This is a genomic window from Candidimonas humi (assembly GCF_019166065.1).
Lineage (GTDB): Bacteria > Pseudomonadota > Gammaproteobacteria > Burkholderiales > Burkholderiaceae_B > Candidimonas > Candidimonas humi.
On sequence record NZ_JAHTBN010000008.1, the window covers coordinates 115,344 to 170,768 of the forward strand.

54 protein-coding genes, 1 tRNA gene and 1 pseudogene (2 of these 56 running past the window's edge) are annotated in these 55,425 nt (G+C 64.8%); 19 read left to right on the plus strand and 37 right to left on the minus strand.

Annotated features, from left to right (window positions below; translation table 11 throughout):
- The 8 genes from KVP10_RS16670 to KVP10_RS16705 all read right to left on the minus strand — a co-directional run.
- Positions 1 to 507, minus strand: partial view of a branched-chain amino acid ABC transporter permease gene (locus tag KVP10_RS16670; RefSeq protein ID WP_217965863.1) — the 5' portion only. Its footprint begins 378 nt before the window's first position; the window shows 507 of its 885 coding nt (coding positions 1-507); it begins with the start codon at positions 505 to 507; the stop codon falls past the left edge of the window.
- 53 nt (positions 508 to 560) lie between these two features.
- The gene (locus KVP10_RS16675; RefSeq protein WP_217965753.1) at positions 561 to 1,430 is read right to left on the minus strand and encodes a branched-chain amino acid ABC transporter permease; all 870 of its coding nucleotides are present in this window, start codon (positions 1,428 to 1,430) and stop codon (positions 561 to 563) included.
- 185 nt (positions 1,431 to 1,615) lie between these two features.
- Positions 1,616 to 2,893, minus strand: a complete 1,278-nt coding sequence (locus KVP10_RS16680) for an ABC transporter substrate-binding protein (protein WP_217965754.1) — start codon at positions 2,891 to 2,893, stop codon at positions 1,616 to 1,618.
- A 191-nt stretch (positions 2,894 to 3,084) separates the two neighbouring features.
- A complete protein-coding gene (locus KVP10_RS16685) occupies positions 3,085 to 4,035 on the minus strand; it encodes a 2-deoxy-5-keto-D-gluconate 6-phosphate aldolase domain-containing protein (RefSeq protein WP_217965756.1) in 951 nt (316 codons plus the stop codon).
- Between the two features lie 74 nt (positions 4,036 to 4,109).
- A complete protein-coding gene (locus KVP10_RS16690; RefSeq protein ID WP_217965757.1) occupies positions 4,110 to 4,793 on the minus strand; it encodes an HAD family hydrolase in 684 nt (227 codons plus the stop codon).
- A 297-nt stretch (positions 4,794 to 5,090) separates the two neighbouring features.
- Complete coding sequence (locus tag KVP10_RS16695) at positions 5,091 to 5,777, minus strand: VC0807 family protein (RefSeq protein WP_246600768.1); 687 nt, start codon at positions 5,775 to 5,777, stop codon at positions 5,091 to 5,093.
- A gap of 213 nt (positions 5,778 to 5,990) precedes the next feature.
- Complete coding sequence (locus KVP10_RS16700) at positions 5,991 to 6,848, minus strand: HpcH/HpaI aldolase/citrate lyase family protein (protein WP_217965758.1); 858 nt, start codon at positions 6,846 to 6,848, stop codon at positions 5,991 to 5,993.
- A gap of 2 nt (positions 6,849 to 6,850) precedes the next feature.
- A complete protein-coding gene (locus KVP10_RS16705; protein WP_343218761.1) occupies positions 6,851 to 7,327 on the minus strand; it encodes a MaoC family dehydratase in 477 nt (158 codons plus the stop codon).
- A 278-nt stretch (positions 7,328 to 7,605) separates the two neighbouring features.
- On the opposite strand from KVP10_RS16705, the gene KVP10_RS16710 reads away from it, so the two are divergent.
- The 3 genes from KVP10_RS16710 (at position 7,606) to KVP10_RS16720 (ending at position 10,792) form a co-directional block, all read left to right on the plus strand.
- Positions 7,606 to 8,370, plus strand: a complete 765-nt coding sequence (locus KVP10_RS16710) for an IclR family transcriptional regulator (protein WP_217965760.1) — start codon at positions 7,606 to 7,608, stop codon at positions 8,368 to 8,370.
- 269 nt (positions 8,371 to 8,639) lie between these two features.
- Entirely contained in the window at positions 8,640 to 9,803 is a 1,164-nt protein-coding gene (locus tag KVP10_RS16715) for a CaiB/BaiF CoA transferase family protein (protein ID WP_217965761.1), read from the plus strand.
- A 20-nt stretch (positions 9,804 to 9,823) separates the two neighbouring features.
- Positions 9,824 to 10,792, plus strand: coding sequence for a Bug family tripartite tricarboxylate transporter substrate binding protein (locus tag KVP10_RS16720; protein ID WP_217965762.1), 969 nt, complete (start codon positions 9,824 to 9,826; stop codon positions 10,790 to 10,792).
- A 24-nt stretch (positions 10,793 to 10,816) separates the two neighbouring features.
- Here KVP10_RS16720 and KVP10_RS16725 read toward each other — a convergent pair whose 3' ends face one another.
- Positions 10,817 to 11,428: an NAD(P)-dependent oxidoreductase gene (locus KVP10_RS16725; RefSeq protein ID WP_217965763.1), complete on the minus strand. Its 612-nt coding sequence runs from the start codon at positions 11,426 to 11,428 to the stop codon at positions 10,817 to 10,819.
- Between the two features lie 255 nt (positions 11,429 to 11,683).
- Between KVP10_RS16725 and KVP10_RS16730 the strand changes: the two genes are divergently transcribed.
- The 3 genes from KVP10_RS16730 (at position 11,684) to KVP10_RS16740 (ending at position 13,078) form a co-directional block, all read left to right on the plus strand.
- Complete coding sequence (locus KVP10_RS16730; protein WP_217965764.1) at positions 11,684 to 12,079, plus strand: winged helix-turn-helix transcriptional regulator; 396 nt, start codon at positions 11,684 to 11,686, stop codon at positions 12,077 to 12,079.
- Between the two features lie 353 nt (positions 12,080 to 12,432).
- Complete coding sequence (locus tag KVP10_RS16735) at positions 12,433 to 12,780, plus strand: type II toxin-antitoxin system RelE/ParE family toxin (protein WP_217965765.1); 348 nt, start codon at positions 12,433 to 12,435, stop codon at positions 12,778 to 12,780.
- Complete coding sequence (locus KVP10_RS16740) at positions 12,761 to 13,078, plus strand: helix-turn-helix domain-containing transcriptional regulator (protein WP_217965767.1); 318 nt, start codon at positions 12,761 to 12,763, stop codon at positions 13,076 to 13,078. The genes KVP10_RS16735 and KVP10_RS16740 overlap by 20 nt, the downstream gene beginning before the upstream one ends.
- A gap of 96 nt (positions 13,079 to 13,174) precedes the next feature.
- On the opposite strand, the gene KVP10_RS16745 is transcribed toward KVP10_RS16740, so the two are convergent.
- The 3 genes from KVP10_RS16745 to KVP10_RS16755 form a co-directional block, all read right to left on the minus strand.
- Positions 13,175 to 14,170, minus strand: coding sequence for a Bug family tripartite tricarboxylate transporter substrate binding protein (locus KVP10_RS16745; RefSeq protein WP_376810970.1), 996 nt, complete (start codon positions 14,168 to 14,170; stop codon positions 13,175 to 13,177).
- 79 nt (positions 14,171 to 14,249) lie between these two features.
- On the minus strand, positions 14,250 to 15,398 hold the full coding sequence (locus tag KVP10_RS16750) for a CaiB/BaiF CoA transferase family protein (RefSeq protein ID WP_217965768.1): 1,149 nt from the start codon (positions 15,396 to 15,398) through the stop codon (positions 14,250 to 14,252).
- A 16-nt stretch (positions 15,399 to 15,414) separates the two neighbouring features.
- Positions 15,415 to 16,365 (minus strand): hydroxymethylglutaryl-CoA lyase, encoded by a 951-nt coding sequence (locus tag KVP10_RS16755; RefSeq protein ID WP_217965769.1) that lies wholly within the window; start codon positions 16,363 to 16,365, stop codon positions 15,415 to 15,417.
- A 108-nt stretch (positions 16,366 to 16,473) separates the two neighbouring features.
- On the opposite strand from KVP10_RS16755, the gene KVP10_RS16760 reads away from it, so the two are divergent.
- Entirely contained in the window at positions 16,474 to 17,394 is a 921-nt protein-coding gene (locus KVP10_RS16760) for a LysR family transcriptional regulator (RefSeq protein WP_217965770.1), read from the plus strand.
- Positions 17,395 to 17,533: 139 nt separating this feature from the next.
- Here KVP10_RS16760 and KVP10_RS16765 read toward each other — a convergent pair whose 3' ends face one another.
- A complete protein-coding gene (locus KVP10_RS16765) occupies positions 17,534 to 18,847 on the minus strand; it encodes a sulfatase-like hydrolase/transferase (protein WP_217965771.1) in 1,314 nt (437 codons plus the stop codon).
- Between the two features lie 33 nt (positions 18,848 to 18,880).
- Positions 18,881 to 19,864, minus strand: coding sequence for a Bug family tripartite tricarboxylate transporter substrate binding protein (locus tag KVP10_RS16770; protein ID WP_217965772.1), 984 nt, complete (start codon positions 19,862 to 19,864; stop codon positions 18,881 to 18,883).
- A gap of 138 nt (positions 19,865 to 20,002) precedes the next feature.
- On the opposite strand from KVP10_RS16770, the gene KVP10_RS16775 reads away from it, so the two are divergent.
- The gene (locus KVP10_RS16775) at positions 20,003 to 21,001 is read left to right on the plus strand and encodes a LysR family transcriptional regulator (RefSeq protein ID WP_217965774.1); all 999 of its coding nucleotides are present in this window, start codon (positions 20,003 to 20,005) and stop codon (positions 20,999 to 21,001) included.
- An 82-nt stretch (positions 21,002 to 21,083) separates the two neighbouring features.
- Here the strand turns inward: KVP10_RS16775 and KVP10_RS16780 are convergent, their stop codons facing one another.
- From KVP10_RS16780 to KVP10_RS16795, 4 genes are all read right to left on the minus strand, one after another.
- The gene (locus tag KVP10_RS16780; protein WP_217965775.1) at positions 21,084 to 22,070 is read right to left on the minus strand and encodes a 2-dehydropantoate 2-reductase; all 987 of its coding nucleotides are present in this window, start codon (positions 22,068 to 22,070) and stop codon (positions 21,084 to 21,086) included.
- Positions 22,071 to 22,089: 19 nt separating this feature from the next.
- A complete protein-coding gene (locus KVP10_RS16785) occupies positions 22,090 to 23,043 on the minus strand; it encodes a fumarylacetoacetate hydrolase family protein (RefSeq protein ID WP_217965776.1) in 954 nt (317 codons plus the stop codon).
- Between the two features lie 150 nt (positions 23,044 to 23,193).
- Positions 23,194 to 24,066: a DODA-type extradiol aromatic ring-opening family dioxygenase gene (locus KVP10_RS16790; RefSeq protein WP_343218759.1), complete on the minus strand. Its 873-nt coding sequence runs from the start codon at positions 24,064 to 24,066 to the stop codon at positions 23,194 to 23,196.
- Positions 24,067 to 24,188: 122 nt separating this feature from the next.
- The gene (locus tag KVP10_RS16795) at positions 24,189 to 25,664 is read right to left on the minus strand and encodes an aldehyde dehydrogenase family protein (RefSeq protein ID WP_217965777.1); all 1,476 of its coding nucleotides are present in this window, start codon (positions 25,662 to 25,664) and stop codon (positions 24,189 to 24,191) included.
- A gap of 272 nt (positions 25,665 to 25,936) precedes the next feature.
- On the opposite strand from KVP10_RS16795, the gene KVP10_RS16800 reads away from it, so the two are divergent.
- Complete coding sequence (locus tag KVP10_RS16800) at positions 25,937 to 26,857, plus strand: LysR family transcriptional regulator (protein WP_217965778.1); 921 nt, start codon at positions 25,937 to 25,939, stop codon at positions 26,855 to 26,857.
- A gap of 194 nt (positions 26,858 to 27,051) precedes the next feature.
- Here the strand turns inward: KVP10_RS16800 and KVP10_RS16805 are convergent.
- The 6 genes from KVP10_RS16805 to cysS form a co-directional block, all read right to left on the minus strand.
- Positions 27,052 to 27,144: transfer RNA gene (locus tag KVP10_RS16805), tRNA-Ser, on the minus strand.
- Between the two features lie 195 nt (positions 27,145 to 27,339).
- Positions 27,340 to 28,602, minus strand: coding sequence for an aspartate kinase (locus KVP10_RS16810; RefSeq protein ID WP_217965779.1), 1,263 nt, complete (start codon positions 28,600 to 28,602; stop codon positions 27,340 to 27,342).
- 141 nt (positions 28,603 to 28,743) lie between these two features.
- A complete protein-coding gene (tilS, locus tag KVP10_RS16815; RefSeq protein WP_246600779.1) occupies positions 28,744 to 29,733 on the minus strand; it encodes a tRNA lysidine(34) synthetase TilS in 990 nt (329 codons plus the stop codon).
- Positions 29,734 to 29,791: 58 nt separating this feature from the next.
- Entirely contained in the window at positions 29,792 to 30,757 is a 966-nt protein-coding gene (locus KVP10_RS16820) for an acetyl-CoA carboxylase carboxyltransferase subunit alpha (RefSeq protein WP_217965781.1), read from the minus strand.
- A gap of 36 nt (positions 30,758 to 30,793) precedes the next feature.
- On the minus strand, positions 30,794 to 31,438 hold the full coding sequence (locus tag KVP10_RS16825) for a DNA-3-methyladenine glycosylase family protein (RefSeq protein ID WP_376810977.1): 645 nt from the start codon (positions 31,436 to 31,438) through the stop codon (positions 30,794 to 30,796).
- Between the two features lie 16 nt (positions 31,439 to 31,454).
- Complete coding sequence (cysS, locus tag KVP10_RS16830; RefSeq protein ID WP_217965785.1) at positions 31,455 to 32,912, minus strand: cysteine--tRNA ligase; 1,458 nt, start codon at positions 32,910 to 32,912, stop codon at positions 31,455 to 31,457.
- A 162-nt stretch (positions 32,913 to 33,074) separates the two neighbouring features.
- Here cysS and KVP10_RS16835 point away from each other — a divergent pair, with 162 nt between their 5' ends.
- From KVP10_RS16835 to KVP10_RS16845, 3 genes are read left to right on the plus strand one after another with little or no spacing between them, the layout of a single operon-like run.
- Positions 33,075 to 33,872: a tetratricopeptide repeat protein gene (locus KVP10_RS16835; protein ID WP_246600769.1), complete on the plus strand. Its 798-nt coding sequence runs from the start codon at positions 33,075 to 33,077 to the stop codon at positions 33,870 to 33,872.
- A gap of 53 nt (positions 33,873 to 33,925) precedes the next feature.
- On the plus strand, positions 33,926 to 34,576 hold the full coding sequence (locus KVP10_RS16840; RefSeq protein WP_217965786.1) for a peptidylprolyl isomerase: 651 nt from the start codon (positions 33,926 to 33,928) through the stop codon (positions 34,574 to 34,576).
- A 17-nt stretch (positions 34,577 to 34,593) separates the two neighbouring features.
- The gene (locus tag KVP10_RS16845) at positions 34,594 to 35,379 is read left to right on the plus strand and encodes a UDP-2,3-diacylglucosamine diphosphatase (protein WP_217965787.1); all 786 of its coding nucleotides are present in this window, start codon (positions 34,594 to 34,596) and stop codon (positions 35,377 to 35,379) included.
- Positions 35,380 to 35,434: 55 nt separating this feature from the next.
- Here the strand turns inward: KVP10_RS16845 and KVP10_RS16850 are convergent, their stop codons facing one another.
- From KVP10_RS16850 to KVP10_RS16860, 3 genes are all read right to left on the minus strand, one after another.
- On the minus strand, positions 35,435 to 36,295 hold the full coding sequence (locus KVP10_RS16850) for an undecaprenyl-diphosphate phosphatase (RefSeq protein ID WP_217965788.1): 861 nt from the start codon (positions 36,293 to 36,295) through the stop codon (positions 35,435 to 35,437).
- An 88-nt stretch (positions 36,296 to 36,383) separates the two neighbouring features.
- Positions 36,384 to 37,964 (minus strand): TerC family protein, encoded by a 1,581-nt coding sequence (locus KVP10_RS16855; protein ID WP_217965789.1) that lies wholly within the window; start codon positions 37,962 to 37,964, stop codon positions 36,384 to 36,386.
- A gap of 99 nt (positions 37,965 to 38,063) precedes the next feature.
- Positions 38,064 to 38,849 (minus strand): inositol monophosphatase family protein, encoded by a 786-nt coding sequence (locus tag KVP10_RS16860; protein WP_217965790.1) that lies wholly within the window; start codon positions 38,847 to 38,849, stop codon positions 38,064 to 38,066.
- A 104-nt stretch (positions 38,850 to 38,953) separates the two neighbouring features.
- On the opposite strand from KVP10_RS16860, the gene KVP10_RS16865 reads away from it, so the two are divergent.
- Positions 38,954 to 39,748: an RNA methyltransferase gene (locus tag KVP10_RS16865; RefSeq protein ID WP_217965791.1), complete on the plus strand. Its 795-nt coding sequence runs from the start codon at positions 38,954 to 38,956 to the stop codon at positions 39,746 to 39,748.
- 75 nt (positions 39,749 to 39,823) lie between these two features.
- On the opposite strand, the gene KVP10_RS16870 is transcribed toward KVP10_RS16865, so the two are convergent.
- From KVP10_RS16870 to KVP10_RS16880, 3 genes are all read right to left on the minus strand, one after another.
- A complete protein-coding gene (locus KVP10_RS16870) occupies positions 39,824 to 40,462 on the minus strand; it encodes a 3-oxoacid CoA-transferase subunit B (RefSeq protein ID WP_217965793.1) in 639 nt (212 codons plus the stop codon).
- Between the two features lie 10 nt (positions 40,463 to 40,472).
- Positions 40,473 to 41,132: a 3-oxoacid CoA-transferase subunit A gene (locus tag KVP10_RS16875; protein WP_217965794.1), complete on the minus strand. Its 660-nt coding sequence runs from the start codon at positions 41,130 to 41,132 to the stop codon at positions 40,473 to 40,475.
- 202 nt (positions 41,133 to 41,334) lie between these two features.
- Complete coding sequence (locus KVP10_RS16880; protein WP_217965796.1) at positions 41,335 to 42,321, minus strand: Bug family tripartite tricarboxylate transporter substrate binding protein; 987 nt, start codon at positions 42,319 to 42,321, stop codon at positions 41,335 to 41,337.
- 115 nt (positions 42,322 to 42,436) lie between these two features.
- Between KVP10_RS16880 and KVP10_RS16885 the strand changes: the two genes are divergently transcribed.
- Positions 42,437 to 43,219: an IclR family transcriptional regulator gene (locus tag KVP10_RS16885; protein ID WP_217965797.1), complete on the plus strand. Its 783-nt coding sequence runs from the start codon at positions 42,437 to 42,439 to the stop codon at positions 43,217 to 43,219.
- 37 nt (positions 43,220 to 43,256) lie between these two features.
- Here the strand turns inward: KVP10_RS16885 and KVP10_RS16890 are convergent, their stop codons facing one another.
- The 5 genes from KVP10_RS16890 to KVP10_RS16910 all read right to left on the minus strand — a co-directional run bounded on the left by KVP10_RS16890 (position 43,257) and on the right by KVP10_RS16910 (position 48,655).
- Positions 43,257 to 44,090 carry a mechanosensitive ion channel family protein gene (locus KVP10_RS16890; RefSeq protein ID WP_217965799.1) on the minus strand — a complete coding sequence of 278 codons (834 nt, stop codon included), beginning with the start codon at positions 44,088 to 44,090 and terminating at the stop codon, positions 43,257 to 43,259.
- A gap of 374 nt (positions 44,091 to 44,464) precedes the next feature.
- Entirely contained in the window at positions 44,465 to 45,220 is a 756-nt protein-coding gene (locus tag KVP10_RS16895; RefSeq protein ID WP_217965800.1) for an ATP-binding cassette domain-containing protein, read from the minus strand.
- A 5-nt stretch (positions 45,221 to 45,225) separates the two neighbouring features.
- The gene (locus tag KVP10_RS16900; protein ID WP_217965801.1) at positions 45,226 to 46,170 is read right to left on the minus strand and encodes a sugar ABC transporter substrate-binding protein; all 945 of its coding nucleotides are present in this window, start codon (positions 46,168 to 46,170) and stop codon (positions 45,226 to 45,228) included.
- Between the two features lie 98 nt (positions 46,171 to 46,268).
- Positions 46,269 to 47,225 carry an ABC transporter permease gene (locus KVP10_RS16905; RefSeq protein ID WP_217965803.1) on the minus strand — a complete coding sequence of 319 codons (957 nt, stop codon included), beginning with the start codon at positions 47,223 to 47,225 and terminating at the stop codon, positions 46,269 to 46,271.
- Entirely contained in the window at positions 47,222 to 48,655 is a 1,434-nt protein-coding gene (locus KVP10_RS16910) for a xylulokinase (protein WP_217965804.1), read from the minus strand. The genes KVP10_RS16905 and KVP10_RS16910 overlap by 4 nt, the downstream gene beginning before the upstream one ends.
- 387 nt (positions 48,656 to 49,042) lie before the next feature.
- Here KVP10_RS16910 and KVP10_RS16915 point away from each other — a divergent pair, with 387 nt between their 5' ends.
- Together KVP10_RS16915 and KVP10_RS16920 are read left to right on the plus strand one after the other, a co-directional pair.
- Positions 49,043 to 50,032, plus strand: coding sequence for an LLM class flavin-dependent oxidoreductase (locus tag KVP10_RS16915; RefSeq protein WP_217965805.1), 990 nt, complete (start codon positions 49,043 to 49,045; stop codon positions 50,030 to 50,032).
- Between the two features lie 22 nt (positions 50,033 to 50,054).
- On the plus strand, positions 50,055 to 51,023 hold the full coding sequence (locus KVP10_RS16920; protein ID WP_217965806.1) for a 4'-phosphopantetheinyl transferase family protein: 969 nt from the start codon (positions 50,055 to 50,057) through the stop codon (positions 51,021 to 51,023).
- Positions 51,024 to 51,186: 163 nt separating this feature from the next.
- Here KVP10_RS16920 and otnI read toward each other — a convergent pair whose 3' ends face one another.
- On the minus strand, positions 51,187 to 51,969 hold the full coding sequence (gene otnI, locus KVP10_RS16925) for a 2-oxo-tetronate isomerase (RefSeq protein WP_217965807.1): 783 nt from the start codon (positions 51,967 to 51,969) through the stop codon (positions 51,187 to 51,189).
- A 202-nt stretch (positions 51,970 to 52,171) separates the two neighbouring features.
- On the opposite strand from otnI, the gene KVP10_RS16930 reads away from it, so the two are divergent.
- Both KVP10_RS16930 and KVP10_RS16935 read left to right on the plus strand, forming a co-directional pair.
- Complete coding sequence (locus tag KVP10_RS16930; protein WP_217965808.1) at positions 52,172 to 52,663, plus strand: MarR family winged helix-turn-helix transcriptional regulator; 492 nt, start codon at positions 52,172 to 52,174, stop codon at positions 52,661 to 52,663.
- A 92-nt stretch (positions 52,664 to 52,755) separates the two neighbouring features.
- Entirely contained in the window at positions 52,756 to 54,243 is a 1,488-nt protein-coding gene (locus KVP10_RS16935; RefSeq protein WP_246600782.1) for an MFS transporter, read from the plus strand.
- An 8-nt stretch (positions 54,244 to 54,251) separates the two neighbouring features.
- Here KVP10_RS16935 and KVP10_RS16940 read toward each other — a convergent pair whose 3' ends face one another.
- Complete coding sequence (locus KVP10_RS16940; RefSeq protein ID WP_217965810.1) at positions 54,252 to 54,803, minus strand: NADPH-dependent FMN reductase; 552 nt, start codon at positions 54,801 to 54,803, stop codon at positions 54,252 to 54,254.
- Positions 54,804 to 55,131: 328 nt separating this feature from the next.
- Between KVP10_RS16940 and KVP10_RS16945 the strand changes: the two are divergent.
- Positions 55,132 to 55,425 (plus strand): annotated as a pseudogene (locus KVP10_RS16945) (methylated-DNA--[protein]-cysteine S-methyltransferase); its annotated part runs 177 nt beyond the window's last position; the annotation flags it as partial.

The window sequence follows — 55,425 nt, forward strand, 5'->3', positions numbered from 1 at the left end:
GAAGGGCGAACGCAGCAGCAGCGCCATCGCGCCCACCGACACGGCAAAGACCAGCAGCACCAGGTAGTAATAGGCCTTGTCGTGCGTCATGATGTCGATCTGGGTGAAACCCAGGTCGATAGGCTTGCGGGTGAAGCCCGTGAGCCCGTCGTCGCCGCCCGTGACCGAATGCCAGCGGAACGCGATGAAATAGAAAACCTGGCCTATGGCGATCGTCACCATCGCGAAGTAGATGCCGCGCAGCTTGACGATCAGCAGCCCCACCAATGCGGCCGCCAGCGTGCCCACCAGCACGCCCAGCACTATGGCCAAGGGGGTGCTGGGCACCAGGTATTTCAGCGCCAGCCCCGCGCCGTAGGCGCCCAGCCCGAAATAGGCGGCGTGCCCGAACGACAGCACGCCGGTGAAGCCCAGCAGGAAATTGACCGACATCGCAGCCAGGCCCATCACCAGCACGCGCGTGGCGAGGTCGGTGTAGCCGCCCACGTAGTCCATCCAGTAGGGCATGGTCAGCAGGACGATCCACAGGACCGCCACGGGAATCGCATTATGCTTGCCGTTCACAGGGTCATTCCTTCTTCGCCAAACAGGCCGCGCGGCCGGACCAGCAGCACGAGGGCCATCATGATGTAGATGATGGCCTCGGAAGCCGAGGGAAAGAACACCGTGGTGACGCCCGCCACGACGCCGATGAGCAGGCCGCCGACCAGGGTACCCGTCAGGCTGCCCAGGCCGCCCACGATAATGGCCACGAAGCTGGGCATGATGAGCGAATCGCCGATGGTGGGCTGCAGGCCCAGCAGGCCCGCGGCCAGCACGCCGGCCAGCCCGGCGAAATAAATGCCCAGGCCGAAATTGAGATTGCGCAGGATGCGCACGTTGACGCCCAGCACCGACACGGTTTCGAGATCGAGCGTGCCGGCGCGGATGCGCATGCCCAGCCGCGTGCGGTGCAGCACGAAGAACAGCGCGATGACGGCCACCGCCACCAGTATCACCATGAACACCCGGTAGCCGGTCAGGAAGAACATGTAGTTGCTGAGCGGCTTGGTGAGCCAGCCCGGCAACTGGAAGGGCAGGCCTTGCGCGCCCCAGATGTAGCGGATCGAATCCTCGAACACGTAGGCCAGGCCAAAGGTGAGCAGCAGGCTGTAGAGCGGATCGCGGCCATAGCAGTGGCGGATCAGCAGGCGCTCGACCAGCAGTCCGAGCAGCGCGGTGATGACCGGCGCCACGATCAACGCACCCCAGAAGCCGGTGTAGGGCATGAGCGTGTAGGCGATATAGGCGCCCAAGGCAAGAAAGCCGCCGTGCGAAAAATTGATGACGCTCGTCAGGTTGATGATGAGCGACAGGCCCAGCGCCATCAACGCGTAGAACGCGCCGACGATCAGCCCGTTGAATACATTGAACAGAAGCAATTGAGTCACTGCGGGCCCCTGGTTGGCGCGTCGCCGCATGCACGCGCCGCCGCCTCGGCACCTGGGCCGGGCAGCGGCGTGGATACTGCGCTATGGCATATCATGCGTTGCGTGACGTGTACTGTTTCGAGTGCGATCGTATACAGGACAGGCGTGGCGCCGCGGCGCGCCGGATGCGCCGCGGCATGCGCGCCTCAGGTGGGCCAGGTCATCTTGCAGCCCGATTCGGCCACAGTGCCCGCGATGGTCTTGCCATCGACGATGCGGGTGACGTGGAACAGGTCGTCGGGCGCATCGCCCTTGGGCTGCGCCGTGCCCACATAGAGCGAACCGATGAGCTGGTTCTGCCCGGCGCGATAGAACGGCGCATTGGGCATCAGGCCGATTTCGGGCGGCAGCGTGTAGCCCTGCAGCGCCTTGGCCATCTTGACCGCGTCCAGCGACTTGGCGTTATTGGCCGCCAGGGCGCAAGTCCAGCCGCCCACGAAGCCGAACCAGGTGCGCGAAGTAGGCACGCGGCCGGTCTTTTTCTTGATGGCGTCGACGAATTCCATCACGTGCGGCACCTTGGGCTGGTTCCAGTACCACTCGAACACCCAGTCGCCCAGCCGCGCCTCGGGCGGCAGGGCCTCGAGGGTTTCGAGTTCCTGGTTGGCGCCGGCCAGGTGGAAGCGCTTGTCCAGCCCGAACTGCACCGCCTGCTTGAGCGCATTGGTCAGGTCGTCGCCGTTCATCAGGAACACGATGACATTGGGGTTGGCGGCCTGGGCCTTGATGAGGTAGGAGGAGAAGTCGGTGGTGCCCAGCGGGATCATGTCCACGCCCAGGTTGACGCCGCCGCCCTCTTTCAGGTTGGCGTCGTAGCCGTCCTGCAGGGTATGGCCGAAGGCGTAGTCCGAGGTGAGGAAGTACATCTTCTTGCCGTACATCTGCATCAGCGACTTGGCGATGGCATTGGTCAGCATGCGCGTGGTGTTGCAGACGCGGAAGACGTTCCAGTGGCAGGTCTTGCCGGTGACCTGGTCGGTGTGGCCGCCGGGCACGATGTGCAGCACGCCCTTCTGGAAGGAGACCTCGGCCATGGCCACGCTGAGCGCGGAATTCACGTTGCCCAGCAGGAAATTGACCTTGTCGCGATCGATCAGCTTGCGCGCCTTCTGCACCGAGGTGCCGGCATCGCCGCTGGTGGAGTCTTCCGACAGCAGGACGGCCTGGCGGCCGAGAATGCCGCCCTTGGCATTGATCTGCTCGACGGCCAGTTGGCAGCCTATGAGTTCGTTCTTGCCGGTTTCCGCGTAGGTGCCGGTCAGCGGGTTGTCCATGCCCAGTTTGACCGGCTGTTCGCCGCGCGCCTCGATCATGAGAGGCGGCACCAGTTGCGCCACCCCCGCCGCCGCGGCCAATTGCAATACGGCACGGCGACTGATGCCCGTGGGCTTGGCGCCGACGGGCTTCTGTTTTGTCTCTTCCATTTGACACTCCTACGGTAGATGCGGAATGTGCTTCGACAGCCACATGAGAGTTGCTGCTAATGTGTTCTTAATTACTTATTAGGACTGCACACTTTGTTCATGAAAACAAAACCATACAGCCCTTTTTAATGTGCCCCGAACCACAGTTTTCTGTCAAGATAAAATTTCTTATGAGCGCGCATAGCAAACGCTTATGAACCGCGCGCCCGGGCCGCGCCGGCCGGGGCGCCGGCCTGGGCGGCCTGTTCGTAGACACGCACCCACTCGAGGTAGCGCTGCGCGATGCGCCCGGCCGCTTGCTGCCGCGTGATCGCGCCTTTGCGTTCGTCGGCCACGGCATCCCAGAAAGTCGTGCGTCCCACCGCGAAGCCTATGAACCCCGGCACTGCCGCCGCGGTGCGCAGCCAGCCGATCACCCTTTGCTCGTCGGCGCCCCGGCCCAGCACGATGCAGCCCACGCCGCGGCGCCCGCCGCGCTGCGCGGTGCCGACCAGTTCCTCGCAATCCGCACGGCTGTCCAGGCCTTCGATCTTCCAGACGTCGGGCTCGACATCGTCGTCCTGCAAGGAGCGTATCGCGCGGCACATCAGCTCGGGCCGCAGCTTGCGATCGTAGGCATCGCGATCGCCGCCGCAGCGCTGCAACTGCGCCGCATTGGCCGGCACCAGCAGCTCGAACATCAAGCGCTGGCCCGCATCGCGGCATGCCACCGACAGGCTGCGCAGCCTGTCGGCCTGGCGCCGGTTGAGCTGTTCGTCGTCCTCGGGGTTGTAGCGCACCAGCACTTTGGCGAAGGTCGGCGCGACCTTCGCGATATGTTCCATGAAGGCGTTGCCGTATTCGAAGAAAAACTCGTCGGAACCGCTCTTCTCGACCGACACCGCGGTCACGCAGCCGCTGGCGTGCGCATCTTCCAGCACCTGCGCGCCGAACTCCTCGTCGACCAGTATGCCGGCGCGGTCCGCCGGCACGCCATCGCCCAGCGCCTGGCGAAAGCCGTCGTAGATCAGCCGCTTGCTGGCGGCCACCTCGGCGTGCTGCGGCGCGCTCAGGGGCGGCTCGAAGCCGAACATGCCGCTCACGTAGGAATGGCGATGGTCGAAGGGCAACAGGTAGAGAGGCCTGTCATATCCGGGATTCATGATGGATCTCCTCGATACAATGCGCCGGGCGCAACGCGCGGCAGAACGCTGCGCATTGCGCTCAGCGCCTGGATTCAGCCGGGACGCGCGGCTTCGACCAGCGCGGCGCGGTCCAGGCCGCGCAGGTCCGAAATATGTTCCAGGTTCATGTCGGCGACGGGCGCCGCCGCGCCTTCGGGCTGGCGGGCATAGTGTCCCTGGTGCACCGACACCGTGGTCAGGCGCTCTCCCAGGACAGCCTTCATGGCCGCCAGGATGCGCGGCTTGTCGTCGACCATGATGTAGTGCTGCGCGGGCAGGCGGGCCTGGATATCGTCGAGCTCGCGCTCTTTATGCACATAGATCAGGACGCGGCCCGCCACCGCGTTCCAGAGCCCCGCCCGGTGGATCTTGTGGGGCTGGAAGACCACGTCGCCATCGGACAGTACCGCCGGCGTGGAATAGGCGTGCACGCGTTCCAGCATATCGAGCGCGCCGGGATACAGCCGCTCTGCGAAGGGGTAGTCGAGCAGGAACGCCGAGACTTCCAGCAGCCTGGGATCGTTGCCCACCTCGGGACGCAGATGCTGCAGGGCTTGCAGATAGTCGGCATAGCCCAGGCGGGCGCGCAAGTCTTCGAAGATCTGCCAGTAGCGCTCGCATGCCGCCTTACCGAAGTCGCGCTCGAGCAGCAGACGCAAATCGTCCTGCACCCGGTCGTTGTCCAGCAGGGTGTTGTCGCAATCGAAGAGAAACACAATCGCATCGCTGGCTTGCATACGGCGGCCCTCGAAAAATGGCGACACCCTGCATCGCGCGATGCGCAGCAAGGCCTATCCCGCGGCTTTGGACGCTTTCCACGCAAGATCGCGAAGTGCTGCACGCCTGGCCGCTCGAGCCCCGTACCGCAAGGCTTGCGGCGCAGGGCCTGATTCATTCTACCGCCGCCCCCACGGGCCATGAGGCCAGGGTGTGTAACAAAAGCCATGCTTTTATTTCGGCACAACGCCCATGGCCTCGTGCAGCCGGGCTCTTCTATCGGCGCCCTGCAAAAACAGCGGCCGCCGCTCGAGCGGCTACATATCGGCGCTGCCCTGGCGGCGATATTCGCCGGAGCCAGCCGCCGGCGCCTCGCTTGCCGCACCGCCCTCTTCCCCTCTTCTTGCGCGCAGCCGCCTCTGGTACCAAAACGTCCACGCCAGCATGACGCCATAAATGGCATAGCTGACGATGGGCGACACGACCAGCACGCGCTCTACCGGCCAATACCATGCAAAGCCGCAGCGCAGCAGGCATTCCAGCGTGAGCCCGGCACCCCAGACCAGCGTCATCAGGCGCATCGCGCCGCGCAGTACCGGCGTCTCGCGCCACAGCATCTCGAATCGCGCCGGGCCGTCGGCCTGCTGCCTGGCCAGCGTGGCGCGGGCCAGATAAAAAGTAAGAGGACGCGGCAAGGCCAGCGAGCCCAGGAAAATGACGCCGATCAGGCCCGAGGCCAGCGACTCGCGTATCAGCAGCATCCTGGGGCTGCCGCCCAGCGCCATCACGGCGATGGAAAGCACGATGCCCAGCAGCACGAAGGCGCTCAAGGCATCGACGCGGCGGAACCGGGCGAATTCGACCGCGCTCCATACCAGCGGCGGCACGGCCGACGCATACAACGCGCCTGTTTCGCCGTAGTGCGGCAGCGCGATCCGATATGCCAGCCAGGGCAGCAGCAGATTGACGGCGAATTCGAGAACGAGCTTGGGATTGAATTTCAAGGGATGAGATCCTGGCGCGGCGGCCGGAAGCATTCGGCGCGGGCGCGGCGCCTGGGCGGCGCGACGCAAGCGAATGGGGCACTTTAGTGCCGTTCGAATATTCAACTTCCGAGACACGGCACTAGCGGTAGTAATCCCAGCAGTATATTGCGGCCGCGGGCAAGCGCGGCCACGCCGGCGCCTGCCGCGACGTCAGGCGTCAGGCATCAGGCGTCAGCCCAAGGATTCCAGGATCCGGCGGGCCTGCTTGGCATGAGGCTCGTCTATCATTTGCCCGTCCAATTGCAGCGCGCGTTCACCGGGATTCGCCGCAAACGCCGCGAGCACGCGCCTGGCCCAGGCTATCTTCTCGGACGAAAAAGTGAACGCGTGGTTGATCGCTTCGATCTGGGCCGGATGTATGGCCATCTTGCCGCTGAAACCATCGCGGAATGCCGCCTGCGCTTCGCGCCCGACCCTTTCCGTATCTTTCAGAGCAACCGTGACAGCATCGATCGCCCGCACGCCGGCCGCGGCGGCGCCCAATACGCACAACGACCGCGCCAGGCGGAAGGGATCGGTATAGACGCCGCCCTCGCTATTGCTGATCACGCCCATGTCCGCCCCCAAGTCCTCGCCGCCCCAGGCCAGGCCCCACAAGCGGTCGGTCACGCCCGCATAATCGGAAAGCCGGAACAAGGACGCCGCCGTCTCGGTGGCAATCGCCAGGATCCTGGTTTGCCCGATAGCGATGCCCGCGGACGCCTCCAGGGCGTCGAGATAGCAGGCGACCGGAAACAGCGAATCGCGGCCACAGCATTTGGGCAGCACGATTCCATACGGCCGCTGCGGAACGATGGCCGCCAGATCCTGCAGCAGCAGACCGCTGCCCGCGGAGTTCACGCGCACCCACAACTGCTGGCCCGATGACCGGGAACCGAGCATGCGGACCACGTTCTCGCGCGCCTGTTGCTTGCCGTCGGGCGGCACCGAGTCTTCGAGATCCAGGATCAGGGCGTGCGCATCGCCGCCCTGCGCCTTGGCGAACTTGTCCGGCGAGCTTGCCGGCACGAACAGCATGGACGCGCTCATGTTCATGCCTCCCGCGGCAGCTTGTGCATGAAGGCCGCCCGCTTGCATATGCACACGACTTTGTCGTCCTGGTTCAGGCCCGTATGTTCGAATTCCACAATGCCGGCGGCCGGGCGGGATTTGCTTTCGCGCTTGCTCAGCACCTTGGTGCGGACGCGGATCGTGTCGCCGGCGAACACCGGCGCGGGAAAGCTGGTTTCGCTCATGCCCAGGTTGGCAACCGTAGTCCGCAGCGTGGTGTCGTTGACGCTCATGCCTATCACCAGGCCCAGGGTAAACAGGCTGTTGACCAGCGGCTTCTTGAATTCCGTTCCCGCCGCGAAATGGGCGTCGATGTGCAGCGGCTGCACATTCATCGTCAGCGTGCTGAAGAGCACATTGTCCATTTCGGTCACGGTGCGGGTCCAGGGGTGGTCGAACTGCTGGCCGACGGTGAATTCTTCGTAATAAAGACCTGCCATGTTTTTCTCCTTCCGTATCAATGTTCATATTTATGAACTATTATACGCAATCATGAATCTATATTTAGGAATTTTTCCACTGAGACCAGGGCCGTGAAAGACCACGGGCATGGCCTCGTCGAGACGCAGGGCAAGACCGCCCTGCTTTTCTGCTTAAATTCGTCATGCCTCCCACGCGCGCGCTGCGCCGGCCGGGCCCGCCTCGCAGCGGCAGCGCATCGAGGCAATTCTTCCCGGCGCAGATCGTGTTCGGGTCCATACGCCTCTGCGGCGTTGAATCTCTCCGACCTACACCCATGAATAGCGACGTAAAAAGTGCCAAGCGGGTTCTGAGCATCTTGCAGTTCTTTGCGCAAACCAAGGCCCCCGCGACACTCACCCAGATTTCCTCGGCGCTGGGCTTCCCGAAATCCAGTTGCCTAGCCCTGCTCGACACCCTGGAAGGCGAAGGATATGCGCGCCTGGACGCAGGCCGCTATTACCTGACGCGCCGCTGGCTGAACGAGGCCCGGATCGTCGCCGAGCACGACCAGTTGACGGCCCTGGTCCGCCCCGAACTCGAGCGCTTGCGCGACACGCTGGGCGAGACCCTGATCCTGGGGCAACGCTCGGGGCGCCGCGTGGTGTACCTGGACGTTGCGGAGCCCGACCGCGTGGTGCGCTTCACCGCATGGACCGGCCAGACCAAGCCGCTGCATGCATCCGCTTCGGGCCGCGCCCTGCTGGGCGCCATGGACGCGCCCGAAAGAGAACACCTGCTGGAAAACCTGACGCTGGATCGCTATACCGATGCGACTCCCACCACGCTGGCCGAACTGCGCAAGGAAATCGACGCCGGGCTGCGGCGCGGCTGGCATCTCAACCTGGGCCAGCACCAGGCCGATACCCTGTCGATCGCCTGTGCCATGCGCCTGTACGGCACGCCTTATTGCCTGATCGTGGGGGCGCCGATGGATCGCGCCCGAGTGCGCGCGGACGAAATCGGCCAGGCGCTCGCACAGGCTTGCAAACATCTGGCCTCGCAGATCGACGGCGTAGAGGCAGCATCGCCGCGCGACTAGCCCGGCCGCCATCCAGGCCTCCCGCTACACGGGCCCGCGCCGTTTCACTCTTCGGGTTCCGTGCCTGGGCCGCCCTGGCCCTTCGGGTAATTACCGATACCGCCCTATTGATCCTTTTAGTTCACAAACATAAACTTTAATTCATATTTACGAACAAACAGCCAGCCGGCCAATTTGCCGGATTGGCTCGTCGAAACTTGCGCATGGTTCCCGCCCCTCCGAAGGCGGCCGCCCGCTACGCGAGATTGCCTCATCAAGGAACAAGCACAATGCCGGGCGCGATGGATGGAGTACGGATTCTGGACCTGACCAGCGTGGGCATGGGCCCCATGGCGACCCAGATGCTGGGCGACATGGGCGCCGACGTAATCAAGATCGAATCGGCCGCGGGAGACGTATTCCGTCACGTGACCCCGCAACGGCACACGGGCATGAGCCACGCCCACCTCAACCTGAACCGCAACAAGCGCAGCGTGGTACTGGACATAAAGAGCCCCGCCGGCCGCGAGCAGCTCGAACGCCTGCTGGAAGGCGCCGACGTATTCATCTCCAATATGCGCGCGCCGGCCATGCGCCGGCTCGGCCTGGATTACGCCACGCTGCAGGCCCGCTATCCGCGCCTGGTGTACTGCGCCTGCTACGGCTATTCGGAAGCCGGCCCGTATGCGGGCCGCGCGGCGATCGACGACACGATCCAGGCTGTCTCGGGGCTGGCATGGCTGCAGGGCGGCGCGGGCCAGCAGGCGCCGCATTACGTGAACTCGGTCATGGCGGACAAAGTCGTCGCGCTGTACGTGGCCAATGCCGTGGCCTGCGCCCTCTATGCGCGCGAGCGCACGGGCCAGGGCCAGTCGGTCGAAGTGCCGATGTTCGAATGCATGGCTGCTTTCATGCTGCCGGAACACCTGGCCGGCCTGACTTTCGTGCCGCCCGAGGGCGGAGCCGGCTACGCGCGGCTGCTCAATCCCTACCGGCGCCCGTTCCGCACGCGCGACGGCTACCTCAGCGTCGTCCCTTACACCGACACTCAATGGCGCCGTTTCTTCGACCTGGCCGGCGCGCCGGAAATGGCCGAAGACCCGCGCTACCAGACACTCAACAGCCGCAGCCGGCACTTCCCCGAGCTGTACGGCTTCGTCGAGAGCACACTGCCCGCGCACAGCACGGCCGAATGGGTATCCCTGCTGACTCAGGCCGATATTCCCTTCGCGCCCGTCAATTCCATTGCGGACCTGCTCGATGACCCGCACCTGGCGGCCACGGGGTTCTGGCACAAATCCGAACATCCCACCGAGGGCACGCTGGTCCAGCCGGGGATACCCGTGCGCTTCAGCCGCACCCCCGGTTCGATCAGGCGGCATGCCCCCACGCTGGGCGAACACACCGAAGAAGTGCTGGACGAACTCGAACGCAATCGCAGCGAGCGAAATTAAAAACCACTGGAGGAAAGATCATGCGCAACATCCTGGGCGGCGCCGTGCTGGCGCTGTCATGCCTGCCGGCGATCGCGGCGACCGCCGCCTACCCCGACCCCGCCAAACCCATACAGTTCGTCGTCGGCTTTCCGGCAGGCAGCACCATCGACAATGTGTCCCGCCTGCTGCTGGACAATATCCGCAAGCGCACCGGGGCGACCATCGTGGTCGAGAACAAGCCCGGCGCGCTCGGCGTGATCGGCCTGGGGCAAGTCGCCCACGCCGCCCCCGACGGCTACACGATGATGCCCAGCTCCAGCGCCACCAATTCGTCGGGCCCCTATCTGTCGAAGGCCTTCCAGCGCTACGACACAGTGCACGGCTTCACGCACGTCGCGCGCGTGGTGCGCTTCGACGTGGCGGTCGTGACCAACGCCGCCAAACAATACAGCACAGCCCAGGCGCTCATCGGCGCCGCCAAGGCCAAGCCGGGGGCGCTCAGCAGCGGCTACGGTTCGGGCACCGGCCGGGTGGCCGCCGCGGCCTTCAGCCGCGCCGCCGGCATCAACGTAGTAGCCGTGCCCTACAAGGGCCAGCCCGCGGCCATCACCGACTTGCTGGGCGGGCGCATCGATTTCGTGGCCGCGGATCTCGGTTCCGTGCTGCCGCAGATCCACGCAAAAAAACTCGACGCCGTCGCCCTGGTTGCCGACAAACGCTCCACCATCCTGCCCGACGTGCCCACGGGCAAAGAGCTGGGCCTGGCCGACCTGAACCTGGTCGGCTGGATCGGCGTCTCGGGCCCGGCGAAGCTGCCGGACCCCGTCGTAAGCTGGTGGGCCAAGCAACTGAAACTGGCCATGGCCGACCCGGACATCGGCAAGCGCCTGCTTGCGATCGGCATGGAGCCTGACGTACTGACCGGGCCGCCCCTGCAGGATTTCGTCGCGTCCCAGTACAAGAGCTGGGGAACGGAGATCAAGAACGCAGGCATCAAACCCGAATGAGCCCGCTCGCCTGACGGGCCGCGCTCAATAGCCAACAGTGAAACGCTGGCGGCTGTGGGCCGGCTTTTCGATCTCGTCCACCAAGGCAACGGCATAGTCCTCGAACGAGATACTGCTGCCTTTTTCATTGACCAGCAGCTCGTCCTTGCCCAGGCGGAACTTGCCGGTGCGCACGCCCGGACCGAACATGGCCGAGGGCGAAAGAAACGTCCAATCCAGCGTCGGTTCTTTGCGCAGCAAGTCCAGGAAGACCCCGCCCGCCAGCGCCTCGGCCTTGTATGCCTCGGGGAAATCGGGCGTGTTGTACAAAGCCACCCCGGGCGCAACTTCCAGGCTGCCGGCGCCGCCCACCACCAGATAGCGCTTCACGCCCGCCGCCTTCACGGCGCCGATCAGCACGTTCGGGTCGCTGGCGGTGAAGTGCACCGCGCTGATCACAATGTCGTAGCCCTTGAGCTGCGCGGCCAGGGCCGCCTGGTCGCCGGCATCCACCGCCTTGGGCGTCACGCCGGGCAGCAAAGCGATTTTCTCGGGATGCCGGGCAAACGCGGTGACCTTATGGCCGCGGTCGGACAGTTCCTTGAGTATGCGTGAGCCGGCATTGCCGGAGGCGCCGATCAGGGCGATAGTGGACATGACATGTACTCCTTGAAAAGAATGGCTGAAATTGCGTAGTGGATGAATGCGGCGGCAAGGCTATATAGCGTCCATGGCCCCGCATAGCGGAACAGCCCGAAACGCCGCAAATACAGAGTGCGTGCCCCGGCGAAGCTGGCTCGGGAATGCAGATTTCAAAAACACACCTGGTATCTGAAAGAAACTATAATCCTTCCGGATACAGCTGTGAAGAACGCACTTTTACGTCACCTGATTACCTCAAAGAAACCGGCAATGAAGCCACCCATGGCACCCAACCCCTATTCCCGGCAATGCCCCACCCGCCTGGTCCTGGATCGCATCGCGGACAAATGGACCGTGCTGATCCTGGGCCTGTTGCGCCAGCGCGCGTGGCGCTTCAATGCCCTGTTGCGCGAGATCGAAGGCTTGTCGCAGAAAGTGCTGTCGCAAACGCTCAAGCGCATGGAGCGCGACGGCCTCGTGCACCGCGTCGCCTTCCCCACCGTGCCGGTCACGGTGGAATATTCGCTATCGTCCCTGGGCGAAACATTGGCGGGCTCGGTAAATGTGCTGATCGAATGGTCCGAAACACACATCAACGCCGTCGTCGCCGCACAGCAAGCTTATGATGCGCGGCAATTGGTGGCAAAGCAATCGGGAGCGCGGTAGGCGGGGCCGGGAGGCGCTCCGCGAATCGCATGGTTGCCTCACCATGAAGGGTACTATTCCCCACGGCTGAACTTGCCCCAGGCCAAGATGAAACGGCCAAGGCTGCGCGATACTGGGCCGACTGCATTCCCGGCCACATTCACGTCCTGGAAGTTTCAAGCTCTCGAAACGACCACGCACAATTTCTCATGCTGCCGACCTGTGACATGACCGGCCGGGGCGCCAAGCTTCCCGCAACGCCGGAGCATCCCCGAATGCTTGCGCGCAAAGCGTAACCGCCGATACCCATGTTTTTCGAAACTTCCCTTTGCGCGACTCTATTCCTATTGATTTAAATTCGTCAATAAACGAAAATGGCCTATTATCGAATAGAGCACTATCTGACTGGCGACGGCCACAAGGACTCTTATATCGATTGGCTGAAACGCCTGCGCGACAACCGGGCCAAAGTAGAGATCATCCGGCGTGTGGTCCGGATGGAGCACGGCAACCTCGGAGACCATAGATTCTGCCGCGCAGGGGTCTGGGAATTGCGCATCGATGTGGGGCCAGGCTACCGCGTCTACTATGCCCAGGCGGGCCCGCGCATCGTGCTGCTGCTTGGCGGCGACAAGCGTACACAAGACATGGACATAGACCGGGCAGTCGCCAATTGGCAAGACTGGCAACGGAGAGAAGACGATGAGAAGCAAACCCCATGACATGGCCATGGCCGAGCTGTACCGCAGTGATCCGGCGCTTGCGCTGGATGTCATCAATGGCATTCTCGAAGACGGCAACCAGGCTGAACTGCTGGTCGTGCTGCGCCAGCTTGCGCAAGCGGCCGGCGGCGTACAAGCCGTGGCCGAACAAGCTCACCTGAATCCGACGCAGCTTTACCGGACGCTTTCGCCCAACGGCAATCCCGCATTGAGCAGCCTTACGGCCATACTCAAAGCAATGGGACTACGGCTAGCGGTGCGGCCCTTGGAAACCGAAATACCGGCGCACATGGCCTGACAAAAAAGCAGGTAATACCGGAAATATAGCCCCAGGCGGCGCAGCCTCTCCGCAGATATCCAGCCGCGGACATCCATAGGAGAGACTTGCACATCCCTAGTTCATATGGATGCCGGCCCTCTTGACCAGTTGCGCATAGCGGCGCTCTTCCGAGGCGAGAAATGCGGCTGCCTCGGGAGGCGTGTCCAATATAAGGAAGTCGTCGCGCCTGTCGAACCCGGCCTTGACCTGGGGGTCCGTGAAACCTTTGACGAATCCGTCATGCAAGCGCTTTACCTGGCCCGAAGGTATGCCTTTGGGGCCGATCACCGCGAACCAGCCCGCCACGTCCACGGAGGGGAAGCCTTGTTCGATAAAGGTGGGGATGTCGGGCACGGAGCGCACGCGCTGCTTGCCCATGACACCGATCGCATGCAGCATGCCATTCTTCAGATATCCCTGAACGACGGCCAGCGCGGCCACGCCCATCTCGACCTGGCCGCTGAGGATGTCGGCCATCATCGGGCCCGTGCCGCGGTAAGGGATGTGCTGCGCCTTCACGTCGGCGGCTTGCAGGAACATCTCGGCGGCCAGTTGAATGATCGTGCCGTTGCCGGACGAACCGTAGCGCACCTGGTCCGGTTTGGACTTCAGATAGGCTTGCAATTCCTTGGCCGTGCGCGCGGCCACTTTCTTGGGGTTGACCACAAAAACGAATGGCGACCCGCCAATGACGCTGATGGGCGTGATGTCGCCCAGGCTGTCGTAGGGCAGGCTCTTGAAAACGGAAGGATTGACGCAGTGGTTATTGGAGACGACGCCCACGGTCAGGCCATCGGGCTGAGAGCGGATCAAGGCCGCGGTGCCCGTAATGCCGCCCGCCCCCGGCCGGTTCTCGATCACTACCGGCTGGCCGAATGCCTTGCCAAGCGCGTTCTGCGCAGAACGAACGATAATGTCCACCCCCGAGCCGGCGCTCAACGGCAGGATGACGTGCAATGGCGATCCCTCTGCGAGGCTCGCCAAAGGCTTGGCTATCAACCCCGTTGCCGCCAGCATGGCGCCCCGTTTAAGGATTTCGCGGCGTGCAGCGAAGACTTTCGTCGTGGTCATGGTAGGTTTCCTCCTGTGTAGTGGTAAAAGCGCCGTGTTGCCCCGCGCTTGCTGCGGGCGGCCGAAGCCGCCGTGTGGTTCAAGATGCCGTAGCCTTGATCGCCCCCAGTATTTCCTCTGTGTGCTCGCCCACTTTGGGCAGCGGCATACGCACCCCCGGCCGGCGATTACCCAGCATCAGCGGCAACAGCACGACATCGGTAGTCCCGCCATCGTCGGTCTGCATGGGCGCCATGCCCCCGCTTTGCTTCAGGTGCGGGTCTTCGACGAGTTGGTCTGGCCGACTGATGGGCGCATAAGGCACGCCGCAGGCTTCGAGCCTGGGCGCCAGGGACTCTACAGTGAAATTGCGCAGAATTTCGCCAAGTTCCAGCAGCAACTGGGGCCGCACGGCGACACGCGCGGCGTTGTCGGCGTATTCCGGCCGCGCCAGCAAATCCTCGCGCTCCAGCAGGCGGCATAGCGTGGCGAACTGCTTGTCGCTGACCGCCCCGATGAACAATTGTTCGTCTCCGGCCAGCGTAAATACATCGTAGACGCTCCACGCGGATACACGGGAAGGCATGGGCGGCGGCGCTTCGCCCGTCATCAGGTATTGCTGCATATGCTGGGCCATCAGAAACACGCAGTTCTCGAACAAGGCGCTCTGCACTTCCTGGCCGTGGCCGGTGACGTCCCTTTCGCGCAGGGCGGCTAATACCCCGATAGCCCCGAACATGCCGCCCATGATGTCGTTGACGCTGGTGCCGGCGCGCAGCGGCCGGCCTTGCGGTCCCGTCATGTACGACAGGCCGCCCATCATCTGCACGACTTCGTCCAGCGCCAGGCGCTTTTCATAGGGCCCGGGCAAGAATCCCTTGTGCGATACATAAATCAGCTTCGGGTAGCGCGCCGACAAGGCAGCGTAGCCCAAGCCGAGCTTTTCCATCAGCCCCGGCCGGAAGTTCTCCAGCACGACATCGCACTGGCCGATCAGTTCAACGGCGGTCGCACGGCCCTCTTCGGTCGTAATATCCAGCACCACGCTTTTCTTGTTGCGATTGAAGCTGCGGAAAAAGCCGACGCCCAGGCCGGGCAGCTTGCGGGTCTTGTCGCCGCCGGGCGGTTCGATCTTGATGACCTCCGCGCCCAGATCGGCCAGGATCATTCCGCAGGTCGGCCCCATGACCATATGGGTGAATTCGGCGACGCGGACGCCTTCGAGCGGCAGCATGGAAGAAGAACTCATGGACGGCTTCCTTGTTTCAGTTTCGTGCAGCGGATGTCTTGAAGTGCTTGGGCAGGCCAGCCTGCCACAGGCTGCCGTGCGTAGGTTCGCCAGCGAGCCAGCCAGCGACCTTTGCGCGCAGGGCCAGCAGTTTGCCGATATCGACGCCCGTATCGATGCCCATGGAGGCCAGCATGAAAGCCAGGTCCTCGGACGACGCGTTGCCGCTGGCGCCAGGTGCATAAGGGCAGCCGCCTATTCCGGCCAACGAGGCGTCGAAGCGCCGCACGCCCAGCAGCAGGGCCGCATGGACGTTGGCCAGCGCCAGGCCGCGCGTATCATGGAAATGGCCGCAACAGAACTTGTCGCCTGCAATACGCAAGGCCTGCTCGAACAGGCGCGCCACCGCGCCAGGGTCGGCATAGCCAACAGTGTCGGCCAGGCTGACGCGATCGGCGCCGGCGTCCAGCAAGGCCTGCATCAGGCGCAATACTTCCGATGCCTGGACTTCGCCCTGGATCGTGCAGCCGAAGGCGGTTCCCACCCCGCCCTCGATCAGGGTCTTCTTGCCCGAGACGTCCCGCGCCGCGCGGATGCGGCCGAGTTCGGCCACGACTTCATCCGGGGTTTTGCGCAGATTGGCCTGGCTGTGGGCATGGCTGGCCGAAAGCGGCAGGATCATCAAGTCCGCATTGCCGTCCAGGGCGCGTTCGGCGCCTTTCAGATTGGGGACCAGCACGGAAGCGGACAGCCCGGGCAGCGTCTTGGCATAGGCCAGGACTTCCGGCGTGTCCGCCATTTGCGGCAAGAGGCGCGCGGGCACGAACGAGCCGACTTCGATTTCCGTCTGCCCCGCTGCGACGGCATCGAGGATCCATTCACACTTCTGCGCGGTCGACAACTGGGTTCGTATGCTTTGCAAGCCATCACGCAAGCCGACTTCGCGGATTATCACCTGGCTTGGAATGTGGGTCGCTCGGGCGTTCATCGCATGTCTCTCTATCTTTCGAGAATATGGCAGAGAAGTTTAGAGTTTCCTTCTACAGTGGTAAATTGATAGTTTCTACGATATTAGTTTCCCGATCGGAAAGCCAGAATGCACGACTTCGATTTGACTTCCCTGCGGCTGTTTGTCGCCGTCTGCGATCAGCGCAGCCTGGCCCGCGCCGGCGAGCAGGCGCACCTGGGCGTTTCGGCCATCAGCAAGCGCATGACGCAGCTGGAAGAACAGTTGAACGTGCCCCTGCTACTGCGTCACCGGCGCGGGGTGGCGCCTACCCCGGCCGGGGAAATTCTTCTGGAACATGCACGCACAATGCTGTCCGGGGCGGACAGGGCCGCCCGCGACATGGCTGCGCACCAGCACGGCATCAAGGGACAGGTGCGCATGCTGGCATCCGTTTCGTCCATCACGGAATCGCTGCCCGACGACATCGCAGCCTTTCTGCAACTGCCTGAACATGCGCGCATCAGGGTGGATATCGAAGAACGCAATAGCATCGGCGTAATACGCGGCGTACGCGAGGGAGAGGCCCAACTGGGTGTGTGCTGGGATGCAGCCGACTTCGGCATGCTGCAATCGCTGCCCTATCGCGAAGACCATCTGAGTATCGCAGTGCATCCCGCTCACCCGCTGGCACGCTCGAAGCGCTGCCGTTTTGAACAGACACTCGACAGCGAACACATAGGCCTGCCCGGATCCACTGCCGTGCACACGATGCTTGCGCGTGCCGCGGCGATCACCGGCAAGCCTTTGCATTACCGGGCCGTGGTCTCGACCTTCGATGCATCGCTGCGATGCGTGCGCGCCGGTCTGGGCGTGTCCATCGTGCCGCGCGAAATCGCCGAGCCCTTCGCACGCGACGACCGTATCAAGATAGTCGCACTGAGCGATGCCTGGGCCAGGCGCCGCTTCCGGATATGCTTCCAGAACGAGGCATACCTGTCTCCCGCGGCGCGGCTGCTGGCCAGGCATCTGTCGTCAATGACATCCGCCGGCCAGCCGAAGAGCTCCTGATTCCGGCCAACCCGGGCAATCATGAGTTAGGCCCCATATATCGGCACAGCATGTTCGTAGCATGCATTGAACGGAAGCAAGATCAGTTGCTTGGCAAAGAACTTCAGGCATTCAAGCGGGTTGGCGACACCGAGCCGGCTCAGTATGTAGGCCGGGGCAGCATGGTTTCGTTATAGACCAGCGAAACGCCTGCGTCCTGCGGGATCGGAGGCATCGTGGCATTCCAGGCAAGCCAAGCCGAGCGCAACTCCTGCAGCAGCCGTGGCTCTCGCTTGGCCTGATTGGCTTTTTCCCGCTGGTCCGCCGACAGGTCGAACAAATACTCGTGACCGTCCATGCTCAGGTACTTCCAGCCCTGGTGCAGCAAGGCCCGCTGGCTGCGATGCTTCATACGCCAGTACAAGTTGCGATCCGGCCGCCATGCGGGATCTTCCAGTAACGGCTGCAAGTCAATGCCGTCCAGCGGATAAGCCGGGTCGGGCTGCACCCCTGCAACCGCCAGCATCGTTGCCACCCAGTCCATGGTAATGACCGGCGTCGTCGAAACCGATTCGGGCCGGATCATCCTTGGCCAGCGCGCCAGCAGAGGGACGCGGATCCCGCCTTCGAGCAGATCCATTTTCTGGCCTATAAACGGCCAGTTGTCGGAATAGCGCTCTCCGCCGTTGTCGCTGGTAAACACCATTAAGGTATTCTCGGCAAGCCCGCGCGCCTCGAGCGCGCGCAACAGCTCGCCTATGCCCTCGTCCATTTCGCGAACCATTTGCCGATAGGTGGCCAAAGCCCCTCCGTCCAGGTGATGGATCGCGGTGCCTATGCGGCGAGACTCCGGCCGGTCATTGCGGGTTTCCCATGGCCAGTGCGGCGCTGTGTAGTGCAGGCTGAGCAAGAACCCACGGCTGCGGTCCTGCTGCCCTATGAACTCGACGGCCTTACGACTGAGCAGATCGGTCATGTAGCCGTCGCAGTGGGTGGGGCTTTCGTTTTCCCATAAATCATGCACGCCGCGAGTGTCGGCGTGGGAAAAGTAGTCCACGCCTCCGGAGTGCAGGCCGAAGAAGTAGTCGTAGCCGCTTTTCCTGGGGCCGAAATCGGGTGGATACCCCAGATGCCATTTGCCTATCAGGGCAGTGCGGTATCCGGCACCGCGCAGCAGCGAGGCCAGAGTCGGGTGTTCGGGCGGCAAACCCAGGATCTTGTCGCCCAGCGTCTTCTTACTGAGAGGCTCTTCGGCTGCGCCTCGCAAGCGGTACTGCCATCGCCCCGTAGCCAGGGCGAATCGCGTCGGCGAACAGACCGGGGAATTGGAATAACCGCTGGTGAAAAGCATGCCTTGGCGGGCCATTTCGTCCAGGTTCGGCGTAGCGGCAATGGCGTCTCGTGCGCCGGTACAACCGAGATCGGCATAGCCTAGATCATCGGCGAGAATGAAAATGAAGTTGGTGGGCGGCATGGCTAGCTCGTGTGGCAAAAAATAGGTGGAGGATCAGCGAGGCTTTATGCCGAGCTTTTCTATGATGCGCTTGCGCGTAGCGGTGGTCGTGTCCAGCATCTGCCGATAGTCTTTGGGGCCCATGTAGGAGGCCGTCAGCCCATTGTGCTCGATCAGGTTCTGCGTGGCTGGGTCATTCACGGCCAGCTTCGCGGCGCGCGCCAGTATTTCGACGATTCCTTGCGGCGTGCCCGCCGGAACCATCAGGCCGTATGATGTGGTGATGGAGTAACCGGGGTATATCCGGGCAACAGTTGGAGCCGACGGCAGGAGCTTGAATGGCGTCCGCGAAGTAACGGCGAGGATCCGCGCCTTGCCCGCTCCCACCAGCGGTTCAATGGTGGTGGAATTGCCGATCAGCAGGTCGATGCTGCCCGATGCAAGGCCTTGTGCGCCGGCCGAAGTTCCCTTGTAGGGGACGCTCAACATTTTTATGCCGGCCAGTTCCGATAACATGACGCCGGCGATGTGATGGGTCGTACCCAGCCCCGGTATACCATATGACAATTGAGCATCGGGATGGCTTTTGGCGTAGGCGACAAGGTCCGTGAGATTGTGCACCGGCAACGATACCCTGGCGGCGATGACCAGGGGAGCTTCAGCCAGGTTGGCGACCGGCATCAGATGCGACAGCGCCTTTTGGGAACGGGCATCGGCATTGTTCGGATTGGACAGCATGCCGTCTGTGGACAGCAGCAAGGTATAGCCATCGGGCGCCGCCGCGGCGACACTACGCGCGCCTATCATGCCCGAGGCGCCGCCCTTATTTTCGACTACGATCGAGACTTTGAGATCCTTGCCCATGGCATGCCCTATCGCCCTGGCAATGGCGTCGGCCCCGCCTCCCGGAGAGAAAGGCACTACCAGAGTGATAGGCCTGGCAGGAAATGTGGGGTCTGCTGCAGTTGCGGCATTGGAAAATGCCAGGCTGCACAGAAAAAGCGGGCCGGCCAGCAGCCGAACGATAGACAGGTTCACGTTTGTTTGCTCCTCTTCGGATAGTGGGCGAGCCTGCGACACGGCGCGCTGATTTGTGCTGGGAATCATAGGCAGCGCGCGGGCTCGGGACAAATTGTGATTTTTTAAGCGCACATATCGAAAATTTATGAATCAGCCATGAACCGGCCGGAGACCTTCCTGAACAGGGTGACATTGCGGCACCTGAAATTGATCCATGCCATCGGCCAGGAGCTCAGCCTGAGCCGGGCCGCGGCGCGGCTGCATACATCGCAGCCTGCGGTGTCCCTGGCCTTGCGGGAAATGGAATCCGTGCTCGAGGCGAGGCTGTTCGATCGCAGCACACGCAAAGTGAGGCTTACCGCACTGGGCGACGTACTGTGCAAACATGCCGACAGGATACTGGGGGAAATCGAGCAAGCCGCGCTGGAATTCGAGGCCGCGCGCGATGGCTACCCCGGGCTGTTGCGCGTGGGGCTGATTCCGCAGGTGCCCGCAAGCCTGCTGACAGAAGCATTGGAATCGCTGCAGCAAGATGGGCACCGGATCCATGCATTGGTGCGCGAAGGATCGGCTCGCGGCCTGGCCGAAGAACTGGTGCGGGGCAATCTGGATTGCCTGATAAGCCACCTCGCCCTCGGGCCTTTGGCCGAAGACATCGAAAGCCGGCCCCTGTATGAAGACACGACCTGCCTGGTCGTCGAAGCGGGGCATCCACTGGCCACAAGGGCGGAACTGAATTGGGATGATGTCCGCGCACTGAGATGGATAGTGCCTACATACGATGCGCCGGTGCGCACGCGTATAGACAGGGAGTTTTTCCTTAGGGGCCGCCCCGATCTGGCCACTCTGATCGAAACCGATGCGGTCACAGTTGCCCTGGGTACCCTGCGCGGCAGCCGGACAGTGGCCGTCATGAATCGTGCGGTAGCCGAATGCTATCGACTGTCGGGATTAATTCACATACTGCCTTTGCAATTCGAAGTGGGCGTGGCACGTTTTGTGCTACTGAGCAGACGCGAAGCCGGCCCTGAAGATGCTGTAGCACTCTTGGGGCAGGCACTTCATCGACAGATCGAGAGCTGGCGGAACCTGCGGGCGCAGCCCGCCGGAGCTCGGCTGCGCCCGGAAAGAAAGAACCGTACGCCCCTGCTGTAGAGCTGGATCATGGCTCGATGCATCCGAAGCAGCCGCCGCGGCGGCTATCCAACCGGCACTTCGGGAAAAAACGAGTCCATGCTCAGGAAGGATAAAGGCTTCTTGTCTGTGCAAACAAGCGCGCAAGCCCGAAGAGCGCAGAGATGTTGGGTGCGTAAATTTCCAACCTGAGCGCTATTTCGAGAACCGCCCCCACAATGGCGTCGAGCTCGATGGGCCGGCCCGCCTCCACATCTTGCAGCATCGAGGACTTGAAGGACCCCAGCTTGGCCGTCACCACGTGGCGGTCTTCGGGAGACTGAATAATTGGGCAACCCAGGCGCTCGCCGATCACGGCGGCCTCGCGCATGGCTGCGGAACAGAAATCGCGCACCAGAGAGTCGGCCAACACCCGGTCGACCGTGGCCCCGGTGATGGCGCTGACCGGATTCATGGTGAGATTGCCCCATAGCTTGTACCAGATTTCCTGGCGGACGTTGTCGCTTAGCGTAGCGTCGAAGCCGGCCCGGGCCAGGAGCGCCTGCACGCGCGTGGCGCGCTCGCTGCGTCCGCCCGCAGGCTCGCCCACGATCAGACCCTGCCCCATGGCGTGCTCGACCAGCCCAGGCTCCGAGGTCGAGGCGCTGGCATGGACCACGCAGCCGAGCACGCGGCTCACATCGATGACGGCGGCGATGCGGCCTTGCGGGTCGACACTGGCCAAGGGCCCCGCGCTTGCTACCGGCGTGCCATCACAGAACCACCAAGGCACGCCGTTCATGGCCGGCAGCACGATCGTCTCGGGCCCCAGCAGCGGCGCGATCTGCCCCGCCACTTCGGCCATCGCAGTGGCCTTGACGGCGATGATGACCAGATCCTGCACGCCGAGTTGCGCCGCCGCGCCGCTGGCCCGCGCCGGTGCCTGCAGCAGCCGGCCGGCACTGCGCAAACGCCAGCCCCGGGTTTCCAGCGCCCGCAAAGTGGCACCTCGGGCAAGCGCACTGACCTGCGCGTGTCCGGCCAGCGCAAGCCGGGCTCCGATAAGGCCGCCGATCGCTCCGGCACCCACAATGCAAATCTTGTCGCTCATGCTCGCACCTTTCCGTAGCTCATGCCTGCGCCGTTTCGCGGGCGCAGCGCAGGTTTTCCTTGAAGCGATCGGGCACGCGTTCGTCGAAACCCAGGGCCACCCGGCGTACTTCCGGGCTGTCGGTCGGCTGATGTCCGACACCCAGGGCCCCTGCGCGCGGGGCATCGACAGCGGTTACCGTGCCGCGCACACGCCCGATTCCCGTAATCTCGCATTCCACGATCTGGCCCGGGTCCACGCTGCGCGAATGGCAAGGCGTGCCCATCAGGATCACATCCCCTGCCAGCAGCGTGATGTGGCGCGCAATATCGGCAATCACATAATGCGGGCCCCAGATAGCCTCCTCGCCGATCTGCGCCTCTTGCACCACCCGGCCGTTGACATAGGTGCGCAAGGTCTGCTCGAACAAGTTGACGCCGCGCACGATGCCCGGGCCTATGGGCAGCAGCGTATCAGCCCCCTTGACCCGCAGCATACTGCCCTGGTCGGTATCGCGGAAATCCTGCAGGCCCATGTCCAGCGCCGGGCAGAAGCCTTCGATGTAGTCCCAGGCCTCGTCTGGGGTGACGTTGCGGCAGTTGCGGCCTATTACCACGGCATATTCGCCCTCGTAGTTGAGGTACCGGCAGTCTGCGGGCTTGAGGATCTGCCCGCCATGGCCATTGAGAGAGGACGGCGGCTTGGTGAAATAAGTCGGCGTATCGGTCGGCCGGGGCTTGTTGCGCGTCTCCTGGCTGCGAGAGCTGTAGCTGATGTGTATCGCGATGATCTTGCTGGGGGTGACGGGCGGCAGGTAAGCCTGCGCCTCGTCATCGAGCAGGCGGCCGTCATCGAGCCGCAGGCGGCCGGCCTCGGGCCCCTCTTCGACCAGAGTCCCCCAGAAGGCGCTGCCGCCCAGCAACACCCGGCGGCGCTCGACGCGGGGGCCGCACAGCACGGCCGGCAAGGTTTGAAAGGGAAATTCGAAATGCATGTGCAAAGCTCCTGAAGCTTACGCCGTATCGGCCTCGGGCACGGGACCGGCCCTCATGTCTCGGCGTACGGACCTTGAATGAAATCGCGGCGGATGGCGGACCCAGCGCACGACGCCGCAGTGAATGACGGAAGACGGGGGGACGGCAGCCTATTCGGGCTCGAACCATATGTGGATATTGCCGGTGCCACGGGCGTTCTCGTATGCCGACAAAGGTTCGCCCCGGGCACGACAATTGCGCCCGCCCATCGCACCCAGCATCTGCAAATAATGCGCGCCGGACGCTTCCCACGGAAGCTTGCGGTACTCGTCCTGCCAACGGTCGAGAATCCGGTCGTGGCGCCCATCGGCCATCAAGTCAATGGCCCCCTTGTCGCTGGCGACATTCTCGGGCGAGGACACATTGCTTTCGTGGAAAATCCGCGGATGCCTGGGCTTCCAATCGATGGTGGTGAATTTATGGCTCAACGCGCCGGATGCGAGCAAGAGCACGCGCAGGCCACTGCGCCGGATAGCTTCGCCAATGTCGGCTCCGGACTTCAGGAAATGCGGCCATTCGCAGTTCTGGCAGGTACTGACGCTGACCACGGGCGTGTCGGACAACTCCAGTCGCAGGTGCTTCACCAGGTTGAGCGTGGCGTATTGACGCTCCAGGCCCGGGTGGCTGATGGCGCGATTATGGCCGCCTCGCGCTCGCGACGCGGCCTCGATGGCCAGGGCCAGTTCGGGATGACCGCGATAGTCGTAATGCACGCCATGCAAGTACCAGGGCATCTCGGCCGACACGTACGTACCTTGATAGCGTGCGCCGGCGTCGACCAGGTGGTAGCCGGTGGTGAACCAATGGCTGTCGAAAACCACGATCACATCCGGCCTGGCAGCTTCGATCTTCGAGCGCAGCCGGGCATAGCCGGCTATCAGGTCGGAATCCTCTCCCGCACCCATCGCACGGCGGAATTCCTCGCATTGCATCAAGCCCGGGTGGTGCGACACGAGGGCCGCCCCGACAATTTTTCCATTCACGTTTTGTTCCTGAAAGAATACAAAGACTGGCGACGGCCGACTCGGGGGTTTTCGGCGCTCCCGGAGGCCGTACCTGCCGGGAATGACGAACCGACATGCCTGGCTCCGGCAAGGTGTACGCCTCAGCGCTGGCTGAAGCTCGCGCGAAAAGGTTTTTTGGGTACCACTACATCCTTCACGTCGCAGAAGAACTCGAAGCTCCAGTGCCCGCCCTCGCGCCCGATGCCGCTGCGCTTGATGCCGCCGAACGGCGCCGCGAGATCGCGAATGCCGAAGCTGTTCACCCAGATAAAGCCCGTACGCACTTTTTGCGCCATGTCCGTGGCGTGGTCGGTCTGGCCGTAGCAAACCCCGCCCAGTCCATAATCCGTGCCATTGGCCAGTTCCAGGGCTTCGGCATCGGTCTTGAAGGTCTGCAGCGTCAGGACCGGGCCGAACACTTCGTTCTGCACGATCTCATCGTCCTGTTCGAGGCCGGTCAGCATGGTGGGCTGGAAGTACTGGGCGCCGAAGGAATGCCTGTCGCCACCCCACAGCAGCTTGGCGCCCCGTGCAAGTGCCCGCTGCACGAATCCCTGTACCCGCTCCATTTGGCGCGGATGGATGATGGGACCGATCTCCGTGGCCTCGTCGCGCGGATCGCCCACCACCAGCTTCTCGACATATCCGCGCATGGCATCGATGAATTTTTGCGCGATATTTTCGTGCACCAGGAAACGCGTGCCCGCCAGGCAGACCTGCCCGGCATTGCGATACATCAGCGCCCCCGTGGCGGCGGCATTGTCCACATCGGCGTCCTCGAGCACGATGAAAGGGCTCTTGCCGCCCAGCTCCAGGCTGCAAGGCACCAGATTGGCGCCCGCCGCCTGCGCAATCCATTTGGCGGTGGAAACACTGCCCGTGAAAGACACCCGGGCGATGCGCGGATCGCCAACCAGCCTGGCCCCCGCTTTTGCGCCTGTGCCTTGCACCACATTGAGGACGCCGGGAGGCAGTCCCGCTGCGTCCGCGGCATCGGCTAGCAGCGAGCAGGTCAAAGGCGCCCACTCCGGCGGCTTGAGGATGCAGGTATTTCCCGCCGCCAGCGCGGGCCCCAGCTTCCAGGTCGAAAGCATCAGCGGGGCGTTCCAGGGCGTGATGATGGCCACCACGCCGGCCGGATCGTGCCTGACGATGTGGTGCGCCTGGTCCGTCTCGATCGGCTGGTTCTGGAGATCCAGGGCGTGCTGCGCAAACCATGCGATGTTCAGCTTGGCGCGAGGCACGACGCCATGGCGCATACGCGACAGCAGGACACCCGCGTCGGTGCTTTCCAGCCGGCAAAACTCATCGGCGCGCCTGCCGATTTCATCGGCGAAACGATCCAGGTAGGGCTTGCGCTCGGCCGCAGTCAAGCCCGCCCAGGCCGGAAAGGCTGCGCCGGCGCTCTGCAGAGCTGCCTCGACGTGTTCGTCCAGGCCCTCGCTGATGCGGCCCAGAGGCCTTTGGTCTATGGGACTGAACAGCTCGAAACTCTCGCTGGAAGCGACACGCCGGCCATTGATGTAATGCTGCGGCGATACCGAAACGCCTGCAATGTCTATCCTGGATGGACTCATAGCAAAACCCCATTGTTCCCAATCACGAACCAGCCATCGGCGAGAGTAAAGGTCGAGAACCCTCGCAAGGCCTCGCGCCTATGCTTCGCCCGGCCCCGCGCACCTGCCGGAGCGCTGGCAAACAAGGCGAGTCCGGCACCTATCCGTTCTCGTCGCCGGCAAGAAGCGCCGGCGGCACACATGCCAGGCAGAAAGTTTCGCTGTTCGGGCGGGTTTCAAACAAACAATAAATTCTCGGCTATTATCAATTTTTAGTTGATAATAAGCACGCCATGTCCCTTACCCGCTTCACCCTGCGTCAGATAGAGGCCTTCGCCTGCGTCGCAGAACTGCATAGTTTCGGCGGCGCCGCCCAGCGCCTGGCATTGACTCCCCAGGCCGTGAGCCAGTTGGTGGCAGAGCTCGAAAACGTGCTTGGCTTTCGCCTGTTCGACCGCAGCACCAGGCGAGTCCTGCTGTCCAGCGCCGGGCGGGATTTCCTGCCTTCGGCCGAGACTCTCTTGCGGCATGTGCATGGCGCGGAAAGCGCGGCCGACGACGTGCGCAACCAGGCGGCGGGCGTGGTGCGTGTCGGCGCTTCCATGGTGCTGGCCAGCGCGGCGCTGCCCGCTGCAATCCGGGCCTACCAGGCCGAGCGCCCCAAGGTCGTCATCCGCATACGCGACCTGCCGGTCGAGACCCTGGTGGATGCAGTGGCGAATGGAGACGTGGACTTGGCTGTAGGCCCTGATCGCGCCGTGACCGACGGCGTCCACAGGGAGGCTCTGTTCGACAGCTTATGGGTATGCTGGTGCGCCCGCACGCACCCCTTGGCGCGCAAGCGCATGCTGCTCTGGCAAGACCTGCGCAATTTGCCCCTGGTTGCCGCCGGCCGCGATCACGAACACAGCGTGGCCCAGATGCGGGTGGGCACTCCCGAACACGAGCGCGTCACACCCATCGACATCGTCGACAATATCTCGACCGCGCTCGGCATTGCCGCACAAGGCCTGGCGGCCACGCTGGCGCCGGCGTACGTGGGCGTCATGGCCCGTGCCTACGGCCTGGTAATAAAACGCGTCCACGACCCCGAAGTCCTGCGCAGGGTCTGCCTCTACCGGTCGAAGGCGCGGGCCTTGTCGCCCGCCACGAACGGCTTTGCGGACTTTCTTGCGCCATGGATATCGGCATGGTCGAGCAAGATACAAAAGTAATGCCGATCGCAAGCCATCCGATGCTGCAGGCCATGCCCATAGTGTGGAAGAGGCGCCGTCAACGAGCGGGAGCCGATTGATCGAGGATGATGAGTGCCCCGGTCCCCGGTCGATGAAGTAGAGCCGGCGCGGCTGCAAACGAACCCGCAGACATGAAAAAAGCCCCTGATTTCTCAGGGGCTTTTTTTCATGTCTGGCGGAGACGGAGGGATTCGAACCCTCGATACGGGTATAAGCCGTATGCTCCCTTAGCAGGGGAGTACCTTCAACCTCTCGGCCACGTCTCCAAAAGAGTCAGCAATTCTAACATGGAAATCCGGCGTTTCCGGCTGGCGCTAGCGGCATGTATGCCAACGGTGCAGGCCTGGAAGCCGGGGAAACCGGGGGGCGGCGCAAGCCGCGATACAGGTGCCGACACATGCGCCACGGCATCGATGCGTACGGAGGGTTCGAATCCCTCCGTCTCCGCCCTGCGCAGCCGATCAGGCCGCGCTCTTGTCCTGGTCCAGGCCGAACGCCTTGTGCAAGGCGCGCACGGCCAGCTCCATGTATTTGTCGCTGATGACCACCGAGGTCTTGATCTCGCTGGTGCTGATCATCTGGATGTTGATGCCCTCTTCCGACAGGGTGCGGAACATGAGGCTGGCCACGCCGACGTGGCTGCGCATGCCGATGCCGACGATGGACACCTTGCAGACCTTGTCGTCGGCCACGACCTCGGCCGCGCCCACGGCCTGGGCGACGTTGTCCTTCAGCAGATCGAGCGCGCGGACGAAATCGTTGCGGTTGACGGTGAAGGAGAAGTCGGTCGTGCCGCGCACCGACTGGTTCTGCACGATCATGTCGACGTCGATGTTGGCAGCGGCCACGGGGCCCAGGATCGAATAGGCCACGCCCGGGGTGTCCGGCACGGCCAACAAGGTGATTTTGGCTTCGTCGCGGCTGAACGCTATGCCCGAAACGACTGCGGCTTCCATTTTCTGGTCTTCCTCGAAAGTGATTAACGTGCCCGAGGTCATTTCTTCCTCGAGCGGCATCATGGGGTCGGTCAGCGACGAGAGCACGCGCACGGGGACGCGATACTTGCCGGCGAACTCCACGGAGCGGATCTGCAGGACCTTGGAGCCCAGCGAGGCCATTTCCAGCATTTCCTCGAAGGACACCACGGACATGCGGCGCGCCTCGGGCACCACCCGCGGATCGGTGGTGTAGACGCCATCGACGTCGGTGTAGATCAGGCACTCGTCGGCCTGCAGGGCGGCGGCTACCGCGACGGCGGAGGTATCCGAACCGCCGCGGCCCAGCGTAGTGATGTTGCCCAGATCGTCGATGCCCTGGAAGCCCGTGACGATGACCACCCGGCCCAGGTCCAGCTCGGCGCGCAGCCGCTCGTCGTCGATGGATTCGATGCGGGCCTTGGTATAGGCGGAATCCGTGCGCACGGGCACCTGCCATCCGGTGTAGCTGCGCGCGGCCACGCCTTGGGCCAGCAGGGCCATGGCCAGCAGCGCGCTGCTGGCCTGCTCGCCGGTCGAGGCCAGCATGTCGAGCTCGCGCCCGTCGGGCTGGGGCTGGATTTCCTTGGCCAGGCCGATCAGGCGATTGGTTTCGCCGGACATGGCCGAAGGCACGACCACGACCTGGTGGCCGGCCGCATGCCACTTGGCCACGCGTCGCGCCACGTTCTGGATGCGCTCTACCGAGCCCATCGACGTGCCGCCGTATTTATGAACGATCAGGGACATCTTTCACTCTGTCTACGATATTTTGCCGGGCCTGCGCCCGCAAAAGACGAAAATGCCTGTGCCGGGCCACCGGTATGGGCGCCGATCGGACGCAACCGATAAGCGTGCACATCACGGCCCCGGCGGGCAAAGTTGACTATTTTAGCTGTTTTCGCCGGGTTCGGCGGCGGCCAGCATCACCCTGCCCCGCACACAGCGGATCCACACCTCGCCATGGCGCACGCGCATCTGCCTGTCGTGCCCCAGCGCATGCAGGCCGCGCAACTGGCGCATCCAGTCCCGCAGCCGTCCCTCGGTGGGCATGGCCAGGCCCCGGCTGGCCAGCCAGTAGCGCAGCACCATGGCCTGGCGCGGCTCGGACAGGCGGCGCCAGGCGGCCAGCGAAAAGCTGGCGCCGTCCGCCGCGGGTTCGAGGCCGGCGAGATCGTCGGCCGCCACTTCTTCCAGCACCTGTCGCGCCTCGGCGCTGAGCCGGGCGTGGCGCACGAGATTGGCGCGCCATGCAGGCCAGCGCGCGTCGAGCTCGGGCGCCAGGCGTTCGCGCACGGCGGCGCGGGTGTAGCGGTCGTCGGCATTGCTGGGGTCGTGCACGGGATGCCAGCCGCTGAGACGCCCGTACGCTTCGGCCTGCGCCAGGATTTCGGCGCGGTCGATATCCAGCCAGGGCCGCAGGTAGCAGATGCCGTCGCGCCGGAAGTACGGCGCCATGGCTGCCAGGCCTTGCGGGCCGGTGCCGCGCAGCAGGCGCAGCATCACGGTTTCGGCCTGGTCGCCGCGGTGATGGGCCAGCAAAATATGAACCACGCCGGTCTGCCGTGCCAGACTGGCGAATGCCCGGTAGCGTGCCTCGCGCGCCGCGGATTCCATGCCGTCGCCGCGCGTGACGTCGACCGCCACGCGCAGGCTGTGGCACGGCACATGCAGGCTCAGCGCCAGGTCGTGGACGTGGTCGCGCCAGCGGTCGGCCTGCGCCTGCAGGCCGTGATGGACATGGAAGAAATGCAGCGTCGTATCGTGGCGCGCCGCGTACAGGGCGGCATGCAGCGCCAGCATGGCGGAATCGGCGCCGCCGCTCAAGCCTACGGCCAGGGATCGGGGCGCAGCCGGCAAGCCGGCGATGCCGGCGGCCAGGGCCCGCAGCAACAGGGCCGAGCCCTGGAAACCCGGGACGGGCCCGGCAGCCGGACCTTCAGGCGCGGGTTTCCTGGAAGCGGCCATAGGACATCAGGCGCTGCAGGCGATGTTCGACGAGCTGTTCGTGCGACAGGCCCGAGACCTGGCGCAGGGAATCGGACAGCGCGCGGCTGAGCTGGCGCGCCATCATGACCGGGTCGCGGTGCGCGCCGCCCACGGGTTCGTTGACGATGCGGTCGATCAGGCCCAGTTCTTTGAGCCGCGGCGCGGTAATGGCCAGCGCCTCGGCGGCCACCGGCGCCTTGTCGGCGCTGCGCCACAGTATCGAGGCGCAGCCTTCGGGGGAAATGACGGCGTAGGTGGCGTATTGCAGCATCATGACCACGTCGCCCACGGCGATCGCCAGCGCGCCGCCCGAGCCGCCTTCGCCGATGATGGTGCTGATGATGGGCACGCGCAGCTCGGCCATGGCATAGAGATTGTGTCCTATGGCTTCGGACTGGCCGCGCTCTTCGGCGCCGATGCCGGGATAGGCGCCCGGGGTATCGACGAAAGTGAACACGGGCAACTGGAATTTTTCCGCCAGGCGCATCAGGCGCAGCGCCTTGCGATAGCCCTCCGGGCGCGGCATGCCGAAGTTGCGCATGGCCCGCTCTTTGGTGTCGCGCCCTTTCTGGTGCCCTATCACCATGCATGCCGTGCCGTGGAAGCGCGCCATGCCGCCGACGATGGACTGGTCGTCGGCATACATGCGGTCGCCGTGCAACTCGTGGAAATCGGTGAAGATCTCGCGCACGTAGTCGAAGGTATAGGGGCGCTGCGGATGGCGCGCCACCAGCGCGGTCTGCCAGGGCGTGAGCTTGGCATAGATGCTCTTGGCCAGCGTCTGGCTCTTTTGCTGCAGGCGCCCCACTTCCTCGGAAATGTCGACCGCGGAATCGGTCTGGACGAAACGCAGTTGCTCGATCTTGTTTTCCAGCTCGGCCAGAGGTTGTTCGAATTCGAGGAAAGTATTACGCATATATGCTGTTGTCCGGAAGATTGGGGATGCCGCGGGTCATTCCCGAATGGCGGCCGCATCGAGGCTGCGCCACAGATACCATGTCGCGACGGTGCGCCATGGCGCCCAGGCCTGCGCCACTTCGCGCGCCTCGAAGCGGGAGACCGGCTCGCCGCTGAAATAGTGTAGCGAAATTGCCTTGAGCAGGCCGGCATCGTCCAATGGCAGCACATCGGGACGCTGCAGGTTGAAAATCAGGAACATCTCGGCTGTCCAGCGTCCGATGCCGCGGATGGCGCACAGTTCGGCGACCACGGCTTCGTCGTCCATGTCGGCCCAGGCGGCCGGACGGATCTTCTTCTCGGCGAAATGCCGCGCCAGGTCGTAGATGTATTCGGTCTTGCGCTTGGAAAGGCCGGCATCGCGCAGCAACTGCGCCTCGGTCTGCAGCACGGCGGCCGGCGTGGGCCGGCGGCCGCAGTGTTCCAGCAGGCGGGCCCAGGTCGAGTCGGCGGCCTTGACCGACACCTGCTGGCCGACCACGGCGCGGGCCAGGGTAATGAAGGGCGTGGCAGTGGGCAGCAGCCATTCGGAATTCAGGCCAGGGATCAGTTTCCTGAGTATGCGGTCGCGCTTCATCAGGTGAGCCGAAGCCTCGTCCCAGAATGTCGGCTTGTCGGCGGTTACGGCAGCGGAATGTATGGTCATGCCGCGCCCCTCACGCCCTGCGCCATTGGGTCAGGCCGCCCGGCTTGTCCTCGAGCTCGATGCCGGCCTCGCGCAGTTCGGCGCGGATGCGGTCGGCCTCGGCGTAGTCGCGCCGCCCCTTGGCCGCGGCACGGGCCTCGATCAGGGCCTCGACCCGGTCGGCGTCCAGCGCCGGGCCCGCGACGGCTCCGCGCTGGTAGCGGCTGGGAGACTGCAGGTAGGCCTCCGGGTCGGCTTGCAGCAGCCCCAGGACGCCGCCCAGGCCGCGCAACAGCCCCGCGGCCTGCGCCGAACCGCTGCGATTGACTTCGGCGGCCAGCTCGAACAGCACGGACACCGCGCCGGAAGAATTGAAATCGTCGTCCATGGCCGCGCGGAAGGCCTGCGCCGAAGGATGCTGCCAGTCGATCGCCAGCGGCTCGCGGTTCGCCGGGCCGGCATTGTGCAGCGTCTGGTACAGGCGATCCAGGGCGTTCTGCGCATCGAGCAGATTATCCGGCGTGTAGTTCTGCACGCTGCGGTAGTGATTGCGCACGATGAAAAAGCGCAGCATCTCGGCCTCGCGCAGGTTCACCGGGTAGTCGGCCTGGTCGGCCGCCGGCGCGGCCCCGCCGGAGACCGTGTCGCGGATAGTGCGGAAATTGCCCAGGGATTTCGACATCTTGTCGGAATCCACCATCAGCGGCCCGCAATGCATCCATATATTGGCCAGCACCCCGCCGAAGGCGCCCTCGGTCTGGGCGATCTCGTTTTCGTGGTGGGGAAATTTCAGGTCGGGGCCGCCGCCGTGGATGTCCAGCGGCAGGCCCAGCAGCGCGCGGCTCATGGCCGAGCACTCGATGTGCCAGCCAGGCCGACCCAGGCCGTAGGGCGAGGGCCATTTGGATTCGGGAGGCTCGTCTTCCTTGGCGGACTTCCAGAGCACGAAATCCAGCGGATCGCGCTTGCCCGCCGCCACTGCCACCCGCTCGCCGGCGCGCAGGTCGTCGAGCGACTTGCCCGACAGCTTGCCGTAGCCGGGAAAGCCCCGCACCGCATAATTCACGTCGCCGTCGTCGGCCTGGTAGGCCAGGCCCTTGACGCGCAGCCGCTCGATGATGTCGAGCATGTCGGGCACGTAGCGCGTGGCGCGCGGCTCGGCGTCGGGCGGCTGCACCCCCAGCGCGCGCTCGTCGGCATGCATGGCCTCTATGTAGAACTCGGTCACCTCGTGCAGGCGGCGCCCGCTTTCGACGGCGCGGCGGATGATCTTGTCGTCGATATCGGTGATATTGCGCACGTATTCGACCTGGTAGCCGCTGGCCCGCAGCCAGCGCTGCACCACGTCGAAACTGACCAGCATGCGCGCGTGCCCCAGGTGGCAGAAATCGTAGACCGTCATGCCGCAGACATACATGCGGGCCTTTCCGGGCTCGACCGCCTTGAAGGGCTCCTTGTTGCGGGAAAGGGTGTTATAAATGTGCAGCATGCGCGCAGCCGGCCTCCGGGATGGATCGTGGCCCGGCTTCGCGGCGACGCGCCGGCCGCCAAGCCGGAAAGCCGCCCAGGCCGGAACCAAGGCTAAAATGGTGGTCGATAAGTATAGCAAGCGGCCAGAAAACAAGAATCCGGCCCGGCTGAAACAACCCCTTTGAAGATAGGTACGCAGTCCGTGTTTCTGTTCCGCTCAGTGTGCTGTTCCATGACCCTGCTGGTCGCCGGGCTTGCCGCCGTCGGGCCGGCATATGCCCAGGCCCCGGCGGCCGGGCTCCAGCCCAATGTGGACCTGAATGCCACCATGTCGGCCTCGGGCCAGGGCGCCGCGCAGGGCATGGCCCCCGGCAGCGCGCACACCGTACACCTGAACGTGCCGGCCGGCACCACCAGTTCCGACCTGTTCGGCGAATCCCACAAGCCCGACGGCGGCTGGCAGGCACTGGCCCACATACTGCAGGCGCTGACACCCAGCGTCAACACCGAGTTGCCCCTTACCCCTTCGCAAATCACCGACCGCATCAATACCATGCTGAACCAGGGCAAGGCGGCCGCGGCCCTGGACGTCATCCAGAAGCGCATCGCCCAGGAACAGGCCGAGGGCGGGCTGGGCACGGACGTGCAGCTCATGTTCCTGCACGCGCGGGCGCTGTCGGCGCTCGGCCGGCACAACGAAGCCATCGAGCTGTACCGCCACATGACGGTGCAGTACCCCGAACTCCCCGAACCGTGGAACAACCTGGCCGCCGAATACCTGCGCCAGGGCAAGCTGGAAATGGCCCGCGACGCGCTGCAGATGGCGCTCACCGCCGATCCCGGCTACACCACGGCCACCGCCAACCTGGGCCAGGTACAGCTCATGCTCGCGCAGCAGTCCTTCGACCGGGCGGCCAGGCAAGGCGACGGCGCGGCGCGCGCCAGGGCCCGGGAAACCCAGGCCGTAATACAGAAATAACCTCTTCCACCGGCCGGGCGCGCCCGGCCTCAACAATCCGAGCCAGCATCATCATGCGTTTCTTCCGCTATCTGCGCCGTCTTCTGGAATTTCCGGCGCGGCATGCCTTCCTGGCCTGCACGGCCGCTCTCGCTCTGGCTACGGCCGGCGCCGCACAGGCGGCCCCTTCAACCACCCACCAAGGAAAACCCGCAATGAGCACATCCCCCAAAGTCAAGCTGCATACCAATATGGGCGATATCGTCATCGCGCTGGACGCCGAAAAAGCGCCCAAGACGGTCGAAAACTTCCTCTCCTATGTCAATGAAGGGTTCTACGACGGCACGATCTTCCACCGCGTCATCAACAACTTCATGATCCAGGGCGGCGGCTTCGAGCCCGGCATGAAGCAAAAACCCACCCACGCGCCGATCGACAACGAGGCCAACAACGGGCTGAAAAACGACCGTTACACGGTTGCCATGGCGCGCACCGCCGACCCGCACTCCGCCACCGCGCAATTCTTCATCAACGTGGCCGACAACGACTTCCTGAACTTCACCTCGCCCACCCCCAACGGCTGGGGCTATGCCGTATTCGGCAAAGTGGTCGAAGGCACCGATGTGGTCGACCGCATCAAGGCCGTCAAGACCGGCAACAAGGGCTTTCACCAAGACGTGCCCGTCGAGGACGTGGTGATCGAGAAAGCCAGCGTCGTCGAATAAGCGTCCTCGTACACGACTTGGACAAAATCCGGATACCGGGCCGCATCTGGCTGGCCTCGGACATCCACCTGGGGCCGGACGTGCCGGCCACCTGCGCGGCCTTCCTGGAATTCCTCGACCGGGCGCGCGGCCAGGCCGACGCGCTGCTGCTGTGCGGCGATATCTTCGATGCCTGGATCGGCGACGATCTGGCGGTACTGGAACCCGCCGACTGGCTCGCCCCCGTCCTGCAGCGCCTGCGCGAACTGGGGCGGCACATGCCGCTGTGGCTGGGACGCGGCAATCGCGATTTCCTGATGGGCCGCATCCTGGCCGAACACCTGGGCGCGCGCCTGCTGCCCGATGTAGTGTGCCTGGCCGCCGACTGCGGCGAACTGCTGCTGTCGCACGGCGACGAATACTGCATCGAAGACCGCGCCTACCAGCGTTTCCGGCGCATCGTGCGCAACCCCACGGTGCAGCGCCTGTTCCTGGGCCTGGGCCGCGGCACACGCCGCACCATCGCGCGCTGGGCCAGGGCCCGCAGCATGTCGGCCAACCGCAGCAAGAGCAGCCGCATCATGGACGTCAGCCCGCAAGCCGTGGCGCAGGCCTACAGGCGCAGCGGCGTGGATCTCATGGTGCACGGCCACACGCACCGCCCGGCCGTGCATCGCCTGGAAGTCGACGCGCGCCCCCGGACCCGCATCGTGCTGCCCGACTGGGATTGCGACCATGCCGAGCCGCCGCGCGGCGGCTGGCTGGTCATCGACCGCGACGGACCCAGTTTGTACGGCCTGTCGGGCGAACCCATGGCCGCCTGAGCGCCGCTGCCTTACGCAGTTCGGGATTCCAAAGAGGACCGGGCGCCAATCGGTATCAGCCGCCCAGGGCCAGCCAGCCCCACACCACCAGCCCCAGGGCGATGCGATACCAGGCGAACACCCTGTAGGTGTGCCCTGCCACGAAGCGCAGCACGGCCCGCACCACCACCAGCGCGCTGGCGAAGGCGGCGACGAAGCCTATGGCGATGGCCGTGGCCTCTTCGCCCGTCAGGGCCGCGCCGTGGCGGTACAGGTCGTAGGCGCTGGCCGCCAGCATGGTGGGCATCGCCAGGTAAAACGAAAACTCGGTGGCCGTCGAGCGCTGGATGCCGGCCAGCATGCCGCCGATGATCGTGGACCCCGAACGCGAAGTGCCCGGCACCATGGCCAGGCATTGCGCGCAGCCCACGGCCAGCGCCTGCTTCCAGGTGATGGACTCCAGCGTGCGGGCCGTGGCGTGGGCGTCCGCAGCGCTCTCGTCGGCCACACCCGCACGCTTGGAAAAATGCGGCTTGCGTTCAACCCAGAGCATGATCAGGCCGCCCAGGATCAGCGTCACCACGAATACGCCGGGGTGATGGAACAGCGCCTTGATGTACTTGATCGCCAGCGCGCCCACGACGGCCGCGGGCAGGAAGGCGACGATCAGGTTGCGGGTGAACGCCAGCTCGCTGCGCACGCCGCTGAAAGTGCCGCCGATGAGCCGCGCCAGGCGTGCGCGAAACACCCACATTACCGCCAGGATCGAGCCCAGCTGGATCACCACCTCGAAGACCTTGGAGGCTCCGGAGGAAAAACCGATCCAGTCGCCCACCAGCAGCAGGTGGGCGGTGCTGGACACGGGAATGAACTCGGTAAAGCCTTCGATCAAGCCCAGGAACAGGGCTTTCAGCAGGTACAGGGTGTGTTCGCTCATGCGGGTCTGGATCCTCGTGTGGAGCTGGAAAAACGGTGCGTGTCGAAGAGGCAGCTCGGAGAGCCGGTTCGTGTTGCGGGAAACGGCCTCAGCCGGAGCCTGTCGCCGCCTCTTCCTCGCCGGGCGAGCGCCAGTGGCGCTCTACCAGCACGCTGGCAATGCGCCGGCCGTCCAGGCGCTGCACCTCGAAACGGATATCGGCATAGGGACGTTCCAGCACGCAGCTGTCGCCGGGCTTGGGCAGGTGGCCGAAGCGCTCGAGCAGGTAGCCGGCCAGGGTCGAATATCCCTCTTCGTCGTCGATCAGGCCGTCGACGTCCAGCACTTGTTCCAGATGATGCAGGTCCGCCGCACCGTCGACGCGCCAACGGTCCGGGCCTTCCGGCGCTATATCGGGCACCTCGTCCTCGTCCGGAAATTCGCCGGCAATCGCCTCGAACACGTCGATAGGCGTGACCAGGCCCAGTATCTCGCCGAATTCATCGGCCACCAGCACCAGTTGGCCGCGCGAGCGCTTGAGCGTTTCCATCAGGCTCAGCACCCCTACGGACTCGAGCACGACGACGGGTTCGCGCAACTGCGCCATGCGAATATGGCCGTGCGTGATCAGGTCGGCGATCATTTCCTTGGCGCGGCCTATGCCCACCACCTCGTCGAGCGAACCGCGGCACACCGGGAAGAAGCTGTGCGGCGTCTTGGCGATCTGCTGGCGCTGGACCAGCGGATCATCATCCAGGTCTATCCACGACACCTCGGTGCGCGGCGTCATGATGGAATGGATGGAACGCTCGGCCAGGGTCAGCACGCCGCTGACCATATTGCGCTCTTCGGCATTGAATGCCTGCATGGGCACTTCGGGCTCGGCCGCCCGCAGTTCCGGGGCCTCGAGCGGGCGCTTGCCCAGCATGCGCAGCACGCCCTCGGCGGTGCGCTCGCGCAGCGGCCGCCCGGCCTCCCGGCGGCGCAGGTTGCGGCGCGCCAACTGGTTCAGGGCCTCGATCATCACCGAGAAGCCGATGGCGGCATAGATATAGCCCTTGGGCACCGGGAAGCCGAAACCCTCGGCCAGCAGCGAAAAGCCGATGGTCAGCAGGAAGCCCAGGCACAACACCACCACCGTCGGATGCCGATTGACGAAACGCGCCAGGGGCTTGGAGGCCACCAGCATGATGCCCATGGCGATGACGACCGCCAGCATCATGATGGCCAGGTGATCCACCATGCCCACGGCGGTGACGACGGCGTCTATGGAGAAGACCGCGTCCAGCACCACGATCTGGGTGACGATGACCCAGAAGCCCGCATGCATGCGCTCGCCGGAGGCATGCGCCGTGGTGCCCTCGATGCGTTCGTGCAGCTCTACCGTGCCCTTGAACAGCAGGAAAAAGCCGCCCAGTATCAGTATCAGGTCGCGTCCCGAAAACGACAGCGGCCCCAGGTCGAACAGCGGCGTGGTCAGCCTGATCAGCCACGACATCACCGACAACAGCACCAGCCGCATGAGCAGCGCCAGCAGCAGGCCGGTCACCCGCGCGCGATCGCGCAGCGCCGGCGGCAGCTTGTCCACCAGTATGGCGATGAACAGCAGGTTGTCTATGCCGAGAACGATTTCCAGCACGACCAGGGTCAGCAGGCCGACCCAGGAGGCAGGACTGAAGATCCATTCCATCAACAGACCTCGCGGTTGATGCGCCGCCTTGTCATCGGGCCGCCGGCCGCCGCAAACCTGCCGCGCAGGCGCGGCCGCGAACTTGTGCCATGGCCGGCCTCAGCCCTGCAGGTACGCCAGCATCTGGGGAAAGATCTTGGGCGTGGCGGCAAGCACATTGCCGCTCTGCATCCAGCCTTGCTCGCCCTCGAAATCGCCCAGCAGGCCGCCGGCCTCGAGAACCAGCAGGCTGCCGGCCGCCATGTCCCAGGGCTTGAGGCGGGCGCCGCAGAACCCGTCCAGGCGCCCGCAGGCCACATAGGCGAGGTCGAGCACGGTGGACCCGATGCGGCGTGCACTGGCGCATTCGGACAGCAGCTTGCCGTAGCGCGAGGCGGGCACTGCGGGCCCGGCCGAACCCGGCACGTGCGTCCCCACCAGCGCGTCGTAATAGCGGGTCTGCCCCGACACGCGCACCCGGCGGTCGTTGAGGAACGCCCCGCCGCCGCGGCTGGCGGTGAAGAGCTCGTTGCGCGCGGGGTCGTAGATGACTGCCTGGGTGATCTGGCCGCGATGGGACAGCGCGATGGACACCGCGTAGATGGGGAAGCCGTGAATGAAGTTGGTAGTGCCGTCCAGGGGATCGATGATCCACTGGAATTCGGGGCGGTCGCCCGCGCCGGGCGCCGGGGTATCGCCGGACTCTTCGGCGAGGAAACTATGCTCCGGGTAGGCGGTGCGCAGCACCTCTATGATCGCCTCTTCGGCGGCCTGGTCCACTTCCGTGACATAATCCTTGGGCCCCTTGCGCGCCACTTGCAGGCGCTCCAGGTCGAGGCTGGCACGGTTTATGATCGTGCCGGCACGGCGCGCCGCCTTGATGGCGGTATTGAGCATCGGGTGCATAAAATTCCGTAATTGACTATAAAACGCAGGCGCTGCAGGGCGTCTTGCGGCCCGGCATCATGCCGCAGCCGCAGGCCCGCGCCCGCCTGGACTTGGTATTTTAAATGACTCAGCCATTTTCCCGCGTACGCTTCGTCATGGTGCAGCCCAGCCATCCCGGAAACGTCGGTTCGGCGGCCCGCGCGATCAAGACCATGGGCTTCCACGAACTTTGCCTGGTGGCCCCGCGGCTGCCCGACATGCCGGCGCAGCCCGAGGCGCAAGCGCTGGCCAGCGGCGCCGCCGACGTGCTGGCCCGGGCCCAGGTCGTATCCAGCCTGTCCGAGGCCCTGGCGCCCGTCACCCTGGCATTCGCCCTGACCGCGCGGCCGCGGCTCATAGGTCCGCCGGCCTGCGATATCCGCGTGGCGGCCGGCCTGGCGCAGGAACACCTGGGCGCGCATCCGCAAGGCGTGGTGGCCATCGTGCTCGGCACCGAAAGATCGGGCCTGACCAACGAGGACATCGCGCTGTGCCAGCGCATCTGCCATATTCCCGCCAACCCCGAATACAGCTCGCTGAACGTGGCGCAGGCCTTGCAGCTCGCCGCCTGGGAACTGCGCTATGCGCTGGCCGTCGGCGCCGAGCTGCCCTTGCTGCCCAATACCGAAGGCCATCCGCAAGCAGGCGACGAGCCGGCTTCCAATGAAAAAGTCCAGGCCTTCCTGACGCACTGGGAACAAGCGCTGGAAGATGTGGGTTTCCTGGATCCGCGCCACCCCAAGAAGCTGGTGCCGCGCATGCGCCACCTGTTCTCGCGCAACGAGCTCAGCAACGACGAAGTCGACATGCTGCGCGGCCTGTGCACGGCCATGATCAAGACCGCAAGGCACGGGGCCGGAAACACGGCCAAGGAATAGAAAGAAGGAATAGCTGCTGCTCGAGGACCGGACGGCGGGCGGCCGCAATGGACCGCCGCTGCCTATGCCCGCGCCTCAGGCCGCGGCGATGTCGAGCCCGGTCAGGCGCCGCAGCTCTTCGATGCCCACGCCGGCCATGTCGTCCAGCAGCACCACGCGCCCGCCGCCCAACTGGAACACCGCCAGGTCGGTATAGACGCGCGACACGCAGGCCACGCCGGTCAGCGGATACGTGCACTTTTCCACCAGCTTGCTCTGCCCTTCGCGGGTAAGCAGTTCCATGAGCACGTACACGGACTTGGCGCCGATGGCCAGGTCCATCGCCCCGCCCACGGCCGGAATGGCGTCGGGCGCGCCCGTGTGCCAATTGGCCAGGTCGCCGTTGACCGACACCTGGAAGGCGCCCAGCACGCAGACATCGAGATGGCCGCCGCGCATCATGGCGAAGGAATCGGCATGATGGAAGAAGGCGCCGCCCGGCAGCAGCGTCACGGGCTGCTTGCCGGCATTGATGAGATCGGGATCTTCTTCGCCCGGAGCCGGCGCCGGCCCCATGCCGATGACGCCGTTCTCGCTATGCAGCATGATTTCCCGGTCGGCGGGCAGATAATTGGCGACCTTGGTCGGCAGCCCTATGCCCAGGTTCACGACGCTGCCCTCGGGGATGTCGCGGGCGACGCGCGCCGCCATTTGCTCACGATTCAGACGGTTCATAGCGGCCCCCTTATATAGTCACGACACGTTGCACGAACAGGCCCGGGGTCACGATGGCCTCGGGGTCGAGCCCGCCCAGTTCGACGACCTCGCCGACCTGGACCACGGCCACCTTAGAAGCGGTGGCCATGATGGGCCCGAAGTTGCGCGCGGTCTTGCGGTACACCAGGTTGCCCCAGCGGTCGGCTCGCAAGGCCTTGATGAAGGCGTAGTCGGCGTGCAATGGGTATTCGAGCACATAGTCGCGGCCGTTGATGCGGCGGGTTTCCTTGCCCTCGGCCAGCGGCGTGCCGAAGCTGGTGGGCGTATAGAAGGCGCCGATGCCGGCCCCCGCGGCGCGGATGCGCTCGGCCAGGTTGCCTTGCGGCACCAGTTCGAGCTCGATCTTGCCGGCCCGGTACAGGCCGTCGAACACTTGCGAGTCGACCTGGCGCGGAAACGAGCAGATGATCTTGCGCACGCGGCCGGCCGCCAGCAGCGCCGCCAGTCCGGTTTCGCCGTTGCCGGCATTGTTGTTGACGATGACCAGGTCTTTGGCGCCCTGCTCGAGCAGGCCGTCGATCAATTCCAGAGGCTGGCCGGCCATGCCGAAGCCGCCGACCATGATGGTTGCGCCGTCGGGGATATCGGCAAGCGCATCTTTGACGCTGGGAAACAGTTTGGAAATCATGCTGCCTCGATTCGTGCAGGCGTTGCCCCGCTAAAAGTTGAACAATATCGCCGGCCCATCTCCGTCGGAGAATGGGCCGGCGGCCGTAACTGCCTTATACGAGTCGCCATCGGGGCGGCATGCGCGTCGCTCGCCATGCCAGGCCGCAGGCCATGCCGGCGCCATGGCGCGGCGACGCTGCCGCCCCTGCAAACGGCTCCTGTCAGTCGACCTGCGCGCCCGAGGCCTTGACCACCTTGGCCCAGGTATCGACCTGCGACTTGATGAATTCGCCGAATTCGGCCGGCGTGGTCTTCACCGCGACGGCGCCCAGGTCGGCGAAACGCTTCTGGACATCGGGCTTGCTCAGCGCCTTTTCAATGGCTGCGTTCAGCGTGTTGACGACGTCCGCCGGAGTGCCCTTGGGCGCGATCACGCCGAACCAGGACGACACGTCGAAGTTGGGGAAGCCCGATTCTTCCATGGTGGGCAGATCCGGCGCGGTCTTGGAGCGCTCGGCCGTAGTCACCGCCAGGGCGCGCAGCTTGCCTGCCTGCACATGGGGCCATGCCGCCGGCATATTGTCGAACATGAGCTGGACCTGGCCGCCCATCAGGTCGGTTTCCGCAGGGGCGCTGCCCTTGTAGGGCACGTGCAGCATATCCACGCCAGCCACTTGCTTGAACAGCTCGCCCGCCATGTGTATGGAAGTGCCGCTACCCGAAGACGCGAAATTGAGCTTGCCCGGGTTGGCCTTGGCGTAGGCCACGAGTTCCTTGACGCTGTGCACCGGCAGCTTGGGGTTCACTACCAGGATATTGGGCACCTTGACGGCCAGCGCCACGGGCGCGAAATCATTGACCAGGTTGAACTTGATGTTCTTGTACAGGGTCTGGTTGATGGCGCTGGTGACGGCCACCATGTATAGCGTGTAGCCATCAGGCTTGGCACGCGCCACGAGTTCCGCACCGATATTGCTGCCTGCGCCGGGACGATTGTCGATTATGACGGACTGGCCCAGTTCCTGGCTGATTTCCTTGCCGACGATACGCGCGACCACATCGGTGGTGCCGCCTGCGGAAAAACCCACTATCAGTCTGATGGGGTGGTCGGGGTACGCTGCGGCGGCGCCGGTCGAAAAACCGGCGAGCCCGGCAAGCGCCGCAGCGGCGGCCAGTAGCTTGATCGACTTGAAAATAGGTTTCTGCATGATATGCTTTCCTCTCCTTGAGCGTCCATTTTGTGGACAGTTTTATAATGCGACAGGGATTTTCCGATAAAATCAGCTTTCCCGATAGCCTGATGTTCACCCTGCGGACGTTTCTTTGAACAGTACGCCAGAACCCACGCCGGACACCGACAGCGCCGCAGGGCCGCGCACCTTGCGGCGCGGCCTGCAAGTGCTGAACACCCTGCGCGAGCATGGGCCTGCCGGCTTGAGTGTAACTGCGCTGGCACGCGCCACCGGCCTGCAGCGCCCCACCATCTACCGCCTGCTGGCGGCGCTGGTCGACAGCGGGCTGGTCGGCAGCATCGCGCACAGCAAACGCTTCGTCGCAAACCTGGAAGCCCCGGCGGCCGCGCCCGCCACCCAGGACCCGCGCATCGACCTGGCGCTGCCTGCCATGGGCAGGCTGGCCCAGGCCACCGGCGATGCGGTGTTCCTGGTCGTGCGCGACGGCAACGAATCGCTCAGCCTGTGGCGCGAAATCGGGCCCTACCCCGTACAGATATTGGCCACCTACGCCGGCAAGCGCCAGCCCCTGGGCGTGGGCTCGGGCAGCATGGCGCTGCTGGCCTCCCTGCCCGACGCCGAGGTCGAGCGCATCATCGAATGCAATAGCTCGGAACTGGAACTCTACGGCGGCATGACGGCGCGCGAAATGAGGCGGCTGGTGGAAAACACCCGCATGCGCGGTTATTCCGTTGTGGGCAACCACGCCGTGCGCGGCGCCCTGGGGGTGGGCTGCGCACTGCTGGACCGCAACGGCAAGCCGGTGCTGGCCATCAGCGTCACTGCCATTACCGAACGCATGCCGGCGCAGAGACAGCGCGAGATCGCCGGCCTGATCCGCGCCGAACTGGCCGGCCTGGCGCTCAAGCCGTAAAGAGCATCCGGCGACCGGCAGCCGACGACGCAGCGGCTTACGCCGCCAGCGCGTCAGGCTGCGTCGGCTTCACTTCGCGCACCGGTATGGGCAGGCGCATGCCGGCCTGTTCCAGCACCTTGCGGGCCGCTTGGTACAGGTCGAAGGTCAATGCCCAGTAATTGCTGCTTTCGGCCCACACCCGGATATTGACCATGACCGTGCTGTCGCGATATTCGTTGACCATGACTTGCGGCTTGGGGTCCTGCAGCACGAGCTTGTGGTTTTCCACCAGCTTGAGCAAGGCGCCCATGGCGGCATCGAGATCGTCGCCATAGCGCACCCCTACCTGCAAGTCCAGGCGGCGCGTCGGATTGCGGCTGTAGTTCAGGATGGGATTGCCCCACACCAGGCTGTTGGGCAGCGACACGTGTATGCCGTCGACCTGCACGATGCGCGTCAGGAACAGCCCGACTTCTTCCACCGTGCCGTCGGCCTTGCCGACCACCGAGATGTATTCGCCGGCACGCATCGGGCGCAGCCCCAGCAGCATGATGCCGGCCGCGATGTTTTGCAGCGTGCCCTGCAGGGCCAGGCCGATCGCCAGGCCGGCGGCGCCAAGCACAGCGATGATGCTGGCGGTCTGCACGCCGAAGCGCGCCAGCACCGCGATCAGCGTGAAGCCGCGTATGGTCCATACCACCACGGAATACATCATCGGCACGATCGTCGGATCGATGCGCGCGGAGCGGCGCGCCGCGCTGCGCACCCCTTTGCCGGCCAGGGTGGCAAGCGACCAGCCGACGATCAGGATGACGATCGCAATCACGACGTTGACGGAAAAACTCTTGACGATGGGCATCCAGTAGGAAAGCTGATTCAGATTGTCCATGGCGGGTTCCTGTGTGGGGTTCCGGAACCCGAATAGTACCGGGAGCGGGACGGTAATGTAACGGGCGAGGCACGCGACTTATCCACGCCATCTGTGGACAAATCCGCGGATAAGTTGCTGGTTACTGCCGAAAGCATATGCAGATCAAGGCATTGCGCAAGAGGGCAAGAAATTGCTCATGCGGCGCACGCCGACTTATCCACGCATCGTGTGGATAAGCCCGAGGAAAACTTCTTGATTACCGGAAATATTCCTGCAAGAACAAGATGCTAGGCGCGGCGCTTAAAAAATGCTCCGAACCGGGGGCTGCCTTGCCGCCTGCACGCAGCCGGCTCTTCGGGCGGCGCGGATCGCTGCGAGGGCATGGGGCCGTATCAGGCCGCGGCGGGCCACTGCCCGGTCATGATGGCCTGCGCCAGGCCGGCGGGACTCAGGCCAGCCGTATCGCCCTGCGCGGCCACCAGGCCCGACTTCAGTATCACCACCCGGTCGGCCACATTGACCACGTCTTCCATGTTGTGGCTGACCAGCAGGACGGTGACGCCCTGCGTCTTGAGCTGGCGGATCAGGGCCAGCACTTCGGCCGTTTCCTTCACGCCCAAGGCCGCGGTGGGTTCGTCCATGATGACGATGCGCGCCTGCCAGCGCAGGGCGCGGGCGATGGCCACGGCCTGGCGCTGGCCGCCCGAGAAATCGGCCACAGGCCGGTCGACGTCGTCGATGCGCTGGTTCAGGCGCTGCAGGTATTGCGCGGCCTCGGCGCGCATGGCGCGCTTGTTCAGCAAATGCAGCCCCGGCAGCACGCGCCGGCGCTGCTCGGAGCCGATGAAGATGTTCTGCCAGACGCTGAGCCGCGGCGCCAGCGCCAGGTCCTGGTAGATGGTGGCCACGCCGCTGGCCAGCGCGTCGTGCGGCGACGACCAGCGCACCTCGCGGCCGAACAGGCGCATCGAGCCCGCGGAGCTGGGATGCGCCCCGGATACGATCTTGATCAAGGTGCTCTTGCCCGCGCCGTTGTCGCCGCAGATCGCCAGCACTTCGCCGGCATGGGCGTGCAGATCCACGCCCTTGAGCGCCTGCACCGCGCCGTATTGCTTGGCCAGGCCTTCCAGTTCCAGGATGCGTTCCACGGGCGCTATTTCTTCTTCAGGTATTGGGCGACGTTGTCCGCGTCCACCAGTTCCGCGTCCATGTAGAGGTACGGGCCGGTATGCGCCGGCTGCTTCTTGACGGCGACCTGGTCGATGAGGTCCACCGCCTTGACGCCCATTTTCTCGAACGGGATGGCCACGGTCGCGGTCAGCAGCGACTTGGGGTCGGCGATACGGCGGTAGGTCTCCTGGCCGCCGTCTATGCTGACCAGCAGCGGATGGCCCTTCTTGGCGCCCTGCTGCTGCAGGATGTCGTCGATGATGTAGGCCTGGCCGTCGAACGAAGCCCAGATGCCGTCGACCTTGCCCTGGTTCTTGAGCAGCAGCGCGTTCATGCCGGCCGACACGTCGTCGCGCCACGCGGCGGTACGCGCCATGGTGTGGCTGCCCAGCACCTTGACCGCCGGGTTTTCGCTGAGCACCACGTCCAGGATCTTGCCGCGGATGCGCGTGCCCGCGTTGCCGTCGAAGCGCTCGGTAAGAATATTGCCGCGGTAGTTCAGGTGATCCAGCAGGTAGATGGCCGCGCGGGCGCCGCCGACGTATTCATTGACCGCGATGTCGCACAGCGAATAAGGGCTGGTGCCGCTCATCACTGTGACCAGCGGAATGCCGGCATCTTTCGCGCGCTTGAACTGGTCTTCGGATTGCAGCGGCTTGCCCATGGCGACGATGATGCCCACGGGCTTGGTCAGCAGCAGGGTCTCGAGCTGGCGTATGTAAGTCGGCATATCGCCCTTGCTGTTCAGGATCTGCACGTTCCAGCCCTTGGCGCGCGCCGCCGCGGCGGCCGCGTCGACCACCCTCGCGTGGGTCTCGGAAGACATCTGGAAGCCTATGATGCCCAGCGTGGGCGCGGCCTGCGCCCAGGCCCCCAGGCCCAGCACCAGCAGTATTGCGGCCGCCGCGCGGCCCAGACGTGTAAACATGATTTCCCCTTTGCGTATATTGCTTGTTGCGTGTCTAGCTTGTTGCGTAAATTGCTTGTAGCGAAACCTGTTCCCGCCCCATAAAGCCACGAGAAAAACTATAAGGAAAACGCCGCCTGCTTGAGCACCGACGAGGACAGCGCCACCGAAGACACGATGATAATGCCCAGCAGAATATCCTGGACGTAATACTGTACGCCCATCAACACCAGGCCGTTGCCCAGCATGCCGATGATGATCGCGCCGCACAAGGTGCCCAGCACATTGGCGCGGCCCGGCTCGAACATGGTCATGCCCAGCAGCACGGCGGCAATCGAGGTCAGCATCAGGTCGCCGGCCGAATCCGGCGCGGCCGAGGCCAGGCTGGAAGTCATGAGCACGGCCGTGACGCCGGCGGCCAGGCCCGACAAGGCCAGGCCGATGATCTTGATCAGGCGCACATTGACGCCGGCGCGGCGCGCCGCCTCGCCGGCCTCGCCCACGGCCAGCATGCGAAAGCCGAGCCGCGTCTGCTTCAGCATGAACAGCACCAGCAGGCTGGCCACCAGCAGCCAGAAGATCAGCGCCGGCATGCCGAACACGGTGCCGCGGCCTATCCACAGGAAGCGTGGATCCCAGTTCCCGACGAAGGCCACGCCCTGGGTGATCATGAAGGAAAAACCATTGGCCACCGAGGCCGTGGCCAGCGTGGCGATCAGCGACGGCACACGCAGCACCGTCACCAGCAGCCCATTGAGCACCCCGCCCGCCGTGCCGGCCAGCAGGCCGGCCAGCACCGCCTCGGCCGGCGCATGGCCGGTGTGCACCAGCCAGCCGGTGATCACCGCGCACAGGCTGCAGATATTGGCGAACGACAAGTCCAGTTCGGAAACCAGCAGCGCCAGCGCAAAGCCCAGGCCGAGTATGGCCATGAAACTGATGTGCTTGATGATGTTCGACAAGTTCTGCAAGGCCAGGAAATTGGGCGCGTACAGGGCGAAGAACAGGAACAGGATCAGCCCGGCCACGCAAGTGCCGTAGCGGGCGAGCCAGGATCGAAAGGCGACTGCATTCATGTAAGAGTCCGGTTCAATGTGTCTTGCAGAACATCTGCGAATTGTCGCGCACGGCCCGAAAAATAGGCGGCGCGCGCGGGCTCGGGATGCAGCACCGTGCTGCCCTCGTTGATCGCATCCTGCGCGGCCTGGATGTCGGGATAAACGCCCAGGGCGGTCGCGGCGGCCAGCGCCGCCCCCGCCAGCGCGGGCTCGGGGCAAACGCCCAGGCGCACCGGCATGCCGAAGGCATCGGCGCGCAACTGCGGCCAGTGCGCCAGTGTTGCGCCCCCGCCGCCCATATGCAGCGGCTGCCCGCCGCCCAGCACGCCCAGGCGCTGCAGGGCCAAACGATGCGCCAGCGCCAGCCCCTCGGCCACGGCGCGCGCCAGGTCGCGGCGCGTATGCGTGGCCTTTACTTCGTGGAAGCTGGCCGCCAGGCGGCTGTTCCACAAGGGCATGCGCTCGCCCGTCACGTACGGCAGGCACAGCGGCGCATCGTCGCAGGTCGAGGCCATGGCGGCCTGCAGCGTGGCGGCCGGGTCGTCGCTGTCGAGAAAGGCCCGGGCGAACCAGGCCAGGGTCCCGAGCCCCGTCTGGCACGGGCCACCCAGATGCCAGAGACCCGGCGTCCAGGGCAGGCAGACCATGCCGTCGACAGCACGCGGCCTGGCCGCGAAAGTGCCCAGCACCTCGGTGGTTCCGGACACATCATAGATGCGTCCCGCAGCCACGGCGCCCAGGCCCAGCGTGGTGCACCAGGTGTCGAAACTGCAGCAGGCCACGGGCACGCCGTCCAGGCTGGCCGGCAGCCCGGCGTCCTCGGCGCGCAACTGCCCCAATATCTCCGCGGGCTGCACGGCCGGCGGCAGGACACTGGCCGGCAGGCCCAGCCGCGCCAGCACTTCGGCCGGCCCGGGCCCCTGGGCCGCGCCCGCCAGGCGCCCGAGCGCCACGGCGTCCGTGGCCAGCCTGCCGGTAAGCCGGAAATTCAGCCAGTCGCGCAATTCCACGATCGCCGCCGGCGCGGCGCCCCGATCGAGCCGGAACTGCAAGAGGCGCGCCAGCGGATGGAAGGCCCCGTAGCCGGCGGTGTCGCCCTCCACGCCATAGGCCTGCGCAAGCTCGCCGGCGCGATCCTCTCCATACGGGTCGCCCCAAGGCATGACCGGCGCCAGCGGCCGGCCGGCCGCGTCGACGAAGACATGGGTGCGCGTCACCCCGGTCAAGGCCACGGCCAGCGGCCTGGCGGGCGCCTCCGGCGCCTGCAGCAGGTCTTGCATCAAGGCGCGCACGGCCAGCCATATCGCCTCGGCGTCGAGCCCGGGCCGGGCCAGCGGCGAAGGCGCGCGCAGTATCTCGCCCATTGCGCCGCGCACGCCCACCCAGGCGCCTTTCAGCCCGGTGGAGCCCAGGTCCAGGGCCAATATCGCAGCATCGTCGGGGTTCATGATTCCATCTGTCCGCCAGCCGGCAAAATGCCAGATTTTAATGGACGCGCGCAGCGGCGTCATGGGACGAGACACGGCTGGGACGCGACACGACAGTGTCAAAGGACACGAGACCGGAGCGCGCCACCGGCGGTGCATCACCACAATCCAGCGCCCAATGCTCAGCCCTCTCTGCCCATTAGCCGTCCCCATCGAACCTTCATCGAATATTCCCTCTTTGATCAGCCGTTGCCCGTCAGCCATTGCCTCACCCTTGGCTCATCGCCAAGCGCCATACCGGGCCGGATGGTCGCGGCGGCCGGCGGGGGCGGCGCAGCGGCGGCCGGCTGGAGGTGTAGCAGCGGCAGGATGGGATATATTGGCTCTTTTGGCCGGCCGCTACACGTCATGATTCCTCTATCCGTACTCGACCTTTCCCCGATCGCCGAAGGCAGCAGCGCCGCGCAGTCCTTCCGCAATTCCCTGGACCTGGCGCGCCACGCGGAGCAATGGGGCTTCAACCGCTATTGGCTGGCCGAGCACCACGGCATGCCGGGCATAGCCAGCGCCGCTACCGCAGTGCTGATCTCCCACGTCGCAGCCGGCACATCCCATATACGCATAGGCGCCGGCGGCGTCATGCTGCCGAACCACTCGCCGCTGGTCATCGCCGAACAATTCGGCACGCTCGAATCGCTGTATCCGGGCCGCATCGACCTGGGCCTGGGGCGCGCCCCGGGCTCGGACCAGACCACGGCCCGGGCGCTGCGCCGCAACCTGGCCTCGGACGCCGACGAATTTCCTCAGGACATAATGGAACTGATGGACTATTTCTCGTCCGAGCCGCGCCTGCCGGTGCGGGCCGTGCCCGGCACCGGCCTGGACATCCCCCTGTGGATACTGGGTTCCAGCCTGTACGGCGCGCAGCTCGCCGCGGCCCTGGGCCTGCCCTACGCCTTCGCCTCGCACTTCGCGCCGGCGCAGATGATGTCGGCCATCAGCATCTACCGCTCGACCTTCAAGCCCTCCGAACAGCTCAAGGCTCCTCACGTCATGCTCGGCTTCAACGTGTTTGCCGCCGACACCGACGAAGAGGCCCGCGTGCTCGCGACCTCGGCCCAGCAGTCCTTCGTCAATTCGCGCACCGGCCGGCCGTCGCGCCTGCCGCCGCCCATGCCGGACTACCTGGATCGCATCGGCCCGCAAGGCCGCGCGCTGCTGGACCAGATCCTGTCGTGTTCGGCGATAGGCTCGCCCGATACCGTGGCCGAACAACTGCGCGCCTTCATCGAGCGCACCGGGGCCGACGAGGTCATGGTCGCCTCCAATATCTACGATCACCGCGCGCGGCTGCACTCCTACGAAATCGTCGCCGGCCTGATCCAGGCACGAACCTGAATCCGTTCGGCGGAAACCGGCCATGAGCACGCCCGCGCCGCCGTCCGAAGGGCGGGCTTTCTCCCCCGAGGAAGATGTCCTGCAGCGGCAGGCGAGCGGTCCCCCGGCCTCGGTCGCGCAGCCGGGCACAGGGCATGCTCCCTCACCGGAGAAAGACGACGCGCGACGACAGGCCGACAGCCGTCCGACTGCCACCGCCCTTCCCCTCCTGGCTAGCGGCGCATGCCATGTCTGGTCCGTGGAGCTGGACCAATCCCCAGACGTGCAGGCGGCGCTGGCAGAGCACCTGTCCGAAGACGAACGGCGGCACATGCAGGCGCTGCGCCTGCCCAGGCTGCGCAGCCACTACGCGGTGGCGCACGGGGCGCTGCGCGTGCTGCTGGGGCGCTACCTGGGCATCGAACCTCGGCTGTGCCGCTACGCCACCGGCCCGCGCGGCAAGCCGATGCTGGCCGAGACCTGCCCGGCTCCGGCCGCCGGCGGCGCCGCATCCGCCTTGCATTTCAATATGTCCCATGCTGGCACGCAGGCCCTGATCGCCATCGCGCGCAGCGTGGAAATAGGCGTGGACATCGAGCTGCGGCGCGACATGGACGACATGGCCGGCGTCGCGCGCACAGTCCTGTCGCAGGCCGACCTGGACTTATGGCTTGCGCTGCCCGAAGCGCAGCGGGTGACAGCCTTCTATGCCTTCTGGACTCGCAAAGAAGCCGTCTCCAAGGCGGCCGGAACAGGGCTGTACATGGACTTCCCGGGCCTGAGCGTGGAATTCCGGCCGGGATGCCCGGCCGCCGTGCGGCGCATCGACGCCGCTTTCGGCAAGCCACGGGAATGGCTGCTCGCCGAGCTGGATTGCGCGCCCGGCTACAACGCGGCCCTGGCGGCACGCACGCCGGCGTTGCATATCAGCCTGCATGAGGCCCGCATCGACGAAGACGGCGCAGCCAATTTGGATGCTGAGGCCCCGCCCGATCCGGGCTCATTCACATAGATCCACTTCGGCCCGTTCCTGACCAAGCGAAACGAAGCTCGGCAACACAATGGCTCGGCCATGCATGTGCGGCCATGCATGTGCGGCCTTACATATGCAGCCTTGCATATGCGGCCTCGCGTGTGCAGCCTTGCTGGCGTGGCCTTGCGACAGACACGCCCGGCTACAAATACGGACGAGCCCAGGCCAGGCCGGCGCGCGTGCCGGCTGCGGGGAAATACTCGCAGCCTATCCAGCCGTCATAGCCCAATTGGTCCAGTACCGAAAACACATACGGATGCGCCAGTTCGCCCGTGTCGGGCTCATGCCGATCAGGCACCCCGGCGATCTGCAGATGGCCCACGCGCCCCGTGGGCAGATACGTGCGCAGCTTGCGGGTGACGTCGCCCTCGACGATCTGGCAATGGAACAAATCCATCTGCACCTTGACGTTGGGCAGGCCCAGCGCCTGCACCACATCGTGGGCCTGCTGCTGGGTATTCAGGAAATACCCCGGCATGCCTATGGGGTTGATGGGTTCGAGCATGATGTCCACCCCCGCCTGCGCAGCCAGCAGCGCGGCGGCATGCACATTTTCCCGGTACAGCCCTTCCAGGGTCGCGCGCGGGATGCCGGCGGGCGCCAGCCCCGCCATCAGGTGGATGCACGGGGTAGCGAGCGCCGCGGCATATTCCAGCGCCCGTGCGACCCCGTCCAGGCATTCGCGACTGCGGCCCGGAAGGCAGGCCAGCCCTTTTTCGCCGGTGCGCAAGTCACCAGGCACGGCATTGAGCAGCACCAGGGCCAGGCCCTGGTCGTCCAGCCGCCGCGCGATCTCCGAGGCCTCGAAATCATAGGGAAACTGCAGCTCCACTGCCCTGAAGCCATCCTGCGCCGCGGCTTCGAAACGATCCAGGAAATCGTATTCCCCGTACATAGTGCTGACATTGGCGGCAAAACGCAGCATGAAGACTCCTCGGCTCTAGGCTCTAGTTCCTTGGGCGGCCGGCGGCTCCGGCCGCCGCCCTGCCCCGCGTACCCCCGGCGGCCCGAAAGAGCGGCCTGCGCAGCATATACGCGACAACGCCTATTGTTTTTATCACAGCCTCTTGCCGAATTTGCTACATTCGATATAATTACATATGAAACTATATTGCACCGAGGCCCTCATGTCTTCCTTCGAATCCCGCATAGACCGATTCTGCCAGGCGCACCCCGAGGCGCCGCGCGAAGACATACTCGCTACCCGGCTGCTGTTTCGCACCACTCAACTATTGCGCGCCCATATCGACAAGGCCCTGGCGCCATATAGCCTGAACATGTCGCAATACCTGGTGCTGAGCCTGCTGTCCACCGATAGGTCCGACCCCAGCTCCCCGTCCGAACTCAGCCACACGCTGGACGCCACCCGCACGCAAATGACGCGCTTCCTGGACAGCCTGCAATCCCGCGGGCTGGTGCGCCGCATTGCATCGGAACAAGACCGCCGCAGCCTCGAACTCGAACTGACGTCCACCGGCCGCGACCTGCTGCGCCAGGCCGTCCCAGCCGTGCACCGGGCTTACAGGCAGGCCTGGTCGGTGCTGGCCGGCGGCGAGCGCGACCAGGCCTCGCGCAATTTGCAGCGCCTCTACGCCAATCTGCAACAACTGGAACAATGAGCCCACGCGCCGTCCATCAAAGCCTGCGCAATAGCTTGCGCAGCTTCCTGAACACCAACCTGCTCACCCACGGCCAGCGTCAATACTGCATCATGGTGACGCTGGCGCTGGTTGTGTCGGTGGAATTTCTCGAGAACATCATGTTCGTGTTCTCGGCCGGCCACATCATGGGCGGCATCGACGCCGACCCGCGCGGCTTCGCGCTGGCGCAATCGGCCTACGCCATCGGCAGCATGCTGATGATCGTCAAGCAGCAGTGGCTGGCCCGCCGCTATGGCTACCGGCGCTACCTCAGCGCCTCGCTGCTGGTCTTCAGCTTGGGCACCTGGTATGCGGCGTCCAGTTCCAGCCTCGGCACGCTGGTGGTCGCTCGCCTGATACAAGGCGTGGGCGGCGGCGCGCTGTTCACCAGCAGCCGCGTGCTGATCCCGATGATGTTCGCCCCCGCCGACCGGGGCAAGGCGGTGCGCCTGTTCATGCTGGGCATCTTCGGCGTCTCGGCCATCGGGCCCGCGCTGTCGGCCGAACTGATGGACGCCGGCACCTGGCGGGACGTGTTCTATGGCGTACTGCCCCTGTCGCTGCTGGCCATGGTGGGCTCGTGGCTGCTGCTGCCCGATGCCGAGCCCAGCGAAAAACCCGGCCGCCCCGCGCTGATACCCCTGCTGTGGTTCGGCGCGGCCATCGCGGCGCTGCAGATCGCCATGAGCGACGCGCGCTTCGACGTCTTCTCGCACCCCGGCCGCCTGCTGGCCATCGCGCTGTGCGGCATCGTGCTGCTGCTGGGCTTCCTGTGGCATCAATGGAACCACGACGCCCCGCTGCTCAAGCTGCGCGTCCTGCGCAACCCGGTCTATCTCACCGGGCTGCTACTGTATTTCATGTACTACCTGCTCAGCCACCTGCACGGCTACGTGTTCCCCATCTACGCCGAACGCGCGCTGCAGATCCCCCTGACCACCGTGGGCTGGCTCAGCACCATCGGCGGCCTGGTCAGCCTGGTGAGCATCATGGCCTACATACGTTATGCACCACGCCTGAAACGCAAGAAGCCCCTGATGATCCTGGGCCTGCTGATCATGGCCTACGCCGCCTGGCAGTTCTCGTCCATGCCGCCCGACGTCGGGATCGAATCATTGATCCCCATCCTCGCGCTCAAGGGCATGTTCGGCGTCATGGTCGTCATCCCGGTCGCGGGCCTGACCTTCCGCAGCCTGGGAGAAGACAACTTCGCCCACGGCTACCAGAGCAAGAACCTGATGCGCCAGATCGCCAGTTCGTTCGCCTCGGCGCTGGGTGCGGTGCTGCTGGAAAACCGCCAGTTCAGCGTGCAAGTGAACCTGGCCGGCGCCTCTGCGCAAGAACCGTCCATCGCCCTGCAATGGATGCACAACATCCAGGGCGCGCTTATGGCCCGCGGCATGGATGCCGCGCAGGCCGGCAGTAGCGCGCTGGCGCAGCTTACCGATCTGCTGAACCGCCAGGCGCTGCTGATCGCCAGCGAAGACATGTTCCGGCTGATCGCCGCATTGGCAATCGCCGGCGCGGTGCTGGTGCTGGCGCAGCGCCGGCTGGCCTAAGCCTCGTCTTAATTATTCTTCTTGACCCACGCCGCATAAGCGTTCATCCAGCCCTGCAGGAACTTGCGGGTATCGGCATTGCCAATATCGCCGGTGGCATCGAAGAAGCCTTCCTTCGCCTGCAGGAACACCTCGGGCTGGTTGAGCGTGGGCATATCGAGATAAGCCGCCACATTGCGCAGATGCTGCTGCGCCAGCGACGTGCCGATAGCCCCGATCGAAATGCCCAATATCCCTGCCGGCTTGCCGGCAAAGGCGTTTTGGCCATAAGGCCGCGAAGCATTGTCGATCGCGTTCTTCAGCACACCGGGAATCGAACGGTTGTATTCCGGCGTGACGAATATCACCCCTTGGGCTTCCTTGATGCGGCTCTTGAACTGCTTGACCGACTCGGCCTGGTTCGCGTCGTTATCCTGGTTGTATAGGGGCAGGCCGCCGACATCCAGGTCCTCGAAAGAAAATTCGGCGGGGCCAAGTTTTTCCAGCGCGCGCGCCAGCTTGCGATTGAACGAATCCTTGCGTAGGCTGCCGACAATAACAGCTATCCGATATTGGCTCATGGTGGGTCCTTTGCAAAAGTACAGAGTTGCAAAACAACAAAATATCAAAACTGTGTGAACATTCCCCGCTCTTCTTTTACGCTATGTTGCCACAATCGAACGAGAGACGCCCACCATTGGTTTCGTCATGCCGAAGCCGACGGGCCAGGGCCCACGGGTTTGTCCGGGCCGTTTATCCAGGTCGTTTCTCCAGACCTGGCCAGCCTACAAGCCTTAGGCCGTTATCGGCTCCGCCTTTGCCGGGAATTCAAGCGCAAGGACCGGGGTGCGCACCAGCCCCTTGCCGCGGTACAAAGAATCCACACGCAAGAACCCAAGGAGCCTGTCCATGACACACACTTTCAAGATCATCGACTCTCCGGTCGGGCAGCTCAAGCTCGTCGCCGCCGGCCCGAAACTGGTCGCCATACTCTGGGAACATGACAAACCGAGCCGCGTGCGTCTGGGCCCCATGCGCGAATCGCCGCAAGACCCAGTGCTGCTGCGGGCCGAGCAACAACTGCGGGAATACTTCGCCGGCGCTCGCACGCGCTTCGACCTCGAACTGGAATTCGCCGGCACCGACTTCCAGAAAAACGTCTGGCGCGCGCTGCTGGACATCCCCTACGGCCAGACCCGCAAC

Excerpts from the sequence above, each read along its gene's own strand:
- KVP10_RS16935 (WP_246600782.1), top strand. The coding sequence starts at position 52,756 with ATGGTGACGCTGGCGCTGGTTGTGTCGGTGGAATTTCTCGAGAACATC.
- KVP10_RS16820 (WP_217965781.1), bottom strand. The coding sequence starts at position 30,757 with ATGCGTAATACTTTCCTCGAATTCGAACAACCTCTGGCCGAGCTGGAA.
- KVP10_RS16840 (WP_217965786.1), top strand. The coding sequence starts at position 33,926 with ATGCGTTTCTTCCGCTATCTGCGCCGTCTTCTGGAATTTCCGGCGCGG.
- KVP10_RS16700 (WP_217965758.1), bottom strand. The coding sequence starts at position 6,848 with ATGAGCGCGTCCATGCTGTTCGTGCCGGCAAGCTCGCCGGACAAGTTC.
- KVP10_RS16690 (WP_217965757.1), bottom strand. The coding sequence starts at position 4,793 with ATGCAAGCCAGCGATGCGATTGTGTTTCTCTTCGATTGCGACAACACC.
- KVP10_RS16800 (WP_217965778.1), top strand. The coding sequence starts at position 25,937 with ATGTCCCTTACCCGCTTCACCCTGCGTCAGATAGAGGCCTTCGCCTGC.
- KVP10_RS16775 (WP_217965774.1), top strand. The coding sequence starts at position 20,003 with ATGAACCGGCCGGAGACCTTCCTGAACAGGGTGACATTGCGGCACCTG.
- KVP10_RS16730 (WP_217965764.1), top strand. The coding sequence starts at position 11,684 with ATGAAGCCACCCATGGCACCCAACCCCTATTCCCGGCAATGCCCCACC.
- KVP10_RS16890 (WP_217965799.1), bottom strand. The coding sequence starts at position 44,090 with ATGGACAATCTGAATCAGCTTTCCTACTGGATGCCCATCGTCAAGAGT.
- KVP10_RS16750 (WP_217965768.1), bottom strand. The coding sequence starts at position 15,398 with ATGAGTTCTTCTTCCATGCTGCCGCTCGAAGGCGTCCGCGTCGCCGAA.
- KVP10_RS16785 (WP_217965776.1), bottom strand. The coding sequence starts at position 23,043 with ATGCATTTCGAATTTCCCTTTCAAACCTTGCCGGCCGTGCTGTGCGGC.
- KVP10_RS16725 (WP_217965763.1), bottom strand. The coding sequence starts at position 11,428 with ATGTCCACTATCGCCCTGATCGGCGCCTCCGGCAATGCCGGCTCACGC.
- KVP10_RS16685 (WP_217965756.1), bottom strand. The coding sequence starts at position 4,035 with ATGAATCCCGGATATGACAGGCCTCTCTACCTGTTGCCCTTCGACCAT.
- KVP10_RS16915 (WP_217965805.1), top strand. The coding sequence starts at position 49,043 with ATGATTCCTCTATCCGTACTCGACCTTTCCCCGATCGCCGAAGGCAGC.
- KVP10_RS16715 (WP_217965761.1), top strand. The coding sequence starts at position 8,640 with ATGCCGGGCGCGATGGATGGAGTACGGATTCTGGACCTGACCAGCGTG.
- cysS (WP_217965785.1), bottom strand. The coding sequence starts at position 32,912 with ATGCTGCACATTTATAACACCCTTTCCCGCAACAAGGAGCCCTTCAAG.
- KVP10_RS16875 (WP_217965794.1), bottom strand. The coding sequence starts at position 41,132 with ATGATTTCCAAACTGTTTCCCAGCGTCAAAGATGCGCTTGCCGATATC.
- KVP10_RS16735 (WP_217965765.1), top strand. The coding sequence starts at position 12,433 with ATGGCCTATTATCGAATAGAGCACTATCTGACTGGCGACGGCCACAAG.
- KVP10_RS16740 (WP_217965767.1), top strand. The coding sequence starts at position 12,761 with ATGAGAAGCAAACCCCATGACATGGCCATGGCCGAGCTGTACCGCAGT.
- KVP10_RS16910 (WP_217965804.1), bottom strand. The coding sequence starts at position 48,655 with ATGAACCCCGACGATGCTGCGATATTGGCCCTGGACCTGGGCTCCACC.
- KVP10_RS16865 (WP_217965791.1), top strand. The coding sequence starts at position 38,954 with ATGACTCAGCCATTTTCCCGCGTACGCTTCGTCATGGTGCAGCCCAGC.
- KVP10_RS16920 (WP_217965806.1), top strand. The coding sequence starts at position 50,055 with ATGAGCACGCCCGCGCCGCCGTCCGAAGGGCGGGCTTTCTCCCCCGAG.
- KVP10_RS16860 (WP_217965790.1), bottom strand. The coding sequence starts at position 38,849 with ATGCACCCGATGCTCAATACCGCCATCAAGGCGGCGCGCCGTGCCGGC.
- KVP10_RS16780 (WP_217965775.1), bottom strand. The coding sequence starts at position 22,070 with ATGAGCGACAAGATTTGCATTGTGGGTGCCGGAGCGATCGGCGGCCTT.
- KVP10_RS16940 (WP_217965810.1), bottom strand. The coding sequence starts at position 54,803 with ATGAGCCAATATCGGATAGCTGTTATTGTCGGCAGCCTACGCAAGGAT.
- KVP10_RS16930 (WP_217965808.1), top strand. The coding sequence starts at position 52,172 with ATGTCTTCCTTCGAATCCCGCATAGACCGATTCTGCCAGGCGCACCCC.
- KVP10_RS16760 (WP_217965770.1), top strand. The coding sequence starts at position 16,474 with ATGCACGACTTCGATTTGACTTCCCTGCGGCTGTTTGTCGCCGTCTGC.
- KVP10_RS16680 (WP_217965754.1), bottom strand. The coding sequence starts at position 2,893 with ATGGAAGAGACAAAACAGAAGCCCGTCGGCGCCAAGCCCACGGGCATC.
- KVP10_RS16850 (WP_217965788.1), bottom strand. The coding sequence starts at position 36,295 with ATGAGCGAACACACCCTGTACCTGCTGAAAGCCCTGTTCCTGGGCTTG.
- otnI (WP_217965807.1), bottom strand. The coding sequence starts at position 51,969 with ATGCTGCGTTTTGCCGCCAATGTCAGCACTATGTACGGGGAATACGAT.
- KVP10_RS16720 (WP_217965762.1), top strand. The coding sequence starts at position 9,824 with ATGCGCAACATCCTGGGCGGCGCCGTGCTGGCGCTGTCATGCCTGCCG.
- KVP10_RS16745 (WP_376810970.1), bottom strand. The coding sequence starts at position 14,170 with ATGACCACGACGAAAGTCTTCGCTGCACGCCGCGAAATCCTTAAACGG.
- KVP10_RS16795 (WP_217965777.1), bottom strand. The coding sequence starts at position 25,664 with ATGAGTCCATCCAGGATAGACATTGCAGGCGTTTCGGTATCGCCGCAG.
- KVP10_RS16810 (WP_217965779.1), bottom strand. The coding sequence starts at position 28,602 with ATGTCCCTGATCGTTCATAAATACGGCGGCACGTCGATGGGCTCGGTA.
- KVP10_RS16905 (WP_217965803.1), bottom strand. The coding sequence starts at position 47,225 with ATGAATGCAGTCGCCTTTCGATCCTGGCTCGCCCGCTACGGCACTTGC.
- KVP10_RS16880 (WP_217965796.1), bottom strand. The coding sequence starts at position 42,321 with ATGCAGAAACCTATTTTCAAGTCGATCAAGCTACTGGCCGCCGCTGCG.
- KVP10_RS16765 (WP_217965771.1), bottom strand. The coding sequence starts at position 18,847 with ATGCCGCCCACCAACTTCATTTTCATTCTCGCCGATGATCTAGGCTAT.
- KVP10_RS16900 (WP_217965801.1), bottom strand. The coding sequence starts at position 46,170 with ATGTTTACACGTCTGGGCCGCGCGGCGGCCGCAATACTGCTGGTGCTG.
- KVP10_RS16710 (WP_217965760.1), top strand. The coding sequence starts at position 7,606 with ATGAATAGCGACGTAAAAAGTGCCAAGCGGGTTCTGAGCATCTTGCAG.
- KVP10_RS16755 (WP_217965769.1), bottom strand. The coding sequence starts at position 16,365 with ATGAACGCCCGAGCGACCCACATTCCAAGCCAGGTGATAATCCGCGAA.
- KVP10_RS16855 (WP_217965789.1), bottom strand. The coding sequence starts at position 37,964 with ATGGAATGGATCTTCAGTCCTGCCTCCTGGGTCGGCCTGCTGACCCTG.
- KVP10_RS16870 (WP_217965793.1), bottom strand. The coding sequence starts at position 40,462 with ATGAACCGTCTGAATCGTGAGCAAATGGCGGCGCGCGTCGCCCGCGAC.